Here is a 57,482-nt window from a genome sequence, read left to right as displayed (position 1 = left end):
ATAGTCTGCATCAATAACACCAATTATTTCAGCCTCAGGGCTAGAAATACTTAAAGCAAAATTTAAAGCTCCTGCTTTATATCCTGGGCATTCAGGCAGATAAAAGAATCTGAATTTTTTACCGAGAACTTCACATATTTCTTTGACTGGCTTCCAAAATTCTTCTTTTTTTGTATTGTTGACAATAACACAAACTTCATAATCAGGCCATTCAAGCTTTGAAAGTGAAAAAAGAGTTTTTTTTACAACATCAATTGGTTCTTCATAAATTGGAATATGAAGTGAAACTTTAGGATAATAATCAGTTACTGGTGTCTCTATCTTTCTTAAAAAGTTTTTTCTTCCTCCAACATCAAGAATATGAAACAAGGACAGAGCAAAAAATCCAAAACTAACTAAATTTACAGGAAGCAGTATTGGATGCACTATTAAAATAATATAGAAAACGAAACTCAGAATCCCTAATAACATAAGAGAAATAGCCAATTCTTTCCAGGAAGACAAAATTTTTTTGAGTAAAGATAAGCCAAGCCTATAAAAAACTAAAAAAATTAATCCTCCCACTGCGTAATTGGTGATTAAATAGCCCACTGCTAGCGTTAAAATAGTCACAAGGAAAGAAGAATATTTTTTTTTCATTTAGAGAGAAAAACAGAACTGTAAAACCGAAACTAACTATAAAATAGATAACTACACTCGTTATCTCTTTCATAGTTAGTATGCTATTGATTTTTTGCTGAAATTTTCAGAATTTTAAAATAAATATGTTCAATAATACCACAAATAAGTAATTTGTGTCAATTAATTAGTCCTGTTTATAAACAAAATTATAGAAAAACTTGAGATAACACAGGAAATAATGCAGGATGAAGATTTTGAGGAAATTTTTATGTTAATTTAAGAACAAAAAAGGCCAGGGCTATAATTATAGCCCAGCCTTTAAATATTTATTAATGTTTAAATAGAATTATTTTTTTATTTTTTTCATAATTCACTATTTGCAAATGATACCATTCTATCTTTTTCTTGAGAATTTCAGGAGCGCTTTGGATTTCTTTTTTTATTTTGTCAATCGTTTTTTTATTTGATTTAAAAAAATTACAAAAATCAGATTCAAAAATTATTTCTTCCTTTGGGATTTTTAAGTAGAAAGTAAGATACCATTTCATTCTTCAATGTCATATTGTTCAACAATTGGAAGAGCTACTTTAAATAATTCATTATGTAAATCAAAATTTATATACCAATAGCCATTTTCCTCATACAAATTGCGTATAGGGCACTCTGTAGCTTTTTCAAGTAAATTTTTAAATGTTATATATTTATCTTCCTTTTGATTAGTTTGATTAGATACATTATTATTTTACTCCATGGTTTACCTCCTATTTTAGGATTTTGTAAGATTTAAAGGCATGTTTTGTTTTAAAAAAATGTTTGTGTTTGGGGTCAGGTCTTGAATTTTGGCGTTTTCATTTATCCTATATCAAGTCTAAATAAAAAGGCATTTATCTCATTAAGGCCAGATTCTAATAATAGTCACAGTTAAAACAACAAAAAGATTGAATAGCTAAAAGCAAAGGGATGGAAGGATTTTGCCTGAAAAGCCTAGTCTACAAGTGTCCAAAATAGGCTAAGGCTAAAATTCAAGACCTGACCCCAAGCATATCAGGTTTTAAAAGGTGTAACTCCATAGGCACCCAAAAAAAGAGCAATCCAACCAATGAGAAATGGAGAAAGAAAAATTAATATTGATTTAATGTTTTTCATGATTTATTTTAGCAGAGAATCCAAATATGATGCTTTTATCCATTAATCACAAATTTTCGTCCATTAAGCTGGAAAATTTTCACATCAATTTCAAAAATTTCTTTTATAAGATCCTCGTTAATAATATTTAAATCGCCCTCGCGGTAAACTTTGCCATTTTTCATAAATATAAAGTAATCGCCAAACTGTATAGCAAGATTAAGGTCATGCATAACAATAATAGTTACAAGATTTAGCTCTATGGTTATTTTTTTTAAAAATTTAAGAATCTCAATCTGATTTTTTGGATCAAAATGATTTACAGGTTCATCAAGCAAAAGCACCTCGGACTCCTGGGCAAGTGCTCTTGCAATGAGAACTTTTTGAGCCTCGCCACCACTTAATTCGTTAATTTTTCTAAAGGCATACTGATTTAGTTCAAGATTATTGATAATTCTCTCAACAATTTCTAAGTCCTTTCTTGTTGGTTCAAATGATATATGAGGTTTTCTTCCAAGAAGAATGGCATCAAAAACTGTGCTGTATGGAACAGAGTTTGAATTTTGCGGAAGATAGGCAATTTTTTTTGCAAGGTTTCGGCTTGAGATTTTTCTAAAATCTTCTTCTGATAGATAAACTGTTCCAGCTCTCGGTTTTATCACTCTGTCAATTGTTTTAAGTAAAGTTGACTTTCCAGAACCATTCGGTCCAAGTATTGCATAGATTTTTCCCTTTACAAATTTTAAGCTTATACCGTGAAGTATTTCTCTGTTTCCATAACCTGACGATAAATTTTCAATCTTAAGCATTTAAAATCTTCTCCTTTTTATAAGAAGATAGAAAAACATTGGGGCACCAGCAAAGGAGGTTATTATTCCAACTGGCAAAACTACAGGTGAAATAATTGTTCTCGCAATAAAATCAGATACACTTAGCAAAAGAGCACCAAGAAGAGCAGAGTAAGGAATCAAAAATCTATGGTCATTGCCAATAAGAAGTCTTACAATATGAGGTGAAATAAGCCCAACAAACCCAATAATTCCCAAAACAGATGTGCATACTGAAACCACCAAAGCACTAAGAAACATTCCAGATACTCTTAAAAATTTAACATTCACGCCAAGACTTTTTGCAACTTCATCTCCCCATAGAAGGGCATTAAAGTTCCATCTTTGGAGGAAAAAATAGCTGAAACAAAGAAGAAAAGAAATGAACATTAGTTTGTTTTCCAGCCAGCCAGCTTTTCCTATGTCGCCAAACGTCCAAAAGACTGTGGCTGCTACCTGAAAGTCCTGAGCAAAATATTGAAGAAACATAGTTGCAGAACCGAAAAGACTACTTAAGGCAACTCCAGCAAGTATGATTGCCTCTCGAGTTATGTTTCTTAGAAAAGACAAAAATAGTATTAAAACAACAGTTAACAGAGCACCACAAAAAGCTGAGATAACTACAGGATATAGTTTAAATACAGTTACTGCTTCTGCTCCAAATGAATGTGTTTGACCAGCACCAAATACAATAATTGCAAAGGCTGCACCAAAAGCAGCACCTTGAGATACTCCAAGAGTAAATGGAGAAGCAAGAGGATTTCTTAAAACATTTTGCATAACTGCTCCTGCAACTCCAAGAGATGCTCCTGCTAAAATTGCACCAACTGCCCTTGAAATTCTTATATTCCAGATAATGTAAGAATTTTCAGTATTTTCAAATATTGCTTTAAAAACCTCTTCTACGGTTAATTTCATTGAACCTGTTAGCACTGAAATTAAAGCCACTGCAAATATTGCAAAAAGTAAAAAAATGCCAATTAAAAGTTTTATATAAACGGATTTTAAATAAAGCTTTCCTACAGACTCATTTAATTGTAAGTCCTGACTTTGTAAAATCAACTTTTCCATATCCCTTATACACTCCTTTCAGGTCATTGTAAATGTCTTTCCCCAAAAATTTTCTGAAAATCTCTCCTGCCTTTTTCTCAGGTTCAATGTCTTTAAATCTTTCAGGATAGATTACTTTTCCTATAAAATAAGAATTTGCAAAAAGAATCTCCAAATTTGTCCTGTAAAAGTTGTAAGGAAATACTGAGTAAACTCTGCCTTCTTTTACTGCCTTAAGTTTTAAATAGAACTCTTTGTTTTTTATGTAATCTTCCTGAACTAAATTTATTCCTCCAGTGTCTATGAACAGATAATCAGGATTCCACACAAGGAGTTTTTCTTTATCAATAAATACATGACCCTTTTTCCCTGTTTCGTCAACAACATTTATTACATTTAACCATTGAAGAGGTGGATACTGAGCTTCTGAACTTGTTATGCCATGAGAACCCCTTGCACTAATTGCTCCAATATAAACTTTAGGTTTATTTAAACCTTTTGTTCTTTTATTTAAGTCAGCCATAATGTGCTTTATATAATCATTTAACTCCTCTGCTCTTTTTTCTTTATCAAGAAGCTTTCCAAGAAAGGTAAATGTGTTCATTATATCTTCAATATTAAATTCCTCAGTGCCTGCATATTGCACTACAATGACAGGTATTCCTGTCTTTCTCTGAATATGCTCAGCACTGTCAACCTCAAAGGTGATAACTATATCTGGTTTTACGGAGATTAATTTTTCAAAATCAGGAAGTTTTCCAGGTCCACCTTCTCCAATGGAAGGAATATCCTTTACTTTTTCCTTTATAACATTCCAGTATCCCTTTCCGACTGCAGGATTACCTCTCATAATACCCTGTTTTTCTACATTCTCTACCCCAATCACTTTATCAAAGGCTTGTAAGTAAACAACATAGCGAAGGGAAGCATGAAGAGCTACAATTCTGTCAATCTGCTTTGGAATGGTAACAGTTCGCCCAGCCATATCTTTAATTGTTATCGTCTCTTTTGCATGGGAATGAGAGCATAGCAAGACAAAGAATAAAACTATAAGGGATATCTTTTTCATATTTTGACTCCCATTAATATACTATCCAGGGATTTTTCAATCTCCTCAAAAACCTTTGCTGACAACGTAGCTTTACCTTCAAGAGACAAAGTATAAACCTCTTCAGAAAAATGAATAATTCCTGCAGGAGTTAAACCCTTTCTTTGTAAAATCTCTAAAATCTTATTTTCAAATTTAGCAGGAACTTTGTTAATAATCAAATAAGTTTTCTTTCCCATCTCTTTAGCAAGAACAATTGCCTTTTCAGCAACCTCAATAGAGTCAAGATAAGGCTCTGCAACAGCAACTATAGTATCAACTCCCTTCTCTACTCCTCTTCCAAAATGCTCAATTCCAGCCTCAGTATCTACAAGAATTAACTCATCTTCAGAAAGTTCAATTTTTTCAAGAAACTCTCTGCTTACCACTCCCATTGGACAGGCACATCCTTCCATAGGTTCTTTAATTTTACCAATACTTAAAAGATGTATATTACCGTCTGATTTTATAAACTCCTTAGGAATATCATTCATATGAAATTTTTTCTCTTCAATAACACTTATTTTTACTTCTTTGTCTTGAGCCTGAAATTTCTTTCTCAATTGCTGGGACACTGCTTTTTTACCACCTAAGAAATCCATAAAGGAAGCAGGAGGCTCGCTAAATCCAAAAAGCTTATAAAGACTCTGATTACTTTCATCTACATCTACTACTAAGACCTTATATCCTTTTTTAGCCAAAACCTTTGCAAAACCATATACAATAAAACTTTTTCCAACTCCTCCCTTTCCACATACTGCAATCTTACGCATTTTGCCTTCCTCCTTTATTGACATTTCCATAAATCAAATTTTTTCAGAACATTTATATTAACATCAACCAGTTCATCAATAGATACATTAGATAATTGAACATTTTTAATAACCCTTACAAACTTTTCAAACTGATTATCATTTTCTAACATCCATTCAATCATTTTTAATCTCTCTTTGAAAGCTTTTCCTTCTTTTACTCCTGCTGATTTTCTTAAATCATCCCATAAAAACTCTAAGATAATTGCCTCTCCTGATTTTGATTGTGGTGAATATTTAATGTAAATTCCTGCAAGATTCTTTGCTTCATCTTTAAGACAATTTTTACTTTTTTCTGAGATAGGAATAACAACAAAATTTCTTTTTCCAGCTGTTGTATTAAGTATGGTCTGAATTGCATCATCCTTACACCAAGGTGGAGTAGATATCACAAAATATCTTTGTCCCTGTGAAAGTGGAAAATTTTTGAGAAGATATTTTGCTATCCAGTATCCACTTGTAACCCCAGGGCAAAAGTGATCATGAAATAAAATAGAATTTTTCAGTTCAAAAGGAATTCCCTTTTTCCAGCCTATTATAATAGGTAAGACACGCATAGCTTTGCCTTGAAAAAGATCTTTTAATTCATCATCATTGCGAGTTATGGAAGTGGCAAGAAAATTCTCTGTCACAAAATACTTGATTTCATTATCTACAACGCTAATGTAAACAGCTTTATCAGATGCAGAATCATAGACAAATACAAATAAAGGATTATTAACTGCATCATGGATGAGAAAAAGATTCTCCATTTTTGTAAACTTAAGTAGCAGAGGAATCAAAGCATTAACTTGCTCATCTTTTACATGCATTGCATTAGTGATTATTAAAGTTTCGCTTTGAATTACTGGTTTTAGCTCACTGGTAAGAATCACTTCAATTTTATTTAAAACATCTAAGGCATAAGATGCGGATGCAAAAAATATAAGAATCAAAGCTAAAAGAAATTTTTTAACCATTCTCTATCCTCCTAACTAAAAATTAAATGATACAGAACCATAAACAGTAAAAGGTGCTCCCAGATAATAGTCAGGGCTTACAATGTACTTTTTGTCAAAGAGATTATATACTTCCAAAGCAATTCTTACATCTTTAAGTAATCCTACTTTTTTTATGTTATATGCAGTTTTTAAATCACAAACAAAATAGGAAGGAATTTTCTCTTCATGTGTAAGGTCACCATATCTTTTACCAACATATCTTACAATAGGGCTTAATTCTAATCCTTTATAGTTAAAAATCAATCCTGAAGAAAGCATCCATTCAGGAACATCAACAACTTGTTTACCATCTGTTTTAAAAACTGTACCACCTTGAACAATATCTCCTTCGTATTTAAGCTTAGTATATGTGGGATTAAAAAATAATGTTATATTGTCTGAAATTATAAAATTACTACCAAGTTCAAAACCATACCCCTTTGCTTTTCCAACAAATGTTTGATAACTTACTGGTTTATTAGTTGAGGGATCTTTTAAAGGCTGAGAGGGATTATCAGGATCTTTCCATCCTGGCGTAATTGGTGTCCTAAGATTTCTGTGTTTTGAGAAAAATACGGTTGGGTAAAGCTCCATGAAGTTTGTTCTTATTCTTAAACCTACATCAAGATTATCGGTCTTTTCAGGTTTATAATCTTTAAATAAATCTTTCATTGTGATACCTAATTTTTGAAATTTGTTGTAAAGATTATAATAGAGATTTACAATCGGCATATAAGCATAGGGTTGTTGAAATGTTCTTCCAAAACTTGTGTAAATCTCAATATTTTCATTGAACGCATAGGAGACACCAGCAGTAGGAATCCATGCATCGTAGGTTTGTCCTCCATAGTCTAATTTTGGCTCTCGTTCCACATATGGATTACCGCTTGAATCAAATTTTGTTATATATCCTTCATTATCTGATTCCTTTAATTTTAAATACTTAAGTCCAAGTTGCCAATTAAACCTGTCAATACTTCCTGCGACTTTAACATAGGGACTATAACGATAACCCTTATTCACAGATTTTGTATATCTACCCCAACCTACAAATCTTAAAGTCCCATCTGAATTAAGCCAGTAATTTTTCGTTGGTCTGTCTTCCCAATCTTGCCACTCATACTGAAAACCTAAAAGTCCTTTTATGTTTTCTAATTCTAAAGAAGCCTCTGCAATTGCTCCATATCTATCAACTGTCCATTCACTAAATTGAATTCCTGGTTTAGCTCCTGAGGGTCCGGAAATTCTTGAAGAACCGCTCCAATCTTCCTTATTTTCTTCTCTCCAATAAGGCTTTAGCGTAATTTTGAAATTTTCACTTAATTTTGCTGTTATGAAGCCAAAAATGTCATAGTTTGTCCACTTTACTTTCCAATATTCATAATAATTCCAATCTTCACTTGGATTACCAATAAAATCTTTATTGTAATCATATCTTCTGTATCTATCAAGATCAGATGCTTGTTCATAATTAAGAGCTCTATATTTGTGTTGTTTTATTTCATTAAAATTTGCCCACAACTTAAATTCTAAAATCTCTCCAAAAGGTTGAATAAATGTAAAGTTTAAATTGTTTCTTGGTCCTATTTTACCTTCTCCCCTCCATTTATCTTCCTCAGAATATGAGTATGAGAGTGAAAATTTAGTTCCAATTCCTCCAATTTTTCCTGAATCCAATCTGATAAATGTTTTTGTGTAATCAAAACTACCTATAGCTTGTTTAAATGTGACACTAAAATTATCCCTTGCCCATAATGGTCTTAATTGAATTGTGCCTCCTCTTGTTCCAGCACCAGGTCCTAAATCAGCAGGAACAGCACCTTTGTAAACAGCAATACTTTCAAAATTTTCTAAATCAACAATATATGTTCTTGGACCAATTGGATTTCCACCATAAATCGGTATTCCTTCAACAGACATGCTTCCTAATGAACCACTAACTCCACGAACTCTAACTCCAATCTGAGTAGAAGCCATGTTAGCTGGATCAGGACTTTCAAACATTATTCCTGGAAGAATACTTATAGCATTCCAAACATTACTTGAAGCACCAACTCCCCCAAGCTTAATTCCCTCTCTTGTTACCTCTACTCCAGTATAAACTGTCTCAGCTGTCTCTCTTGTAGGAGCAATAATTTTCTCCCCTGTTACCACAATTTCCTCAAGCTTTACCTCTTCCTTTTGTTCTGCATAGGAAAAATTTGAAAACATAAGCATAATACTGCAAATGAAAATAATTAGATAAATCATAACTACCCCTCCATTTGAGTTTTTTCTTTTTAACTCCCTTCGTGAGAGGTAGACCCTTCATGAGTCCAATTCATAAAAAAAGCCGTGGTAAAGGCTTACTGCCCTTCCACGGCCTTCATGACCTATTTAACCCTTCGTGGGTTAAGATATTAAATCATGAAATTACATATTTTTGTCAAGTCCCAAAAATAGAGATAGAAATCCAATAATTGGTATAACCATTTGAAAATTAAGTATTTTTTCCTGTCATTGCGAGCATCCGAAGGATGCGAAGCAATTTCTACTTTGTTTTTCAATAAAGCCTTATTAGAGACTGCTTCGCCCCAGATTGCCACGCTATCGCTCGCAACAGGGGGCTCGCAGTGACGAGTGTCTATCTCTATTTTTGTCAAGTCCTTAAAACAGCCATAATAGCTATAGAAATTAGTCAATGCGTCCACTGTTGCAAGCAAAAGAGTGGCAAAAAACAGTAAATAGTCACTAAGAGTCTCCGAAGGAAGCGAAGCAGTTACTTTCCTTCCTGTCATCAGGAGGCTTGCGAGCAATCCAAAGTGAACTATATTGAGGAATATACAAAGGCAAGACTGATTCTTCGCTAAAGCTCCCCACAATGACTATGAGTGGGATACCTTACAATGACAAGGTGAGAGAATACCTCGCAATAAAAACAAGCGTGGTTATTGCAAGCCTCACCGATTATTTATTTCCGTCATTGCAAGCCTGCTGTCAGGCAGGCGTGGCAATCTATTCTACTTGGGTATAAAATTCGGCTGGTATCGCACGATTGCAATAACAGGAAAAGAAGTTTTGCATCCTCTCAATAAAAGAAAGGAGACAAAGCTGTCGCAAGTAGAAGCTTAAAACCATTCGCAACAATTCGTTAGAATTGTCTAATTTAGGTATTGGATAAATTTCAAAAGAAAAATAGCCCTATTAGAGATTTTTACCGCAGCATTTTTTGTATTTTTTTCCACTTCCGCAGGGACAAGGATCATTTCTGCCAATCTTAGTTGGCTTTTTAATAGGCTGGGCTGAATCGCCATCTCTTCTTCCAATTGGCTGTTTTCTTGCAACTTTTACTTGGCTTTCATCCCTGACTTGAATTTTAAACAATCTTGTTAGTATGTCTGAAACAATGCTTCGGGACATATCCTCAAAAAGCTCAAAGGCTTCCTTCTTATACTCAACAAGCGGGTCTTTCTGAGCATAACCTCTAAGCCCTATTCCCTCTTTTATATGGTCTATCCCTAAAAGATGGTCTTTCCATTTAGTATCAATTACATGAAGGAAAACCATCTTTTCAATATCCCGCATTAAGGAGCTTCCAATCTTCTGCTCCTTGTTTTCATAAGCTTCCATTAGCTTTTCAAGAAGATGTTCTCTAATTTCATCCTTTGCCTTGCCTTGCAGGTCAATCTCTATGTCAAATCTTGCTTTTATTTGTTCTGCGAGTTTGTTAATGCCATCTTCTTCTTGGGATAAATAAAATTCAACAAGCTCTTCAACTTCTGTTTCCAGAAATTCAAAAACTCTTTCCTTTAGGGATTCGCTTTCAAGAACTTCTCTGCGAAATGAATAAATTGTCTTTCTCTGGATGTTCATCACATCGTCATATTTGAGGAGATATTTTCTTATCTCAAAATTATGGGCTTCAACTCTTTTCTGGGCATTTTCAATAGCCTTTGAAACCATTTTGTTTTCAATTGGCGAGTTATCATCAATTCTTAAAAACTGCATTACCTTTTGAAGCCTTTCACCACCAAAGAGCTTGATAAGCTCATCTTCAAGGGAAACATAAAATCTTGATGAGCCCGGGTCTCCTTGCCTTCCTGCCCTACCCCTTAGCTGATTGTCAATTCTGCGGGACTCATGCCTTTCTGTGCCTATAATATGAAGTCCACCAAGTGCCATAACCTGTTCGTGTTCTTTGGCACATATTTCCTTTGCCTTTTCAAATGCCTGTTTGTAGTCTTCGTCAGTGTATTCTTTTCCGGCGAGCATTTGCCTTGCAAGGAATTCGGAATTTCCGCCAAGAATTATATCAACTCCTCTTCCAGCCATATTTGTAGCTATTGTGACAGAGCCTATTCTTCCTGCCTGAGCAATAATCTCTGCTTCTTTGTCGTGGTATTTGGCATTAAGCACATGATGGGGAATGCCTTTTCTCTTTAACATTTTACTTAAAAGTTCAGACTTTTCAATGGATGTTGTGCCTACTAAGACAGGTCTTCCTATTTTGTAACATTCTTCTATTTCATTTATTACTGCATCAAATTTTGCCTTTTCAGTTTTGTAAATAACATCAGGATAATCCTCTCTTATCATCGGCTTGTTTGTAGGAATAACAATTACTTCAAGGTTGTATATCTCGGCAAATTCAGCTGCTTCAGTGTCTGCTGTTCCTGTCATTCCAGAGAGTTTCTTATACATTCTAAAGAAATTCTGTAAGGTTATGGTTGCAAGTGTTTGATTTTCTGCCTCAATTTTTAATCCTTCCTTTGCCTCCACAGCCTGATGAAGCCCGTCTGACCAACGTCTTCCCGGAAGAAGTCTTCCTGTAAACTCATCAACGATAACAATTTTACCATCTTTAATCACATAATCAACATCTCGCTTGAAAAAATAATGAGCTCTGAGTGCTTGATTAATATGATGGACAATTTCTATATTTGAAGGCTCATACAGATTATCAATTCCTAAAAGCTTTTCAGCCTTCTGGGAACCCTGTTCTGTTAGAACCACTGTTTTAAGCTTCTCATCAAGCTTAAAATCCTCATCGGGCTTAAGATATTTCACAATTTTGTTCACTGCGTAATATATATCAGTGGATTCTTCAGAGGGTCCAGAAATGATAAGGGGTGTTCTTGCTTCATCTATGAGAATGCTGTCAACTTCATCAACAATTGCGTAATTAAGCTCCCGTTGAGCTAAATCATTTAAGCTGTATGCCATGTTATCTCTGAGATAATCAAAGCCAAATTCTGTGTTTGTTCCATATGTTATATCCGCAAGATAAGCCTCTTTTTTTGTGCATTGACGAAGTTTATCAAATCTTTTATCCTGCTGTCTGAAGTTTGGGTCAAACACGAATGACATTTCATGCTGAATTACACCAATTCTTAATCCAAGAAAATTGTATATTTCTCCCATCCACTGGGCATCTCTTCTTGCCAGATAGTCGTTAACTGTAACAACATGAACTCCTTTACCTTCCAAAGCATTTAGATATGCTGCAAGAGTTGCAACAAGTGTTTTTCCCTCACCGGTTTTCATCTCTGCAATCTTGCCCTCATGAAGCACCATACCACCCACAAGCTGAACATCAAAATGCCTCATGCCAAGTGTCCGCTTTGCTGTTTCCCTTACAACCGCAAAGGCTTCAATGAGAAGGTCATCAAGGGTTTGTCCTTTGGAAAGTCTTTCCTTGAATTCGTCTGTCTTTTTTCTTAATTCTTCGTTTGAAAGGGAGGATATTTTGGGTTCAAGGGCATTAATTTGCTCAACAATCTTAAAATATCGTTTCAGCTCTCTTTCATTTTTTGTTCCGAATATTTTCTCTAAAATCTTGACCATACTTGTATGATAAATCAGTGCTTGAAAATTATTCAAGGAAAACGCAAAAAGAGAGATATAAACTCGTCACAGCGATGACCCTTTTCCTCATCATTGCGATGAGCGTCAGCGACGAAGCAATCTCGTCGTCATAGTGCCATAGTGCGACAGTGCTACAGAGCGACAGAACTTATTCTAAGAAGAGATTGCTTCGGCATCCTGACGGATGCCTCGCAATGACCCTTCTCCCGTCATTGCGAGGGACGAAGTCCCGAAGCAATCTCTAAACATTCGTAAGACGTAAAAAATGAGAAGTGAGAAGGAAAAAGATGGGATTGCCACGCCTGCCTGTCGGCAGGCTCGCAATGACAAAAAAAATAAACGGGCAGGCTCGCAATGACCACCCTTTTCGTTATTGCGAGGGTGCAATAGCACCCGAAGCCCCACTTCATCAACTTTTGAATAAAAAAATTTTAAAATCAATGAGTTATAATTTTTAGATTAGCCTACAAAATTCTCTCGCACTTTCGTAAGTTCTGAAAATCTTATCCCCTACTCCCAATATTCTCAGTATCTTTTTATGTTCCTCCTTAGCTTTGCTCATAATCCTTATTTTCTCCCCCTCTATCTTGACCTGCACCCCATTTTTTGGAACAACAAAAATACGAATATAATCTAAGATGAACATAACCTATGAAGGAGGAATTTATTATGAAACAGACAAAATACCCTGTTGAAAAAATCATTCAGATTCTATCTGAAGCAGAACTTCCAGGAAGTTCCATTGCAGAGGTCTGCCGTAAATACTCTATCGCAAGAAGTACCTTTGACAAATGGAGACAGAAATTCAAAGGCATGTCATCCAGTGAGGCTAAAAGACTTAAAGCACTTGAAGATGAAAACTTAAGACTAAAAAGAATCCTTGCTGAAAAAGAACTTGAAATACAGGTGCTCAGAGACATTGTTAAAAAAAACTTCTGACAATAAACGAAAGGAGAGTGATTGCTAAACATATGATTCAAAGCGGTATAAATGTAAGAAAAACAGCTGAGATACTTGAAATACCACTCAGTACCCTTTATTACTCTTCTTGTAAGGCTGAAAAAGATATGGCTCTTACAGAAATGATAAAAGATATAGCCTTTAAATATACATTCTATGGCTACAGACGAATTCATATGGTTATAAAAAGAGCTGGTCACCATGTCAATCATAAAAAAGTCTACAGAATCTATAAAACACTTAATCTTCAGAGGCAAAAACCTCGTAAAAATAAAAGACTGATTTCTGTTCATATGCCTCTTACACAGCCCCGGTTTTGCAATCATGTCTGGGCTATAGATTTTCTTTTTGACAGTCTTACAGACAGAAGACTTATTAAGATAATGACGATTGAAGACCTTATGAGCAGGTTTTGTGTTGGTATTGAGGTAGGTTTTAGCATTACTGCTAATATGGTTATAGAGGTTATTGAAAGATGTATCAATGTTTATGGGATACCGAGGGTTATCAGGACTGACCAGGGTTCTGAGTTCAGAAGCATTATTTTTGAGAAGTTTATCCAGAGATATGGCATAAGGCATGAGTTTATTGAAAAAGCAAGTCCATGGCAAAATGGAGCTCTGGAAAGCTTCAATGGTAAGCTCAGGGAGGAATGCCTTAGTAGAAACCTGTTTGAGACTCTAATGCAAGCAAGAAAGGTGATAGATGAGTACAGGAAGTTCTATAATACAGAAAGACCTCATAGCGGTATCTGCAACAAGATGCCTTCGGAGGTCTTTAGTAATAGTTCGTAAATATGTTGTTCCAGTATTTGGGTGCATATTTTATGAAAGGCTATATGTTCGTATTTATTCTGTTCCAAAAAATGGGGGCATATCAGCTGAAAATCCTATTTCAAAAGGTAAGCTTCTCATATAATTCTTGCTTTTTTCTGTTACATGTTTCTTTGTCCATTCAAATGAAATATGAGCCATTTTTGCTTGGATGGGATCTTCATATTTACATCCACAGTGTTCTTTGTTATTTGCTACTGCATCATCATAATTTCCCTGAACACCTTCGATTTTGTGTTCAATGAGAAAATCAACAACTTCATTTACAAAAGGAGCATATCCTCCGAGATCGCCAAGATGATAAATTTTATCAACTTTTTGCTTTATCGCCTCCGCTCGGAATATGGGAGGTTTTACCCAAAAAACTTTAATTAATTCATCAACCATTGGATATTACATTTCCAGAATAAAAGAAGTTCCACAAAAATTAGAATTTGGATATTTGCCGAAGACACGAACCTTGATTTTCATCAAGGCATGCTCTTTTATGCGGTGGTAGATGATACATTAGCCTAAAGCACCTCACCATAATCAACTTCAATCCCATCATCAATTTTTTTATAATAGATAATCTTTACACCTATGTGCTCTGGTAGCGCGGCTTTCACCTCATAGGTATGTGGCTTTATAGATACGGGAATGTTTCCAATATAGCCATCAATTCCTTTTGACTCTTCATCAGACCCAGCAAGACGATAAGTAGTCCCTTTAATTTCTGCACCTTTCTTAAGTATCGCTTCTTGAAATCTCAGTCCAGCAAAAGTCTTTACGATTACCAAATCTTTTACCCATTTCTCAACCATACTCTGGTCAATTTTGTTCAAGGAATTTTTTAATTCTTTCAGTTTACCCATTATCCTTTCTGTAGCATTCTTTATTGCATCCGGTTTTTTCTCAAGATACCATTTCTCCCATTCTGATAACGTTTTTCCTCTAAATTCCTGGATAAGTTCACTCATCTGACCAACCACTTTTGGTCGTGTCCCCTGTGCAAATTGATTTGCTAAATTGATAAGTGGTGCTACATATTTGGGAAACTCAGGCGTCTCTATATCAAGATACTTTCTGATTTCTTCAACAGTGATTTTTATTTTCATGTTAAAATTTCCCTGGTTAACCCATTTTGTAACTTTAAAAATTTTGACTTGTATTTATAATCAACAGCAGTATCTACATCAACAAGACCATTCTTAATCAAATGTGCATTTAAAAATGTCTTATTCGATAAGTAAAGATAGCAGAGTAAGTTATCCTTATCGTCATATTTTATGCTGTCAAACTTTATGAACACCCTCTGCCCTTGCGTTTTCTCCTCCAAAAACTGAATTGCCTCCCTATACTTCTCTGACTTTGCCTTTACACCTAAAAGCCTAATTTTTAGCCCATTATTCAAAATCAAAATTTCTGGAGAGAGTATTTCTTTTACTCTGTAATATGTTTCTCTTCTATAATTTAAGTTATCTATCTTTGAATTGAATCTCAATTTTCTGGGGTCGACTTTTTTGTCAAATTTTGTAGGATCTTTAAAGATATATGGTAATCTTTGAATTTCTTTTTTGATGTCTATTTTTGGGTCTTTTTGAAAAATTATCTCAAAAATTGCATCCTCGAAAATAGTGTTTTGTTTTATTCCAAGTTTTTCTTTTATAATAGGTAAAAAGTTTTCATTTATCTCATATCCAATAGAATTTCTTTTCAATTTCTTAGCAGCTAAGGAAGTGGTGCCGCTTCCAAGAAATGGGTCAAGAACAGTATCGCCAACAAAACTGAACATTTTGATGAGACGGTGCGGTAACTCCTCAGGGAACATTGCCAAGTGTTTATCTTGTTTTTCACCGGGAAAGTTCCAGTGTCCTGCAAAATATTGATTCCATTCTTCTTTTGTTAGCTTTGATTGTTCTTTAATCTCTTTACTTACTTTAGGGGGTTTACCATATTTTTTAAAAATTAAAATGAATTCATAATCCAATTTAAGAATGCCATTTCGTGGATATGGGAAAGAACCCATTACTGTTCCTCCACCAGTAGTATTGCATGTTGTAACTTTCTGCCAGATAATAGCACCCATATAGTCAAAGCCAGCGCTTTCACAGAACTTGATTATCTCTGTCCTTATTGGAATGACCTTGTATCTACCGTAATAAACTGATCTGGCAAACTGGTCTCCAATGTTAATGCACAAACGACAACCCTTGTGCAGCACTCTATGACATTCATTCCAGGCCAAATTAAGATTATTGATATACTCCTCATAAGTATCATTAAACCCTATCTGTCTGCCATTTCCATAATCCTTTAATTGCCAATAGGGAGGAGATGTAATAATGAGATGCACTGACTCATCAGGAACCTCTTTCATCCACCGTGAATCACCAATAATTATCTTATGCCAGGTTTTCATTTTGCTATCACATTGAAAATAAATCATCACTTAAAGCAATGCTTTTCCTCATCTATTTTTTTAATCAGAAATTTGGATACTGATATTCATATTATCGCTAAATATGCAATAACTTTCCACCTTTAATAACAATATTCAAACATTTATAGTTTTTAAGATAATAGAGCCCTCAAAACTTTTTATTTTCCTTAAGTTTTTTATGGCTATTTTAGCTCGTAAAATCGGATAAATATAGATTTTTTAACTTCAAAGATCTTTAAAAATTTTTTTCTAAAATTTTATTAGTATTCAGAAATGCCTAACATTTTCTATCTGGATTCCATCTATGTCCTTTAATGTTTTTTTATTAGATTCGACTCATGGATACTTCACAGTGAGCACTCTTTTAATTTCATTTCTAATTATAATCAAATACCATAATTATAATCAATAAACCGACATTCCTCAAAAATAATCTACACGAAAAGGGATTGTTTCCTCATAATTGACAAAAAGGTGAGCCTCTTAAACCTTAAAAATTTAAACCTCATAACCCATGAAAGGAGGTTAAGGGAATGGTTGCCACAATACCTATTGGAGTATACACCATGAAGCACAAATATTTCATCATCAACCACAACAAATCTACATACAAAAAGGCAAAAAAGAAGGAAAAAACTCAAATGCTCGATGAGCTCTCAAGGATTTTACACATGAACAGACACTATATCGCATATCTACTTAGAAACTCTGGCAAAGTGATTTTAAGGAAAGGTAACCTCCTGGTAGTAGCAGACCCAACAACGGAGAATCTCTCAAAAAGAGGAAGAAAGAAGATGTATGGGGATGATGTAGTAGGGCTGTTAAAGAAACTCTGGAGGATATCTGGATTTGTCTCATCAAAGCATCTTGTAGGGTTTATAAGGCTAAACAACGAGATACTGTTTGAGCATCCTTCGATAAAGCCTTTACTTAGTTCTAAAACAAAGGAAGACCTTCTAAGGATAAGTGCTTCTACAGTAGATAGACTCCTTAAGCCCTACAGAGACAGAGTAAAGATCAGCAGGACCGGCACTTATCAAGAATATTGTGTCTCATTGTAGAACCTCATATTAAAGAGTTGTAAAAGTTCATATGCTTTCCCTTTTATTACAGACAAAGTGACCTGCACCCCATTTTTTCGAACAACAAAAATACGAATATAATCTAAGATGAACATAACCTATGAAGGAGGAATTTATTATGAAACAGACAAAATACCCTGTTGAAAAAATCATTCAGATTCTATCTGAAGCAGAACTTCCAGGAAGTTCCATTGCAGAGGTCTGCCGTAAATACTCTATCGCAAGAAGTACCTTTGACAAATGGAGACAGAAATTCAAAGGCATGTCATCCAGTGAGGCTAAAAGACTTAAAGCACTTGAAGATGAAAACTTAAGACTAAAAAGAATCCTTGCTGAAAAAGAACTTGAAATACAGGTGCTCAGAGACATTGTTAAAAAAAACTTCTGACAATAAACGAAAGGAGAGTGATTGCTAAACATATGATTCAAAGCGGTATAAATGTAAGAAAAACAGCTGAGATACTTGAAATACCACTCAGTACCCTTTATTACTCTTCTTGTAAGGCTGAAAAAGATATGGCTCTTACAGAAATGATAAAAGATATAGCCTTTAAATATACATTCTATGGCTACAGACGAATTCATATGGTTATAAAAAGAGCTGGTCACCATGTCAATCATAAAAAAGTCTACAGAATCTATAAAACACTTAATCTTCAGAGGCAAAAACCTCGTAAAAATAAAAGACTGATTTCTGTTCATATGCCTCTTACACAGCCCCGGTTTTGCAATCATGTCTGGGCTATAGATTTTCTTTTTGACAGTCTTACAGACAGAAGACTTATTAAGATAATGACGATTGAAGACCTTATGAGCAGGTTTTGTGTTGGTATTGAGGTAGGTTTTAGCATTACTGCTAATATGGTTATAGAGGTTATTGAAAGATGTATCAATGTTTATGGGATACCGAGGGTTATCAGGACTGACCAGGGTTCTGAGTTCAGAAGCATTATTTTTGAGAAGTTTATCCAGAGATATGGCATAAGGCATGAGTTTATTGAAAAAGCAAGTCCATGGCAAAATGGAGCTCTGGAAAGCTTCAATGGTAAGCTCAGGGAGGAATGCCTTAGTAGAAACCTGTTTGAGACTCTAATGCAAGCAAGAAAGGTGATAGATGAGTACAGGAAGTTCTATAATACAGAAAGACCTCATAGCGGTATCTGCAACAAGATGCCTTCGGAGGTCTTTAGTAATAGTTCGTAAATATGTTGTTCCAGTATTTGGGTGCATATTTTATGAAAGGCTATATGTTCGTATTTATTCTGTTCCAAAAAATGGGGGCATATCAAATGTCTCCCTGTCATGGCTTTCTCTGTATTCAGACCCACATAGTACATATCTGCTCTTTACCCCTTCCTCTTCACTTATATAGATGGTCACTGGCAACTCCTTCTGAAATATATCTAACTGTATACCCTTCTGCACTACCATTTTCTTTGCTTCCCTAAATCTCATCGCTAATATGTAGTTTATCCCCTCTCTCTCAAGATACTCTATATTCTGTAATGTCACCATCCCCCTGTCTCCTATAAATACTGCCTCCTTGATGTCGTATCTCTTCTTTAACTGACTTATTAGTCCCTTTACTGTCTCCTTATCTGATATGTTGCCTTCTATAACATCAAAATGCACTGGAAATTTATTCTCGTTCAAACATAAACACAACAATACTTGCTTTTTATCGGGCTTCCCATCCCTTGAGTATCCATATCTTGCAAGCCCCAGAGGTCCTTGACCCTCAAAGTATACTGAGGTAATATCATAAAGCAACAACTTTGTCCCTTGTGCTCCCGTCTTATAAAAATCATCTAACACATTATCCATCTTCTCATACAACTTGTCCATTGCCCTGTATATCTCATTTACATGCATATCCTCTTCCCTTAAATCAAACAGTTCCATAAAACCACTTCTTCGTATCCATCCCACTGATGCATACTTACTCCTTGGCTCTATTATCCTGTTAAGCACTACTGCCAAAAGCAAATCTCTTACTTTCTTTGGAAAATGCCTTAACCATCCCAGAAATCCTATCTTCATCATAAATCCTAACAGTAACAGTATATGCCCTACTGAAGTTGCATCCTCAAAAAACTTGTCTTTGTCCACTACAACCTTTTTCTCAGGTGACTTAAGCAGTTGCCTTATTTTGGAAATAAGAGGCTCACCTAAGTGAGTGATATTGGCAATTTTTTCATGCCTAACCTTTTTAGTTTTTTTGTCTCTGTAAGCTTTAGATATTTCGTAGGTTTTGTATTTTTTACCTTTTTTTGTTGACCAAGATTCTTTTACGAATATAGTTACCTCCTTTTTTATATTAGTATACAAAAATTAGACAAAAAAGTCAATATTTAAGGGAATAAATAGGCAAAAATAATAAAGTTAGATTAGACTATAAAATTGAATGAAAAAAGATATAACTTATTGAATTATAAAGCTTTTGATATCTTTAAAGGCTGAAAATTGATGAAGTTGGGAGACAGAGCAACAGTGTAGAAATCCAACAATTTGTCACTGCGACCCCCTGTTGCGAGAGATAGCATGGTTTCAGAGATTGCTTCGGTATCCTGATGGATGCCTCTCAATGACGAGACAGGAGGATGCATTGCAATAACAGCAAAAATATTTAATCAAACGTTTATAGCAATTTTTAAATTTATATCGCCTTTTTTCAGGAAAAATCAAAAATTCAAAGAGATGATGAACTGTTATTCCTTGTGTCTCATTCTCTCTTTATGAAAGATAAATCTCACAATGCAATCCCTTATATTTTCGCTTAAGTTTATAAACTTCACCGCTGTCTCATACTTCCCTTGTTTTTCTTCAACCTTTACGACCTCTGCATAAAGACAAAGCCCAACAGGCATTGGAGAGTCAAGAAAAAGCTTTATTTCTAAAATATCACCCGTATCATATTTTTCATCTAAAGTAGTCCTTAAGCCTCCTCCGCTTAAATTAACCATCTTTACAGGCATTTGATAGAAGCCATATTGTTGCATAGTTAAAAGATTAACAATAAGGTCAAGCTTTTCATTAATTTTATCGTATAATTCTGTTAGTGTACTGACTGTTTGCTTAGTGATAACAGATGTGAATTTTGGGCTTCCAATTACATATGCAAAAAGATTATTCTTTTCTTCTTTGGAAACTTTTCTTATGGCAATAGGGATTTGCACATCAATTCTTACATGTTCCCTTTTTTTCGCATAATCATCGTTAATATTCATATCTACCTCCATAAAATAATTTCAACTCTTCTGTTTTTTGCCCTTCCCTCTTCTGTTTCATTAGTATCAACAGGTTTGTATTCTGCATAGCCTGTTACTGTAAATCTATCAGGAGACAGTCCCTGTTCAAGGAAAAAATGTAGCACCGAGACAGCTCTGGCTGTTGAAAGTTCCCAGTTAGACTTAAACTGAGAGGAAGTAATAGGCACATTATCAGTATGCCCTTCAATTGATATTCTATTTTTGAAAGTTTTTAGTTCTTCTGCAATTTTTGTTAATGCTTCTATGCTTTCGGGCTTAATTTCTGCTTTGCCCGAGTCAAATAAAAGATAATCCTGCAGGGTTATAACAAGACCCCGAGCATCACTTTTGATGCCAATGCCTTTAATTCCACTTAGTTGCTTATTTAGCCTTTCAATAATAGTTTTTGACCATTCATCTTCAACCATTATAGGGCTTTCTATGACTTTGAATACTCTTCTTAGGGATTCAGAAAAACTTTCAGCTTTTTTAGTATCCACAACTGACAACGCATAGAGAGCAACAAAGAATGTGAAAAGAAGTGTCAAAAAATCTGAGTAAGAAATCAGCCACCTTTCGTGATTTTCTTGTTCATCATCATGGTTGTTATTTTTATCGTTCCAATCAAGCATTATAAATCCCTTCCCTCTTGATAACTCTCAAGTATGGACCTTAAATAGTGGGGATTAATACCAGCCTCAATCCCAAGAACTCCCTCAAGTATTAGATACATGGATAAAATCTCACGCTGTGCTTTGTTTATTATTCTTTTGCCTATTGGTATAAAAACTAAGTTTGCAGAACCTACACCATAAATTGTTGCTACAAAGGCTGTTGCAATGCCTGAGCCTATTCGGGAAGGGTCTGATACATTCTGAAGCACTTGAATAAGTCCAAGCACAGCTCCTATAATGCCTATTGTAGGTGCATAGCCACCTGCAGATTCAAAAACCTTAGCAGCCCTTTTTATAGTATCTTCATAATTTTTAATCTCCTGCAATAATACATTCTTTATGACTTCTCTGTCATATCCATCTATCAATAGCCCTATGCCTTTCTTGAGAAAAGGGTGCTCTACAGATTGCATTTCTCTTTCCATCGCAAGAATGCCTCTTTTCCTTGCTATCACTAAAAGAGATATGATTTCCTCTATTAACAGCCTGTTTGAAAACTTTTTTTTGTCAAATGCAATTTTTAATCCTTTCAACGCGTTAAGTAAATCCTGCCATGAAAAGCTTACAATAACTGCACCAAATGTGCCTCCAAAAACAATAACCCCAGCAGCAAGTTGAATGAGATGAGCGGTTGTTCCACCTTCTATAATGTTGCCAACAACTACAGCACTTAACCCCACAATCAAACCAAAAATTACTAAAAAATCCATTTATTTGAGCCTCCTAATATATTTTTTTCTAAATTGTGCGATTATCAAGCGTCATTGCGAGACATCCTTCAGAATGCCGAAGCAATCTCCTCTTTACTCTTATCATTCAGCCCATCACTCCACAACCACAGCTTACAAAAGTTTTAAAAAAGCTCGCTCAATTTAGTGTTTTACAGTATAAAAAATACCTCTGAAGACTGAAAGTCTCCTAATATATTACTTAAAATGTGGTATTTAACTCAAATTTTTTTTACTCAGAGATATCTAACAAGGATTGAATTGATAAATATTAATCTGTCTGTTGTGTTCTGCCTAAAACTTGCGATAGAAACTCGTCGCTACGACCGATAGCGTGGCAATTACCCACACCATGACCGCAAGCCCCCCTGTTGCGAGCGATAGCGTGGCAATCTGGAGCGAAGCAGTCTCTAATTGGTAAATGGTGATTGGTGAACACCTCTCTGTCATTGCGACTCCGAGCAAAGCGATGAGGAAGCAATCTCGTCTTTCTCCATTTCGTTAGGAAACAAGATTGCCACGCCTGCCTGACGGCAGGCTCGCAATAACTTTTTTCCTGTCATCACAAGGCTTGTAAAGCAAGCCGAAGTGATCTCCCTTTATGCATAAAGAGATTGATTCTGCATCCTGACGGATGCATCACAATGACAGCAAAAATTATTTATTCAAATGTGTATTCTATAGCCATTTTTTTGGTTTCTGACCACAAAAAGTATGTTATTACTAAAGTCAAGTCACACTTTATTACTACATTAAAATGTCACATTTTATTTTAAGCTTCTCCTCCAAGGGTGATTAGCTGCAGGTTTATATTTCTTCTTTTCCTTCTGCTCTCTCTGTTCCTCTATATAAGTCCTGAGATTTAAAATCTCTTCTTTCTCTTTAAGTCTCTCTTTTTCTGTCTTATCTAATCCTTTTATTTCTGAATATCCTATACGTTTGCCTTCCCATAATATCTCCATTCTACCGTCTCTAAGTTCACAAACCTCTACCCATTTGCCTGCAAGGCTCTTAATTCCCTTTACAGGAAGTATCTGATAAACTCCTCCACAGTATCTTAATGTGTTGTCTTTGTTCACTTTTCTTGGATGTTTTATTGAAAAGACAAGGTCAAGGTCTTTTTCTGTAGCCACGGGCATATAAAGACTCTCTACAGAAAGAGTGTATCTACTGTTACTCCATGTAAGAAATTCCTCTTTGAGAAACTTGTTAGCCTCATCATAATCCCTTATACCACTTAATCTCATCTCCTTAATAAGCCTGTCCTGAAAAAATCTAAACTTACGTTCAACTCTTCCTTTTGCCTGCGGAGTATTTGCATTGATTAGTTTAATCCCCAATTCATTTAATGCTCTTGCAATCTGGGTTTCTTTATGTTGTACTTCAACATGATAGTGAAGTCCTCCATGCCTTGTTATCCTAAAGTGAGAGGCTTTATCAGTGTATAAAGCCATAAAGACACCTCTTTGCTCTATATATGCTCTTATTACTGACATATTTGCCCATACTGTCTCAGATGGATGAAATTCAGCATACACAAATCCATCTGCATCATCTATCATTGCTACAAGCCACCATTGCTGCCCAATACCTTCAATCCACCTATGTTGAGATGAATCCATCTGCACAAGCATTCCTGCCTTAGGCATCCTCCTTCTCCTTCGGTATACTTTTCTTTTCTTCTTAGGTTCATGTAACCCTTCCTGTATCAATATCTTTCTTATACTTTCATAGCTTAAGTTAATGTCATGAACATCCTTAAGTTTATCCTTAAAGTGAATTATGTTGAAATCCCAGTACAAGGACTTTCTCAAGCTTATGATCTCATCCTTGACGGAACAGTCAATCTTTAGGGCTGTGGGTGGCTCAGGTATTTTCCTTAAAAGTCCCTCAAAACCCTGAAACTTGAACCTCTCCTTTAGCCTTAAAACCTGTCTGTAACTCAACCCTAATATCTCCTGAGCTTGTTTAAGGGTTAAAAAGCCTGATAAGACTTGATTCATTACTTCAAACCTCTTCAAATCTTCCTCCGTAAAAATGTATTTTTTTCTCCATAAAACCTCCTTCCTTTAGATTGCTTGCCTAAAAGAAGGAGGTTAACATATATGTGACATTTCAATTTAGTAAAAACAGATGACATTTTAATATAGTAACCACACTGACCACAAAAAGTATTGACTCAATTTAGAGCTATGCTTTAATATAAAAATAATCCAACAGAAGTTGGATTAAGTAAGCCATGAAGGTAAGGGAAGAACCCTTTAAACTTCATGGTTTTTTTTTGGCTCCCATATACCCCTCACCCCTTAGTTGCCCCCCTAAGGGGTCTCCCTCCTAAGAAAAGGAGACCTGCAAAGGGTCTCCTTTTTTTGTTAAAAATGTTATTATAAAAAAATGAAAAAGATAGTCTTAGCAATCAGTGGTGCTTCGGGAGTGATATATGGCTTAAAATTGTTGGATGCTGTTATTAATAATTTCCATGTCGCCCTCATTGTATCTAATTCTGCAATAGATGTTATTCAACATGAAACTTCAATGGATTTTAAAAATATTGAAAGCATCAAAAAGAAATTTAATCATCCGAATCTAATGGTATATTCTGAAAAAGATTTATCCGCTCCAATTGCAAGTGGTTCTCATAAAACCTATGGTATGTTTATTGTTCCATGTTCTATGAAGACATTGTCTTCAATTGCAAATGGTTATGCCGATAACTTAATTACTCGCACAGCTGATGTAATGATAAAAGAGAAAAGAAAACTTGTTATCTCACCGAGAGAGATGCCTCTGAGTGCAATCCATCTTGAAAACATGCTCAAACTTGCAAAACTCGGAGTAATAATTGCGCCTCCAGTTCCGGGTTTTTATCATAAACCTGAAAGTATTGATGATATTGTTAATTTCGTTGTAGGTAAACTTCTTGATTGTATGGAAATAGAAAATCAACTTTATAGGAGATGGAATGGATAAGACAGGCGTAATTTTGCTTAATATGGGTGGACCTGACAGTCTTGATGCTGTAAAGCCCTTTCTTTTTAATCTTTTCTGTGACCCTTATATAGCTAATTTTGGACCAATGCAAAAACCATTTGCTTGGATGATTTCAACCTTGAGAAGCAGAAAAGTAAAGAAAGCTTATGGTTTAATTGGAGGCAAATCACCCTTAAAGGAGATTACGCTGAAACAAGCAGAGTTACTTGAGAAATCTTTAGGTGGTGAATTTTCGGTTAAAGTCGGAATGAATTACTGGCATCCATTTATCAACGAAGCTTTAAATGAGTTTGAAAATCAAGGGATAAAAAAAATCATTGCCCTATCGCTTTATCCTCAATACTGCAAAGCCACTACTGCTTCAATTATTGATAGATTTAAGGCTTATGCGAATAAAAAATTTGATTATGAAATCATCAGTTCTTGGTGTGACCATCCTCTGTTTATTGAAGCTTGGATTGACAACATTAAAGAAGCTTTTAATAAACATGGTGATGCTTTTGTTCTTTTTAGTGCTCACGGTATTCCTCTGTCACTCCACAAAAAAGGTGATCCCTATGTTTCAGAGGTTAAGCGAACAGTAAAAGCAATTGTTGAAGGTTTTAAAATTAATGAATGGAGTCTTTGCTATCAAAGCAGAACAGGTCCTGTGAAATGGGTTGAACCATCTACTGAAGAAAGCATTAAAGAACTTGCTCACAGAAATATAAAAAAAGTTTTTATCGTTCCAATCAGCTTTGTCTCTGACCATATTGAAACGCTTTATGAAATTGATATTGTTTATAAAAAAATGGCAGAAAAACTTGGGATACAGGTAATAAGAGTGCCTTCTCTGAATACTTCTGATAAATTCATTAAAACCCTGAAGGCTTTGGTTTTAGCCCTAAAGTAATATACTCTCGTAATTACGATTCATCATCCATTACTTACCAATACAAAATTCGCTAAATATGAGATTTAAGATTTCCTCGGTAGTGACAATGCCAACAATCTGACCTAAAAAGCTAAGAGCCTCTCTGAGAAACATAGCAGTAATCTCAAGGGGTTCTTTATTTATGAAACTTTTAAGAGCACTTTGAAGTGCTTCAAAAGCTTTTTCAAGAGCTATCTTATGTCTTAATTTTGTTACCACTAAACCTTCCTGCCTGTATTTGTTAGAGATTGATGTGTTGAATATAAGCTCTTTTAGCTCATCTATTCCCTCGCCCGTTAAAGCTGACATTTCAACCATAGGCTTATTTTTTAACTCTTCTGGCAGAGTAAATTCTTTGCTCCTGATATCTTTTTTGTTTAAAATTACAATTACTTTTTTGTCTTTAACCTTTTGTATGATCTCCATATCAAGACTATCAATTTCTCTGCTCGAGTCAAGGACAAGCAAAACTAATTCTGCATCCTCAATAGCCTTAAGTGTTCTTTTTATTCCCTCAGCTTCAACAAGGTCATATGCCTGTCTTATTCCTGCAGTATCAATTATTTTTAAAGGAATGCCTTTAATATTTACATACTCCTCAATGATATCTCTGGTAGTCCCGGGAATTTCAGTGACTATTGCTCTATCCTTCATCAGAAGCGCATTCAGAAGAGAGGATTTTCCAACATTTGGTTTTCCTACAATTGCAGTTGTCAGTCCTTCTCTGTAAATCTTTCCTTCCTCGTATCCTTCAATAAGTCCCTTTATCTCATCGGCAATTCTTGCTATTTCATCTTCTATCTCCCTTTCAGTCAATCCATCAATGTCTTCCTCAGGGAAATCAATATAGGCTTCAACATGGGCACATATTCTTGTTAAAGAATCTCTTAGGGAGTTTATTTTTTGAGATAACTTGCCACTTAGATGTTCAAGGGCTATTTTTTGAGCTTCATCAGTTTTTGCCCTTATAAGGTCAATAACAGACTCTGCCTGACTTAGGTCAATTCGTCCGCGCAAAAAAGCTCTTTTTGTAAACTCGCCCGGCTCTGCAAGTCTTGCTCCTTGTTTTATAACAATATTCAAAATTCTTTTTAAGATTATAAATCCACCGTGACAGTTTATCTCCACAACATCTTCCTTTGTGTAAGTGTTTGGTGCACGCATTACTGAGACCAGAACTTCGTCTATCCTTTCATTTGTTTCTAAATCAATTATAAAACCATAGTGGATGGTGTGGGATTTTACATTATGCAGGTTTATCCCTTTAGGAGACTGAAAAATTCTATCAGCAATTGAAATAGCATCAGGACCGCTTATTCTAATAATACCAATACCGCCTTCTCCTAATGGTGTGCTTATAGCGGCAATTGTGTCAAATTCTGAGGAAATCACGCCTTGGCTTTTGTTTTCTGATTAATGTAAAATTGCTGTGCTATTCCAAAAATATTGTTTACAAGCCAGTATAACACCAATCCTGATGGAAAGGTGAGGAAAAGGAATGTAAATACTACTGGCATAAGCAACATTATTTTTTGTTGTGTTGGATCCATAGTTGAAGGTGTCATCTTTTGCTGAATTAACATTGTAGCACCCATCAAAATCGGAAGCACATAATATGGATCCTTAGCAGAAAGGTCTTGAATCCATAACATAAATGGAGCCTGTCTTAGTTCTATCGCTACTGTCAATATTTTATACAATGCAAAAAACACAGGAATCTGCAGCAGTATTGGTAAACATCCACCCATTGGATTGATCTTGTATTTTCTGTAAAGCTCCATCATCTCCTTCTGAAGCCTCTGAGGATCATTTTTGTATTGTTCCCTTAATTGAGCTAATTTTGGTTGAAGTTCACTCAATTTTTGCATTGATTTCTGACCACGATTAACTAAGGGAATAAAGGGTATTCTCACAAGGATTGTAAGAATTATGATAGCAACTCCGTAATTAGATGTAATGCTGTATAAAAGCTTTAAAAACCAAAATAGGGGGCGAGCAATAATTGAGAAAAATCCAAAATCTACGATATGCTCAAGACCTAAATTAAACTTTTTTAAATAATCATACTCCTTTGGAGCTGCAAAAATTTTATAATGATTAACTCCATCCTGAAACTCAACTGATACAAGAGCATTTCCATTATAAGGAGATACCACAAACTGATTTGCCTTGCTTATTGGCGTTAAAGCTGCAAAGAAGTATTTATCTTCCTGAGCAACCCATTTAACTCCATCCTTGTAAACTGCAGGCTCTTTTATCTTTGAAGGATTAAGTTCAATTCTGTCAGCATCTTTTAGAATAACAGGACCCCAATGGGATGCATCTTCCTTGTCAAATATTCCAAAATCCTTACCCAGTGTTACATAATAGTTCCCAAGCCCTGTTATTTCATCTTTGACATCAATTGCATAATCTGTTTTGTTGAAAATAAAGCTTCTTTTTATTGAAACATCGCCATCATTATAGCTGAAAGCAACAACTGCTTCTTCGGAATTACTAAAGGAAGCCCTTGAACTGTCAACATTAAACATGGCTTTTGCATAATCAAGCTGTGAATTTTTTAAAATTGAAAGGGCTGAAATTTCAGAAGCCGAAAGAACAACAGGATTGCCTTTATTGTCTTTATATTTCTTTAAAAGAACTCGCTTAATTGTTGCACCCTCATTTGAGAGTATTACTTTGAAAACATCATTTTCAACTGTTATTTCCCTGTATTTGTCATCTTTTACAATTTTCTCCACAGGCTTTTTCTCAGCAGGCAGCTGAACAGCTGGAGTTTTAGTGTCTACGGATTTCTCCTGCTTTTGTGTCTCTTGCTGTTGAACAGGCTGATTTTTAGGCTGATAGTATTTTGTATAAAAATACTGAAAGCCAAAAAGTATTGCCATACTTATGATTACTGCTAATACTGCTCTTAAACCTGAGTTTTCCATATTCTCACCTTAAAGGGTCATAACCTCCTGGATGAAATGGGTGGCATTTTAGTATTCTTTTTATAGATAGAAAAATACCTTTTATTCCATATTTTTTTATTGCCTGCTCTGCATATTCTGAGCAAGTCGGATAAAACCTACATGCTGGTGGCATTAATGGAGAAATAAATCTCCTGTAAATTCTTATGAAAAATAGAAATATATTTGAGACTAAGGAGTTAATCTCCATCTTCCCTTAGCTCTTCTTCTTTTTATTACTCTTCTTCCACCAGGAGTACTCATTCTTTTGAGAAATCCATGAGTTCTTTTCTTTTTTAGCTTATGTGGGCGATATGTAGTATATGCTCCCAATTTTCCACCTCCCTAATTAAAATTTATAAGGAATAAGTGCTCTAACTGTCTTGTACATTGTCTCATCTACTAAAGCTGCTTGTCTTAACCTTCTCGTTCTTTTAGAAGGCTTACCTGTAAGAAGATGGCTTTTGTTTGCCCTTCTGCGGACTATTTTACCTGTGCCTGTAACTTTAAATCTTTTTGCTGCACCTCTGTGTGTTTTAATTTTTGGCATAAATAATCTCCTCCTTCAAGGTGTTAGACAATTATTTTAATAGATTTTTAAGGAAATTATCAATCTTTACTCGGAGCAATAATCATGCTCATATTATTTCCTTCAAGTTTTGGCTCCTGTTCAATTTTATGAGGAAAACCTATCAGAAGAGCTTTTATTTTATCAAAAACTTTCATTCCGAGTTCAGAATGAACAATTTCCCTTCCTCTGAAAAATAATGTAACCCTTGCCTTATCTCCATCTTCAAGAAATCTTTTAATATGCTTTACTTTTAACTGAAGGTCATGGTCAGATATTTGAGGTCTTATTTTTATTTCCTTAACTGTAGATGTTTTTTTGGCAGAGGTTTTCTTTTCTGTCTGATACTTATATTTTCCATAGTCCATTATTCTACATACAGGCGGGTTTGCATTTGGTGCTACTTCAACAAGGTCATATCCTCTCTCTCTTGCAATTGCCAAAGCCTCTCTTATACTTACAACTCCTAACTGCTTTCCATTTTCATCAACCAATCTTACTTCCTTTGCCTTAATGGCTTCGTTTACTCTTGTGTCCTTTGTTGCTATTGTGTCACCTCCTCAAATGATTTTTTAGTCTTTATTTGTCCGTCAAGCATTTCAATGAAATTATCAAGTTCAATTAGTTCAAAGTTTTTGCCATCCCTTCTTCTGACTGTAATTGTTTTTGTCTCAACCTCTTTATCACCAAGTATTAACATATAGGGAATTTTTTCCAATGTTGACTGCCTGATTTTATAGCCTATCTTTTCATTTTCAATGTTAAGTTTTGCTCGTATCCCTTGATTCATAAGTTTTTCATAAACCTCTTTAGCATATTCTACGTGTTTTTCAGAAATTGACATTACCTCTACCTGTATTGGAGATAGCCAAATTGGGAAAGCTCCTGCGTAATGTTCAATAAGAACTCCCATAAATCTTTCTAATGAACCCATCAATGCTCTATGAATCATTATAGGTCTGTGCTCTTTCCCATCCTTTCCTCTATATGTAATATCAAATCTTTCGGGTATATTAAAATCAACCTGAATTGTACTACATTGCCAAGCTCTATTCAAAACATCCTTTATTTTTATATCAATCTTTGGACCGTAAAAAACACCCTCTCCTGGGTCTATCTGATATGGCAAATTTCTAACTTTTAAGGCTTGTTCAAGTGCAGATGTTGCCCTTTCCCAGTTTTCAAGAGAACCTACATATTTTTCAGGTCTTGTTGAAATGTAAATTTCGTAGTTGTCAAAACCAAAGGTTGAAAGAATAAATACAGTAAAATCAAGAACTTTCTGAATTTCCTCCTCCAGTTGCTCCTCTGTGCAAAATATGTGGGCATCATCCTGTGTAAAGCCTCTTACTCTTAAAAGACCATGCAAAACGCCTGAACGTTCATATCTATAAACTGTTCCAAGCTCAGCAAATCTTAATGGTAAGTCTCTGTAACTGCGAAGTTCGGATTTGTATACCTGAATGTGAAATGGGCAGTTCATAGGTTTGAGTTGATAAGCAACTTCATCTATTTGCATCGGAGAAAACATGTTTTCCCTGTAAAAATCAAGATGACCACTCTTTGACCAGAGATCAAGCTTAGCTATATGAGGCGTATACAGAAGCTGATAACCTGCCTTCAGATGCTCATCCTTCCAGAAATCCTCTATCACCTTTCTAATAATTGCTCCATTTGGAAGCCATATTATTAATCCCGGACCAATTTCATCGCTTATTTCAAACAATCTGAGCTGTTTTCCCAACCTTCTGTGGTCTCTCTTTTTTACTTCCTCAAGAAATTTAAGATACTCATCAAGCTCATCCTTTGTGGGAAAAGCAGTTCCGTATATTCTTTGGAGCATTTTATTTTTCTCATCACCCCTCCAATAGGCTCCAGCAACATTTAAAAGTTTGAATGCCTTTACCATTCCCGTATGGGGTATATGAGGACCTCTGCACAAATCTATAAAACCACCTTCTTCGTATATTGATACTGTATCATCTTCTATTTCATTAATAATTTCCAACTTATATGTTTCACCAAGTGATTCAAAGAGTTTTAATGCCTCAGCTTTAGGAATTTCTTTTCTGACAAAAGCTTTTCTTTCCTTTATTATTTCCTTCATTTTTTTCTCAATCTTTTGCAAATCCTCTTCAGTGAAGGGCTCATCTTTATCAAAATCATAATAAAAACCACCTTCAATTGCAGGTCCTATTGTAACTTTAACATCAGGAAACAACTCCTTTACCGCATGAGCCATTATATGGGCGGTGCTGTGCCTTAAAATTTCAAGTCCTTCTTTGCTATTCAAGCTAACTATTTCTACTTCATCATCGGGATTTAATGAGGATAAAAAAGAAATATCCTTTAAGACTCCATTTACTTTAATTGCTATAGCTTGATTTTCTTTTAGAATATTCTTTAATTCTTCAGGTGTGATTTCAATGATTTGATTTTCTCTTTTTAGTTTAATGCTATTCCTCCTTAAATACTTTATTGATAACTATATTAACGCAAAATTAATATCATAATCAACTAAAATTTTAATGATGTGGTTACTATATTAAAATGTCATCTGTTTTTACTAAATTGAAATGTCACATATATGTTAACCTCCTTCTTTTAGGCAAGCAATCTAAAGGAAGGAGGTTTTATGGAGAAAAAAATACATTTTTACGGAGGAAGAATTGAAGAGGTTTGAAGTAATGAATCAAGTCTTATCAGGCTTTTTAACCCTTAAACAAGCTCAGGAGATATTAGGGTTGAGTTACAGACAGGTTTTTAAGGCTAAAGGAGAGGTTCAAGTTTCAGGGTTTTGAGGGACTTTTAAGGAAAATACCTGAGCCACCCACAGCCCTAAAGATTGACTGTTCCGTCAAGGATGAGATCATAAGCTTGAGAAAGTCCTTGTACTGGGATTTCAACATACTTCACTTTAAGGATAAACTTAAGGATGTTCATGACATTAACTTAAGCTATGAAAGTATAAGAAAGATATTGATACAGGAAGGGTTACATGAACCTAAGAAGAAAAGAAAAGTATACCGAAGGAGAAGGAGGATGCCTAAGGCAGGAATGCTTGTGCAGATGGATTCATCTCAACATAGGTGGATTGAAGGTATTGGGCAGCAATGGTGGCTTGTAGCAATGATAGATGATGCAGATGGATTTGTGTATGCTGAATTTCATCCATCTGAGACAGTATGGGCAAATATGTCAGTAATAAGAGCATATATAGAGCAAAGAGGTGTCTTTATGGCTTTATACACTGATAAAGCCTCTCACTTTAGGACAACAAGGCATGGAGGGCTTCACTATCATGTTGAAGTACAACATAAAGAAACCCAGATTGCAAGAGCATTAAATGAATTGGGGATTAAACTAATCAATGTAAATACTCCGCAGGCAAAAGGAAGAGTTGAACGTAAGTTTAGATTTTTTCAGGACAGGCTTATTAAGGAGATGAGATTAAGTGGCATAAGGGATTATGATGAGGCTAACAAGTTTCTCAAAGAGGAATTTCTTACATGGAGTAACAGTAGATACACTCTTTCTGTAGAGAGTCTTTATATGCCTGTGGCTAAAGAAAAAGACCTTGACCTTGTCTTTTCAATAAAACATCCAAGAAAAGTGAACAAAGACAACACATTAAGATACTGTGGAGGAGTTTATCAGATACTTCCTGTAAAGGGAATTAAGAGCCTTGCAGGCAAATGGGTAGAGGTTTGTGAACTTAGAGACGGTAGAATGGAGATATTATGGGAAGGCAAACGTATAGGATATTCAGAAATAAAAGGATTAGATAAGACAGAAAAAGAGAGACTTAAAGAGAAAGAAGAGATTTTAAATCTCAGGACTTATATAGAGGAACAGAGAGAGCAGAAGGAAAAGAAGAAATATAAACCTGCAGCTAATCACCCTTGGAGGAGAAGCTTAAAATAAAATGTGACATTTTAATGTAGTAATAAAGTGTGACTTGACTTTAGTAATAACACTAAAATTTTAATGACCCAAATTGAGCGATTATTAAGCGTCATTGCTGATCGCACGACTTCGGCTCCCAACAGTCTCCCACTTTGCCGTCATCGCAAAGTTTTCTCTTTTTTTTGTCATCGTATGTTAGATATATGGACATTTCGAGAGATTTTATTTCTGAGGCTATACTTTTTTTATGAGATTGCTTCGCAGTCCTTTGGCTCGCAATGACAGGATGGAGGCATCAAGGAATGGGATTGCTTCTGCATCCTTATAGATGCCGAAGCAATGAAGGCGTAGATTGTCATACCGAGGGACGAAGTCCCGAAGCAATCTTGTCTGTTTTGCAGTACTAAGATTATTTCGTTTCGCTCGCAATTACAAAAAGAACAAACAGGCAGGCTCGCAAGGAAAGATTAAGAAAACTGCTCATTTTAGCTTCCAATGAGTAAATGATAATCTCAATTTCCCACAATCATTCTGCTTTCACTTGACATAATCATGATAAATTAGGATAAAATTCAAAGGATTTGGAAAGGCTACAATAGCAATAAAAACAATGGGAGGATAGAATGACGAAGGCGGATCTTGTTAATTATATCTTTGAAAGAGCGGGTTTACCAAAAACAGAGATACAAAAAATTGTAGAGACAGTTTTTGATACAATTAAAGAATCTTTGGCACAAGGAGAAAATGTTAAAATTGCTGGTTTCGGATTGTTTAATGTGAGAATGAAGGGCAAAAGAATAGGTAGAAATCCAAAAACAATGGAGACTGTTGAAATAACGCCAAGAAAAGTTGTAACTTTCAAACCAAGTGAACAGTTGAAAGAAATCATTCAAAAAAAGACTTAATAAAATAAAATGCAAGAGCCTCTTCAAACAAAATTACCATATAAGCTTTTTTATAAAATTGGAGAGGCAAGCAAATTGGTTGGGGTTGAACCTTCTGTTTTAAGATATTGGGAAACAGAAATTCCTCTATTAAAACCAAAAAAAACTAAAACAGGACAGAGGTTATACACAAAAGAAGATATTGAGTTGATTTTAATCATAAAAAAGATGCTTTATGAAGAAGGATATACTATTGATGGAGTTAGAAAAAATTTGAGCAAAATTACTAAAACCTCTAACAATAGTAGTCAAATTTCGGGCAAAGAGGATATAATAGAAAAAATTAAACTAAGACTAAAAGAAATCTTACAGATGTTATCTTGAATCGGGGCGTAGCGCAGCCTGGTTAGCGCACTCGCTTGGGGTGCGAGTGGTCGGCCGTTCAAATCGGCTCGCCCCGATTTTTAATTAATTTTATTTTTAAGGAGGGATTGCTCAAAGATATGCAGGAAACACCGCTTGGAGAACTGATTCAACAAAGAATTAAAAAATTACAGACCTTAAGAAGCATTGGAATTGAACCTTATGATGGCAAATTTCAACCAAAAAATTTTACTGAAGAAATCATTAAAGATTACGGTCATATTGATAAAGAACAACTTGAAAATCAGAGCATAAATGTCTCTGTTGCAGGAAGAATAATACTTTTAAGAGATTTTGGTAAAGCTGCCTTTGCACATATTCAGGATTCAAAGGGAAAAATTCAGATATATCTTAGAAAAGATATCTTGGGAGAGAAGTTCCAGTTCGTAAAACAACTTGATATAGGCGACATTATAGGAGTTGAAGGAAGGCTTTTTAGAACGAAAACAAATGAGCTGACAATTGAAGTTCATAATTTTGAATTTTTAAGCAAGTCTTTAAGACCTTTGCCTGAGAAATGGCATGGATTGAAAGATATTGAAGCAAGATACAGGCAAAGATATGTTGACCTGATTGTAAATCCCTCAGTCAAAGATACATTTGTAAAGCGCCAGCAGATTATCAAATACCTAAGAAAGTTTCTTGAGAATGAAGGATTTCTTGAAGTAGAAACTCCGATGATGCATACAATAGCAGGAGGAGCAAGGGCTAAACCTTTTAAAACATATCATGAAGCCCTTGACATGGAGCTATACCTCAGAATTGCTCCAGAGCTTTATTTAAAAAGACTCCTCGTTGGAGGTTTTGAAAGGGTATTTGAAATTGGAAAAAATTTCAGAAATGAGGGAATATCCACCAAGCACAATCCTGAGTTTACAATGGTAGAATTTTATGTGGCTTACAAAGACTACAATTGGCTCATGGATTTCACAGAAAAACTCTTATCTTATATAACAGAAAAAGTATGCGGAACTCTTCAAGTGCAATATGGAGAGCATGTTATAGACTTCACACCGCCATTTAAAAGAATTTCAATGTATGATGCATTGAAAGAAAAGGGAGTGCCAGAAGAAATACTAAAGGATGAAAATTTAGCTAAAAAATGGGCAAAGGAAAAGAAAATAGAAATACCAAATGAAGCAAGTCTTTCAAAGGTGCTTGATGAAATATTTAAAGAACTCGTTGAACCTGAACTGATCCAGCCCACATTTATCATTGATTATCCAGTTGAGTTGTCTCCCCTTGCCAAAAGAAAAAGAGACAATCCAGAATTAGTTGAAAGATTTGAACTTTTTGTCGCAGGAAGGGAACTTGCAAATGCTTTCTCCGAATTAAATGACCCAATTGACCAAAAAGAAAGATTTCTTCGTCAACTTGAAGAAAGACTTAAGGGAGATGAAGAAGCGCCTGAAATGGATGAAGATTTTATAAGAGCCCTTGAAATAGGAATGCCTCCTGCTGCAGGAGAGGGCATTGGAATAGACAGACTGGTAATGATTTTGACAAATAATCAATCAATAAGGGATGTAATTCTGTTTCCGCTTTTAAGACCAGAACAAAAATGAAGTTACCTCTTTTTATAGCTTTAAGATACTTAAAAAGCAGAAAAAGAGGAACATTTTTTGGTACTTTTATCTCCATTGCTGGAGTATCTCTCGGAGTAACCGCATTAATAGTTGTTATCTCTGTAATCAGTGGTTTCCACGAAGACTTACAAAAAAAGATTCTCGGAGCTCAAGCCCATGCGGTTGTGCTTAGTTATTCAGGAAGTATAGAAAATTATCAAACTCTGACTGATTATTTATCTAACAAAAAAGAGATAATCTCTGCTTCACCCTTTGTAATGGGACAGGTTCTTGTATCTTCTGGAAAAAGAGCTCATGGTGTGTATTTGAGAGGAATTATTCCAGAATACGATAAAAAGACCACAGAAATTTTTAATCACATTAAATACAAATACGACAACTATACTGACCTACCGTGGATTATAATTGGAAAGGAACTTGCTAATCTCTTGGGTGTTCTTCCGGGAGATACAATTACAGTAATTTCTCCAATGGGAACAATCGGACCTCTTGGCGTAATTCCAAAGGTCAAGAAATTTATTGTCACAGGAATCTTTGAGATGGGAATGTTTGAGTACGATGCAAATCTATCAATTACTGATTTAAAAACAGCTCAGGAATTCTTTGAATATGGGAACAAAGCAACAGGTATCCAGCTCAAGCTCAAGGATGTTTATCAAGCTAACATTGTAAGTCAAGCTTTAACAAAGGAGCTTGGTGGAGCATTTTATGTTAAAGACTGGATGCAGATGAACAGAAATCTTTTTTCAGCTTTAAAACTTGAAAAATTTGCCATGTTCGTCATACTTACATTAATTGTGCTTGTTGCATCATTTAACATAGTAAGTATGCTAATGGTGAATGTTACTGAAAAACAGAGAGATATTGCTATACTAAAATCAATGGGAGCAACTGATAGGTTAATAAAATCTATTTTTATGGTTGAGGGTTTTTTAATAGGAGTTATTGGAACAATCATCGGTGTATTTTTGGGGCTTGCATTATGCGAAATCATTAAAACCTATGACATAGTGAAATTGCCTGCAGATGTCTATTATCTTAGCAAATTGCCTGTTAAGGTGAAATTGAAGGATGTATTGTTAATATCAGCATCTGCATTAATAATAAGTCTTATCTCAACAGTTTATCCTGCCCATAGGGCTGCAAAATTAAATCCTGTAGAAATTTTGAGGTATGAGTGATGTTTAAATTTATAAGAAACATAGGTTGCTTGAGTATTATCATTTTAGTTGTCTTTTTATTCATTGCTGTGCTTTTTGGAGGTGAAAAAATTCGTGATATAGGCGATAAAACCACTGGAATTATCAAAAAAGCCATGCATTATGCTGCTGACAAGGCGGACGATATTCACAAAGGCGTGCTGAAGAAAATTGACGAATTTGGAAAACCATTCAAAAAAGATGTTGAAAAAGATACTGATAACAAAAAACATTAAAAAAACTTACTCATCAAAGGCTGGAAAAATTGAAGTTTTAAAAGGAATTGACTTTACTGCCACAGAAGGAGACATCATTGCTGTTACAGGAGCTTCAGGTGTTGGTAAAAGCACATTTCTTCACATTATTGGAACTTTGGAGAAACCTTCTTCAGGAGAAATTGTATATAATTTCAATAATGAGGATATTCAGCCTTTAAAACTGTCTGATGAATCCCTATCCTATTTCCGCAATAAATTTATTGGCTTTATCTTTCAGTTTCATTATCTTTTACCTGAGTTTAGTGTAATTGAAAATGTAATAATGCCTGGCTTAATTTCAAAAGTAGATAGGGGGATAAAAAAATCTGAATTTAAAGATAGGGCATATGAACTTTTAAAAAAACTTGGAATTCATGAAAGAGCACATAATCGCCCCGGTGAGCTTTCTGGGGGCGAACAACAGAGAGTAGCTGTGGCAAGGGCATTATTTAATTCACCCAAAATTGTTCTTGCGGATGAGCCAACAGGCAATCTTGACTCCCGCTCAGCAATGGAACTTTTTGATTTATTTAGAAAAATAAATGATGAAAACAGAACCACCTTTATAATCGTTACCCACAACGAAGCCATTGCTAAAATGTCAACAAAAAGATTTAGAATGCTGGATGGGATATTATTTGACGAAGACAATACTACTTTTACCGAATGAGGCTTCTTTGGCAAGTTTATCCGCTACAGTATTTTCCTCCCTGTATACATGCACTATCTGATATTTTTTAAATTGATTTAAGAGCTCTAAAACTCGCATGTACAAAGGAATAAGTTTCTGATTTTTTACTTTATAAACTCCCTTTAACTGAAGCACAAGTAGTTCACTGTCTGAAAAAATTTCTATCTCAGTAATACCTGCCTTTAAAGATTCTTCAAGTCCCCTAATGAGAGCTGTGTATTCGGCAACATTATTTGTTGTTTTTCCAATATACTCTGAGATTTTTATTTCATTTCCGTTATAGAGAATTAAACAGCCAATTCCTGCATCACCTGGATTTCCCCTTGATGCGCCATCACAGAATAGTTTTGCTGTCATTCAGTTGAGACCTTTTCTTCCTCTGATTGTTCCTTGCGATAAAAAAGAATTCTTCCACATTGAGGACAATAATGAATAGATTGGTTAAGTTTAATTTCTACATAAAGTTGCAGAGGGATATGTAAAAAACATCCCTGACATACTGAATTTTTAACTTCAGCAACTGCCAAGCCTTTATGTTTCTTCATTAATTCTTTGTATTCATTGTAATATTCCTTTGGCAAATCTTTTATAAGATTTGTTCTGCTTTCAAGTAGAGCATCAATTTTCTGATTAATTAATTTAGTTGTCTCATCAATCTCTTTTTTCTGCAATTCAATCTCTTTTTTTCTTTCATCAAATTCTTTTTCCACGTCTTTTATAATTTTCTTTATTTCATCAAACTCATAGAGAATAAGCAGCAGATTTTCCTCTTCTTTCTTTAAATTTTCTTCAACTGTTTCTATCTCGCTGAGCAATGCCTGATATTCTTTGTTAGTTTTTACTTGGGAGGTTTTTTCTTTGAGTTTTTTTATTTTTTCGTGAAAATCTTCTATCTCTCTTTCTTTGTCTTTCTTTTTCTTCTCTAAACTGGTCAGTTTCTTCTTTTCATTTTCAAACTGCTTGTTTAAATCTTCTATCAGTTTGTCAAATTTTTTAATTTCCGCAGGTAAAGCTTCAAGTTGATGTTTTAAATGAATGATTTGAGAATCAATTTCTTGTAGGCTGATAAGGGTATTTAAAACCTCCATCCTCTTTTAAATATCTCCTTTTTAGGAATGGGCCCACCAGGATTCGAACCTGGGACCAACCGGTTATGAGCCGGTAGCTCTGGCCGCTGAGCTATGGGCCCTTATTTAACAAGCTTCTTTGAATACTATAACTTTAGAAAGGCTTATTAGTCAAGACTCTCTGATAAAATCCCTCAACCACTTGAGTTTAGACAGTCTCCTAAGTTTTTTTATTGCTCTTAATTCTATCTGTCTTATCCTTTCCCTTGAAACGGAAAAAATTCTGCTTACCTCATCAAGACTTCTTGGTTTATCTCCATCTAATCCATATCTTTTTATTAAAATCTCTCTTTCCTTAGGCAATAAGAATTCAAACATTTTATTAATACAACATTTCATGTCTTCATGAACTGTTTCTTCGTAGGGATTAGGAGAATTTGGATCTTCTATGAATTCTTTAAGTAATGAATCATCTTCTCCAAAAGGCGTTTCTAACGATACTGGGTCTTTGCATATCGTAATAATCTCTTCAATTTTTTCAACTGAAATATGAAGTTGCTGAGCAATATTACTTAAATCCGCATTCCCTTCTGAATTAACATTTTCCCTATAAATTCTATTAATTTTGTTAACATTCTCTATTACATGAATTGGGATTCTAATTGTTTTGGAATGGTCAGCAACAGCCCTCGTTATTGACTGTCTTATCCACCATGTAGCATATGTGCTAAACTTAAATCCCTTTTTATATTCAAATTTATCAACAGCTTTCATCAAACCTATATTTCCCTCTTGAATTAAATCTTCAAGATTGAGTCCCTTTCCCAAATACCTTTTAGCAATGCTTACAACAAGTTTTAAATTAGCCTCTATTAATCTGTTCTTCGCCTCTGTATATTCATTGCATATTTGCTTAATCAATTTAAAAATTTTAATAAATTCGTTATTTGGCATCCCTGTTATTGATTGCAAATCAGCACCATTCTGTATTTGCTCGCTAAATAGACATAGCTCCTCAACAAACATTGATAAAAGTTCATCTTTTAATGGGATGTCAAAAACTTTCTTTAAAACTTCCTTTGGAGTTTTCTTTCTTCGCATAATCTTCTTAATGATTTCTGAGACTATAATGAATTTTTCCTTTATGTCTTCAAGCTCTATCTGGTCATCTTCTATCAATTCAATCGCTTTTTCGGGATTTTTGGAAAAAATTTCGCTTAGCTCATATATCTTTCTTTGAACGAATGGAATTTGAAGAAGTTTTATTATGAGCTCTGTCTTTTTTTGATCAATGGTTTTGCTGAGAAGCTCTTCTTCTTCTCTTGAGAGAACTGAGAACTTAGCAATGCTTTTGAAATAAGCACTCAGCGTATCAGTTCCAATGTAATCGTCATCTTTTGTTAATTCATCATCATTTTCGTTTGTAAAATCAAAAAAATCATCACTCTCTTTCATTGTTTTTTTCCAGTAAAATTTTCTTTTTTCTGATTAGTTCATAGAGTGATTTTTCATCACCTAATTTTGCAGCTTCCTTTATTTTTTTATCAACTGTCTTTATTGAAAGCCTTTTAATACAATCAGTTATATGTTTTTCAAGACTGTTTTCTTCAATCTCAGATATCATAATTAATTTTGATATAAAGCCCTTTTCTTTTTGGTCAAGAAGATTTAAAAATTTTTCCAAAGAATACTGTCCATCTTCATAGAGTTTTTTTATTGTAAGTATGAGATTTTTTACAAGATTGTTTTCAAAATCCTCAATACTTATAAACTGTAAAATGTAATTTATCTTTTCTGGATGAGCTAACATAAGCCTTAGTAAAAACTCTTCTTCATTAAGAAGAATTTCCTTTGAAAAGCTGCTCATTTCTTTATTTTGTTTTGCTTCAGTCCTGACTTTTTTTAGTTCGTCTCTGAGAGACATCTCGCTTATATCTGTCTTTTCAGAAAGTTCTTTTAAAAGCTGATCTGTGTATATGGAATCTTTTAAGTAGCCAAGAATACTGAGAAAGTCGTGAATTCTTTCTGTCAGATTCTTTTTTTTCCTCTTTTCTATAAAAAGTTCAACTGGGGAGAATGCGCGAGCAATATAATTTCTTAATGAATTTGCACCTTCCCTTTGCAGAATACTTGCAGGGTCTTCATTTTCTCTCAACAAAGCTATTTTAACAATGAAACCTAACTGAAACGCAGGAACTAAGCTTCTCTCAGCTGCGGTGATTCCAGCCTCATCGCTATCAAATAGAAAAAGAAGTTTATTGGTAATCCTCTTAATTTTTCTTAACTGCTCAAGAGTAACTGCAGTGCCCAGCGGTGCAACAGCATTTTTAAAGCCGTACTGATGGCATAGAATAACATCCATATAACCTTCCACTATTGTAGCATAGCCTTTTTCTTTGATAAATTTTTTTGCCTGCCAAAATCCGAAAAGATTTTCTCCTTTTTTAAATATCGTCGTATCAGGGGAATTTATATACTTGGGAAGCTCTGATTTTTGCTCTATGAGTCTTCCACCAAAACCTATAATCCTTCCTGTTGAATCATGAATTGGAATAATAATTCTGTCTCTGAAAAAATCGTAATTATTTGAAACTAATGCTGAGCGTCTAATCAAATTATCATCAAAATTTAGCGTTTTTAAATAATTATACAATGCATCCTTTTCATCTGGTGCATATCCAATTGCAAATAACTCAATTGAGCTTTCATTGATACCTCTTGATAAAACATAATTTTTTGCCCTTTGGGATTTTTTTAGCTGGTCAGAATAAAATAATGCAGCAATTTTGTATATTTCATAAAACTTTTCCTTTGACACAGGTGACAGAGTTTTTTGTGAGGGAGAAAAATGTATTCCTGCTCTCTTTGCAAGTATTGAAAGGGCTTCATGAAAATCAACATTTTCGTATTCCATAAGAAAAGTTAAAACATCACCGCCTTTGCCACATCCAAAACAATGCCATATTTTCTTTGAAGGACTTACAAAAAAAGAGGGAGTTTTTTCGGAATGGAAAGGACAAAGGGCTCTATAATTTTGCCCAGTCTTTTTTAAATCAATAAACTCTCCTATAAAATCAATAATATCAACCTTTTCTTTAATCTCTTCAACAATTTTTTGATAATCCATTTAAGACATTATTGTCTGACAAAGCGCTTAAAACCTGAACATTCCAATATTTTTATGTCTTCGCCCTCAATAACTTTGTCAAGAAGCAGATTTAAGCCTAAATTATCACTTGCAATATGTCCTGCAATAACCACATTTAAGTGATTTTTCTCTGCTTCCTTTCGGTGGTCTTCACTTAAATGCATGCAAACAATTGTATTAATTCCGCTTAATGCTATGCTTTGGAAAATATCCTTTGAACCTTCGGTTCCACCAGTCATATCCACAAAAATTTTGCCAGCCTTTCTGTCCTTGCTACCGATAAGAATCTTAGGACCAGCATTGTTTTTCTCTGCCTCTTGATATTCTGGAATTTCTAACAAAAGTTCTATTACATCATCCAATGTATAAGGTTTCTTTTCATCAAAAAGTCTTTGTAGATATGTAGCAACCATATTATCAGCAGGAGTATGAAGATTAGCAAAAGGAATGTTGAGTAATCTTGCTGCATCCACTGCTCTTGTATGATTAACTGGCATAAGTCTTCTTTCAACTTCTTTTATCCTTTGCTCCATAAGGCTTTCTGCAATATTTATTGGAACACCAAATCTACCAAGAATATCAGCCTGCATGTGCATCACTGCATAAAGTTTTGCATAAGCTCTACCTTCAGGATGATGAGCTAATATGAGGTCAACCTGAGTGCCATTTTTTCTTAATGAATCAGCAAGAACAACTTCTCCAACTTCCATATCAACACCTGCAAGAATGGTTTTTATCTCTTCATCACCAGAGCCAAAAAGAATTCTTGAATCACTATAGGGATTTTCAAGGCATTCCAAATCAAAAAATTTCTTTTTTTTCTCAGAAAGAGCCTCGTAATCTTTTTTTCTCTTTTCTAACTCCTTTATAACTTCTTCTTTGCCTCTTGGATCATTTTCTATTCCAATTTGTATAGCTTTCTTGAAAAAATCTTTAAGTTTCATCTAAACCTCCGACTAATTGAGATTAAAATATAAAAAATGGAGACTCTGGAATGTCCAGAATCTCCATAAAATATTTTTTAAGACAAACTACTTAGCCATTTGTTTAAGTTTTTTAGCGAGCTTCTTTTTGGCAGCAAGGACTTTCTTTTTTCTCTTTACGCTTGGCTTTTCATAATGCTCTCTCTTTTTAATTTCTGAGAGAATCCCTTCCCTTTCAACCTGCTTCTTGAACATCTTCAATGCTGCCTCAAAGGAATCCATGTTTTTCACATTCACAGAGGGCATCCGGCTCCTCCCCTCCTCTCTTTTATGATTTTAATAAATACTTTACCAACAATAAATTATTTAAGTCAATAAAATTTCTCCGACATCTGCAAAATAAGTATTTCGTTAGATATAAGTTAGTATAGCAAAACACGAGGTAAAACAACAGTCTCAAATCATTCGTAATAAGATGTAAGCCATATTTATATTTGACAGCTCCTTTAAAAATAAAGAAGCATCATCCTTTGCCATGTTCTTTCTTGTATTCCTCGGGACTTCGTCCCTCGCAATGGCGAGAAAGGTGGTAATAGCGAGCCTGCCATTTATTTTTCCCCGTCATTGCGAGCCTGCTGTCAGGCAGGCGTGGCAATCTCATAAAAGAGAGATTTTCTTCCTTCTCGCTTTGCCCGGAATCGCAATGAAACGTGAGAATTGCAATAAATTAGGTTAAATGAAAATATCAAATTTCTTGAACAGTGTTAGAAAAATAGTTTAAATTAGATAAAAAATCACTCTTGTCCAAAATAAATTTTTTAAAAAGCTCCGATCTGGGTAAAATAGATAAACATTTAGCTTAAAAATTAAAGACCCAGATCGGAGGTGTATATGAATAAGTATAGCAGTATTTTCAGTCAAATTCTATCCTTTTTTCCAAGATTAGAATTTGAGAAGTCAGTCAAAGCAGACAGAAGCTGAGCATAGAGCAAAAGGGTTTCCGAGTTGGGGGCAATTTGTAGCTATGTTATTTTGTCAACTTGGGCAGGCGCATTCTCTAAGAGAGATATGTAATGGACTTGCCAGTTGCGTTGGCAAGTTAAGGCATCTTGGTATAAAAGAAGCTCCAAAGAGCTCTACCCTTGCCTATGCAAATGAACACAGACCGTGGGAACTTTTTCAAGCAGTATTTTATATGCTTCTTCAGAGATGTCAGTCTAAATTTACTGGCAAGAGGAAATTCAGATTTAAGAACAAGCTAATGAGCTTTGATGCATCTGTAATAGAGTTGTGTGCAACAGTATTTGACTGGGCAAAATTCAGAAAGACTAAAGGTGCGGTAAAGTTGCATTTACTACTTGACCACTCAGGATATTTACCTGAATATGCGCATATAACAGAAGGTAAAGTGCACGAAGTAAACATATTAAGGAGACTTCAATTTTGTTCTGGTGCCATAGTAGTAATAGACAGAGGGTGTGTTGACTATGCTTTATTTGGTAGATGGACAGAGGAGGGGGTATATTTTGTAACAAGGTTAAGGACAACGCCTCTTATAAAGTGATAAAGAGCCTACCAGTGCCAAAGAACAGAAACATAATTCGGGATGAGATAATCAAGCTTAAGGGTTTTTATGCAGAGCAAGACTGTCCATATGAGCTACGGAGGATAGAGGTCATGGATAAGGAAACAAAAGATACAGTTGTGCTACTCACGAACCAACTGAACTTTGGTGCAACGACCATATCAGAGATATACAAAGACAGATGGCAGGGCAGATTTTTTAAGACATTGAAACAAAATCTAAGAGTAAAAACCTTTGTAGGGACATCAGCGAATGCACTTAAGATACAGATATGGACGGCATTAATAGCGATACTGATACTGAAGTATCTGAAGGAGTTATCAACATTTGGATGGTCATTAAGTAATCTAGTTGCATTGTTGAGACTAAACCTATTTACATATAGGAATTTATGGGAATGGATAAATAAACCGACAGAGACACCGCAAATTGAGCCTCAAATAGAACAGTTAAAATTTAGACTTGTTTAATTGGACAGCAAATAAAAAGAAAGGGGGGTAACCTGATTTTGAAAAAGCAAATTTTCTTGTCCAAAAGTCTTATTTTATGCGGATGTTTTTTATGAGTTTAGATTATTTTGGACAGCAATGATAAAAAATATTAGCCCAAAATTAAATTTGAGGTTAAAAATGCAACGGATAACAATTTTTATATTTCTGTTTTTTATTTTTACTGCAAATCTCCATGCCTATGAAAAACCTCGTATCTTTGTTATTCCATTTGAAGTCGGTATTTCAAGAGTTCCTAATGACACTGCAAAGGAAATTACAGATTTGTTTGTCTCAGCCCTAATAAAATCAAAATCAGTTGAAGTGATTGATGCACAGAAGATTGAGAATTTCTCAAAAGATTTAGACTTTGAGCAAATATTGAAAATTGCTAAATCTGCTAAGTCTAACAAAATTTTTATGGGTAAAATCAATCAAGTGGAGCTAAGAAAAAATGATTTGCTATTTTTTGACCTTTACAGAGCTATTTTTGGTTTAAACATAAAAGTTATAGATGTTGAATCAGCTCTTATTGAGCAGGAATACAGCATTGAAGAACAGGATTATTACACCAATTTGAGCTTGCCTAAGGAAATATGGGGATACAGTGAAAAGGGGCAGCTAAGTTTTGATGGTTCAATTTTTAAGGATTTAGCAAAAAAAGCATTGAAAGACTATTGGATGAGCTTGATATTAAGCTTATTGCATATATTGTTCACATTGAAGGAAATTGGGCTTATGTTGATAAAAAAAACTGACTGTGTAAAAATTGGGCAAAGAATGGATGTAGTAAGAGATGCAAAACAAATAAAGCATCCAATAACTCAAAAAACAATTTACCTTCCAGCTGATTCCATAGCTACTTTGGAAATAAGAGAAATTGGACATGAGGTAAGCAAAGCATATATTATTGAGCAAGACAAAAAAATAAAAGTTGGCGACAAAGTAATGTATCGTTGTGAAAGAGAAAAAGTTGAAGACACTAATGTAATATTTTTTAAATCCTCAGATTAAAAAATTTACTTCAACTTAATTGTGCCTTCAAATACTTCCTCAGCAGGTCCTGTCATGTAAACATGTCCATCCTCTGCCCATTCAATTATTAGGTCTCCTCCAAGAAGATGAACTGTAACTTTTTTTTCAGTTAAGCCTTTTACCATTGCAGCAACCGCAGTTGCACAAGCTCCTGTTCCGCAGGCAAGGGTCTCTCCAGCTCCCCTTTCCCAAACTCTCATAATTATTTCATCTGGATTTTTTACATAGACAAACTCAACATTTGTGCGTTTTGGAAATATTGGATGGTGCTCAATAAGAGGACCATATTTTGCAACTGCAAAGTTTTTCGGGTCCTCGTCAAGGAAAATCACTGCATGGGGATTACCCATGCTAACACAGTTTATCTTTGTATGCCACCCTGCAATTTCAAATAAAAGGTCAAAAGCCTTTTGTCCCTTTGCATCCACAGGTATTTTTTCTGGATTGAATTCTGGAGTGCCCATGTCAACCTGAACAAGTTCTCCAACCTTTTTAGGTCTTATTATTCCTGCAAGTGTTTCAACTTCAAGAACTTCTTTATCTGAAAGTCCTCTGTCCCATATATACTTTGCAAAACATCTTATTCCATTTCCACACATTTCAACTTCTGAGCCATCGGCATTGAAAATTCTCATTTTGAAGTCTGCTTTTTGGGATGGATACAAAAGCAAAAGCTGGTCTGCACCAATTCCAAAACGACGGTCACAGTATTTTAGAGCAAACTTTTCAGGTTCAGGAAGCTCTTGTTTGAGGCAATCAATCATAATAAAATCATTTCCAAGTCCATGCATTTTTACGAAATCAATCTTTTTCATGAAAGCAACTCCTCCGGAATGATTTCATTTCTTATTAAGTCTTTGTATGTCTCTCTTTTTCTTATCAAAGCATACTGGTCGCCTTTTACAAGGACCTCTGCTGCACGGGGTCTGCTATTGTAGTTGGAGGACATGGTAAAACCGTACGCTCCTGCACTCATAACAGCAAGATACTCTCCTTGCGAGACTTTTTCAAGCTCTCTGTCTTTTGCAAGAAAATCTCCAGATTCACAAATCGGACCTACAACATCAGCAATCATTCTATCCCTTTGTTTTTGTGTGATTGGTATAATCTCGTGATAGGAGCCATAGAGCGTTGGTCTTATGAGGTCATTCATTCCTGCATCAACTATGATGAAATTCTTTGCATCTGTTTGCTTTGTATATAGAACCTTTGTAAGAAGAATGCCAGCATTTCCAACAATAGAGCGTCCTGGTTCAATTATTAGTTTGCCTTTTTTGTTTTTGACTAATGGAATTAAAGCACTGGCTAAATCCTTTGGATGAGGTGGATCTTCATCTTTGTAAGTAATTCCAAGCCCACCTCCAATGTCAATATATTCAATATCTAAGTCATGCTTTGAGAGATTGTCATAGAGGGATAAAATTTTCTTTAAAGCCTCAACATAAGCAGATGTTTCAGTTATTTGGGAGCCTATGTGTTTGTGAATGCCTATGACTTTTATGTTTTTCAATGACTTTGCCAACTTGTAATATTCAAGGGCTTTTTCTATGGGAATTCCAAACTTGCTTGTTTTTAAGCCTGTTGCAATGTATTTATGAGTTTTTGGGTCAATATCAGGATTTACTCTTAAAGCAACACGGGCTACTTTTTTAAGCTCTTTTGCCTTTTCGTTTATTTTGTGAAGCTCTGCTTCAGATTCAACATTGAACATCAGAATATTGCTTTTCAAGGCATACTCTATCTCCTCATCGGTCTTTCCAACACCTGCAAAAATGATTTTATATGGTTTTATTCCTGCCTTCAGTGCCCTGAAGAGTTCACCTCCTGAAACAATATCTGCTCCGATACCAAGCTCTGCAAAAAGAGTAAGTATTGCAAGATTAGAATTTGCCTTAACCGCATAGCAGATAATGTGGGGAACTTCACAAAATGCTTCCTCGTAGGCTCTGATATGCCTGATAAGAGTTCCATAGCTATAAACATAAAGAGGAGTTCCAAATTCTTTAATTAACTCATTCACAGGAACATCTTCTGCATAGAGTTCTCCATTTTTGTAAGTAAAGAAGTGCACGAGTTCCTCCTTTTTGAATTTTTTTAAATATAAATATTATACTAAAAATCGTTTTATTAACATGAATATTTTTGCAAAAAGGAGGACTTAATGGGAAAAAACATTGTTGAGAAAATTCTTGATGCCCATCTGGTATCAGGCAAAATAAAAGAGGGCGAGCTTGTGGGAGTGAGGGTAGATGAAGTTTATACTCAAGATGCAACTGGCACTATGGCATGGCTTGAGTTTGAGGCAATAGGTCTTGAGCATGTAAGAGTTCCAATAGCTGTATCATATGTTGATCACAATATGCTTCAAAGTAATTTTATGAATGCCGATGACCATTTATTTTTAAGGACAGCTGCAGCAAAATTTGGTGCATACTTTTCAAGACCGGGAAACGGAATTTGCCATCAAGTTAATCTTGAGCGTTTTGCAGCACCCGGTCTTATCGCAGTTGGAACAGACAGCCATACTCCAACAGGTGGCGGAATTGGAATGCTCTCCATAGGAGTGGGAGGTCTTGAAGCCGCATCAATCATGGCAGGTATGCCCTTTGAATTTACAATGCCAAAGGTTGTAAGAATTAATCTCTATGGAAAATTAAGACGCCCCTATGTCACAGCAATGGATGTAATACTCACTCTTCTTAAAATGCTTACAGTAAAAGGCGGTGTTGGGAAAATATTTGAATATGGCGGCGAAGGAGTAAAAGATTTAAGCGTAACTGAAAGGGCAACAATTACAAATATGGGAGCAGAGCTGGGTGCAACGACATCAATATTCCCAAGCGATGAAAATACATTGAAATTTCTTAAAGCACAGGGAAGGCAGCATCAGTGGATAGAGCTTCAAGCAGATGAAGATGCAGAATATGCTGAGATTATTGAGCTTGATTTAAGCGAAATTGAGCCAATGATTGCCCAACCCCACAGCCCAGACAATGTTGTGCCTGTGAAGGGACTCAAGGGCTTAAAGGTTCAACAAGTCTGCATTGGCTCATGTACAAACTCTTCATACAAAATGATGAAAACAGTTGCTCAAATACTTAAAGGAAGAGCAGTCAATGAAGATGTAACTCTTTTTATAAATCCGGGATCAAAGCAAGTTTATCAAATGATTGCAAGGGAGGGAGATATTGAGGCAATGATTTCAGCAGGTGCGAGAATTCTTGAATCTGCATGTGGTCCTTGTATTGGAATGGGTGGTGCACCGGGAAGCGGGCAGATATCTGTGCGTTCTTTTAATCGTAATTTTAAAGGACGCTCTGGCACAAAAGATGCTTTTGTTTATCTCGCATCTCCTGTGATTTGCGCGCTAACTGCGATTTATGGAGAACTTGTTGATCCCTTTGAAACGGATATAAAAATTGAAAATGTAACTGACCCTGAGCAATTTTTAATTAATGATAATATGCTTATTCCACCAAAAAAATCAAAAGATGTAAAGATAATCAAAGGACCAAACATAAAAGAAGTTCCAATTAAAGAGCCCCTTGAAGATAGAATTGAAGCAGAGGTTTTGCTTAAGCTTGGAGACAACATCACCACAGATGACATTCTTCCAGCAGGTGCACAGGTGCTACCGTATCGTTCAAACATACCCGAAATTTCAAAGTTCACATTTAAAAACATTGATGAAACATTTTATGAAAGAGCTATGAAGGCAAAGGAAAAGGGAGGTGGAATTATTGTTGGTGGTGAAAACTATGGACAAGGTTCATCCCGTGAACATGCAGCAATAGTTCCAATGTATCTTGGTATTAAGGCAGTAATTTCAAAGTCCTTTGCAAGAATCCATCGTGCAAATTTGATAAACTTTGGAATCTTGCCTTTAATCTTTTCAAATCCAGACGATTATGATAAAATTGAACAAAGCGATATTTTAGAAATAAAAGATTTAAAAGAGGCTGTTAAAGATATGCAGAAATATCAGATTATTAACAAATCAAAGGGAGTTGTAATTGAGGCTTACTCTAATTTGAACCAAAAAGAAAAAGAGCTGATTCTAAGTGGTGGACTTCTTCCTTATGTGAGAAAAAAAGTATTAAATCAGTAATTTTTTAATGAAGGCATTAATTATTGAGCCCGGAAAAGTAACATCACACTTTGTAGAAAATTTATTTGAAACCTACGGATTAACCACTGCTACTGCTAATAGTGCTAAAGAAGCTTTATCTTTGGTTGAAAAAGAACATTTTGATATTATTGTTATAGCAAAAGTGCTCCCAGATGGAGATGGTCTATTATTAGCTCAAAAATTGCGTAAAGATTTTAATCTTTCTATTCCTATTGTATTAGTAACAAGTGATGTTTCACAAGAATTAATTGAAAAAGCTTTTTCAGTAGGTATAACTCTAATTGTTCATCGTTCAAAAGTTCAGCTTTTGGAGAATTTTATAAGGTATTACTTTGCTCAAACAGATGAAAGAGTATCAGGTGCTAAAATTCTACTCGTTGAAGACTCTAGACAATATCAAAAGGTTCTGCAGAGTATTTTAATCACCCGCAAATACAATGTTGATTGTTGCAGAAGTGTTTCTGAAGCTTTATCTTTAATTGAAAATAACGAATATGACCTTTACATAATTGACCTTGTTTTAGCTGATAATGAATCAGGTCTTTACTTGGTTCACAAATTAAGAGAGATGACAGATAATATTGTTTTGCGCCCCATCTTAGTTCTTACTGGTTATGATGATTTAACAAGAAGAAGCATTTTATACCGTTTAGGCGTGAATGATTATATTATTAAACCACCCAATGAAATAGAATTTCTTGCCCGAGTATATAATTTGATAACAATGAAAAAGATTTACATGCAAATGTTACGTCATGAACGGATATTAAAAACAATGGCTTTGAAGGATAGCCTTACAGAAATTCCTAACAGACGGGCTTATGATGAAATTTCTAAGAAATATGTACAATTAGCTAAAAGAGAAAATATTTCGCTTTCAATCTTGGTAATTGACATTGATCACTTCAAAAGAGTTAATGATGAGCTTGGTCATTCAAAGGGCGATGAAGTTTTAAAAGCAGTTGCAATGGAAATATCTAAGTCAGTTAGAATAAGCGATTTTGTTGCAAGATATGGCGGAGAAGAGTTTGCTGTTTTGTTAATGAATTGTGTTTTGAAAGACGCAGCAGATGTAGCAGAAAAAATCAAGAAAAGAATAAGTCAGAATGTAAGCACTTCTTTAGGATCAATCACTGTGAGTATAGGCGTGTCACAAGTAAATCCCAAAGATGAAACCATAGAAAAAGCATTTGAAAGGGCAGATAAGGCTCTTTATCAAGCAAAACAACAGGGAAGAAATAAGGTAGTTGCTATATCTTAAGACTAAAATTTTTTATTATTTAAAAATTCCTTAGCTTTTTGTTGATATTGAGAGGATAATAAGCAACTGAGACAATCCAAAAAATGGCTATAGAAATATAGAAATTACTAAAACATTTTGAAAAATAGACATTTTTTACTGTCATTGGCAGTGAATCGTGGCATCAAAAAAGACAAGGTTGCTCTGGTACTGATTTAGACTCGCAGTAACGAAAAGACAAGAGCCTCTTGATGAGGAAAGGAATGTCATCGTATGATAAATATATGGACATTGCGAGCGATTTTATTTCAGAGGCTTACTTTCTTTTTATGAGATTGCTTCGGTAGACCACCGGTCTGCCTCGCAATGACTCCCTTCTTTCGTCATTGCGAGTCTGCTGTTTTATTTTTTCGTCATCACGAGGCTTGCGAAGCAAGCCGAAGTGATCTCTCTTAGCTCCTTAAAGAATTACCACGCTATCGCTTGGAACAGGTGGACTCGCAGACATCTATTTTTCGGAAATTACCCAAAAATAGAGATAGACACTCGTCACTGCGAGCCCCCTGTTGCGAGCGATAGCGTGGCAATCTGGGGCGAAGCAGTCTCTAATAAGGCTTTTTTGAAAAATAAAGTAGAGATTGCTTCGCATCCTTCGGATGCTCGCAATGACGGAAAAAAATACTTAATTTTCAAATGGTTATACCAATTATTGGATTTCTATCGCTATTTTTCGGAAATTAAATGAGTCTACAAAATAAAGATGAATTATGTTATAATTTACGAAATGTGTTTTTTATTGAAAAAACTTGATTTTTTAATGGTATTTTGCTTATTGTTAATTGCTGGATGTAGCATGCCAAAGATTTTGGTTTTAAACGATCCACTTACTGCAGAGGAGCATTTAATGATGGGGTTGAGTCGTGAAAAGGCAGGGCTCTTTGATGAGGCAATAAAGCATTATGAAGAAGCATCAAAGTCTGATGCAAGGGGTTTTCTTTTTTTAGGCAATCTTTATCTTAGTCAGAATAAATACGAGGAGGCGGAAAAAAATTATAAGAAAGCAATCAACAAGAATGATAAGCTTGCTGATGCATATAATAATTTAGCTTGGCTTTATTATCTCCAAGAGAGAAAACTTGATGAAGCAGAAAAATTAGTAAAAAAAGCCATAGAGCTTGAAATTAATAATCCCGATAGAGTTAAAATTTATGATGACACTTTAAGAAAAATTCAAAAATTAAAGGAAAATAAATCCACACAATAGGAGGTGCAGTTATGTTTAAGAAGTTGCTTTCAGTTTACTTAATTGTAGCAATTTTTGTAATTGGTTTTGTGCAGTCAGCGGGTGCTGCTTTTATTCCAACTGAAGTGACTCTTAACACAAAAGGTGAGGATTTACAGAAAATTCAAAAATTTCTTGAGATGAAAATAGTGTCCCAGAGGCTCAAAGATTTTGGATACTCTGAAAAAGAGATTATGGACAGGCTCAACAGCCTTGATGAGCAAACTTTGCACAATCTTGCATTGAAAATTGATGAACTGAAAGTTGCTGGAGATGCTGGATTGGCGGTTATATTAGCTCTTGTTATTATTGCTTTGGTTGTATTAATTATCAATCTTACTGGACACAGGGTTGTTGTAAAATAATTAAAATCTAAATTGAGCAATGTGTTATAAAACCTTTGTTAACATGTCATTACGAGCTTCACCGTTTATTCTTTTCCGTAATTGCGAGACAGACCGATGGAATGCCGAAGCAATCTCTTTTCTCATTTATAAAGAAGCGAGATTGCTTCAGGTGCTAAGCCTGTCGCAAGCCGAAAGCGTTGCGACCTTTCGCAATGACACATTTTTTTCCGTCATCACGAGGCTTGCAAAGCAAGCCGAAATGATCTCTCCGTTGGGAGAAAAAAGAAGAGATTGCTTCGCTTTGCTCGCAATGACAAATAGAGGATTGCAGAATTTAGGGAGAAATATGCTTGACAAAAGTATGTGTTCAATGATAAAAAATAAAAATTAAAAGGGTTTCAGTTTCTGGCAGTAAAACTGAAAAAAATTGTGACGAAAGGAGGTGACATAGTAAGATGAAGAAAATTTTAGCATTAGTACTTTCATTAATTCTTATGGTATCCTTTAGCTTTGCTTTAGGATGCAAAAAGGCAGAAGAGCCAAAGAAGCCTGAGGCACCAGCTCCTGCTCCTGCACCTGAGCAGAAGCCAGCTGAGGCACCAAAAGCTCCTGCTCCTGCACCTGAGCAGAAGCCAGCTGAGGCACCAAAAGCTCCTGAGGCACCAAAGGCTCCTGAAAAACCAGCTGAGAAAAAATAATTACTTAGCAGCCGAAGCAACATCGGAGAATCCGATGTTGCTTCAATATTTTTAAAAGTGTTAAAATTATTGAAAGAGTGGGTTATCCCACTCTTTTATTTTGAAGAGGTTTTGGATAATACTATGAATATAAAAGAACTAAAAGATTTAATAACGAATTACGCAAAAGAAATAAGTGAACAAGAAGGAGTAGAACTGGTGGATGTTGAGATCCACACAGGAGGAAGAGGTTTAATTTTGAGAATTTATATTGATAAAGAAGGTGGTGTTACAATTAAGGATTGTGAACAATTCTCAAGGGCAATGGAAGCTATTCTTGATGTTGAGGATCCAATAAAGAGTTCTTATGTTCTTGAAGTTTCATCGCCCGGTGCTGACAGACCTCTAAAAGAAAAAAAAGATTTTTTGAAGAATATAGGAAGGACTGTTAAAATTACTACTACTGAAAAAATAGCTGACAAGACATTTTTTATTGGGAAAATTATTGATGCAGGCGATGACTGGGTAAGAATTGAGATAAGTGAGCAGAGGGTCAAAGGAGTTAAAAAGAGGGAAAGAGGAGAGCTTTTATTTATTCCTTTGCATAAAATTTTAAAAGCACAAATTCAAATAGGGTAAGAAAATGGGAAAGGAACTTAAATTTTTAGCAGAACAAATAATGCGAGAGAAAGGTATCAGTAAGGATACAGTTATTGAATTACTTGAAACAGCCCTTATTTCTGCTATAAGAAAAAAGTACGGAAATAAATCATCAATTAAAATAAAGATTGATCCCAAGAGCTTTGACATAGGTATTTTTGAGGTGAAAAAAGTCGTTGAGAATGTGACTGACCCTGCTTCAGAAGTTTCTATTGATGAGGTAAAAGAAAAGTATGTGGACAAAGGTATTGGTGACACAGTTGAAGTGCCATTATCTATCCAAGATTTTGGAAGAATAGCAGCTCAAACCGCAAAACATGTGCTTTTTCAGAAAATTAAAGAGATTGAACGCTCTGTAATCTATGATGAATTCAAAGACAAAGTTGGAACCATTGTAAGTGGAACAGTTCTTAGAAAAGAAAATAACAATTTCTACATTCTCGTTGGAAATGCAGAAGCTATTTTGCCAGAAAAAGAGTTGTTACCTCAGGATAATTTAAAAAGGGGAGATATAATAAAGGCTTACATAGTTGAAGTGAAAAAAACTCCGAAAGAGCCTGTTATAAGGCTTTCAAGGACACATCCTAATTTTGTAAGAGCCTTATTTGCTCTGGAAGTTCCTGAGATTCAAGATGGGATAGTTGAAATTAAATCTATTGCAAGAGACCCCGGTGAAAGAACAAAAATTGCTGTTGCTTCAAAGGATCCATTAGTTGATCCTGTTGGAGCATGTGTTGGAATGAAAGGCACAAGGGTTCAGGCAATTGTGAGAGAATTGAAGGGTGAAAGGATAGATATAATTCCATACAGCGATGACATAAGTCTATATATTGCAAAAGCTCTTACTCCTGCAACAGTGCTAAAGGTTGGAATAAACGAATCTGAAAAAACAGCTGTTGTTGTAGTGGAGGATAGCCAGCTTTCACTTGCTATAGGCAAAAGAGGACAAAATGTAAGGCTTGCTTCAAGATTAACAGGATGGAATATAGATGTTTTAAGTGAATCCGAATATACAGAGATGAAAATTAAGGAAGCTGAAAAAACTCTGAAAGAATCCACCAAAAAAGATGCCCACAAAAATTAATGAAAGCAGATGGCTTAAATCTGCCAATTCAATACCTAAAGGGCGTAGGTCCTAAAAGGGCGACTTTTTTACAAAAACTGGGCATCTTCACAGTCAAAGATGCCCTTTATTATCTTCCCACCCAGTATGAAGACAGAAGAAACAAGAAAAATATAGCAGAAATAAGACCCAACGAGGCTGTATCTATTGAGGGCAAGATAGTTCAGATAAGTGAACTAAAACCGAGAGCTAATCTCTCAATAATAGAGGTAATTATTTCTGATGGAACAGGTTTTATCAAGGCTAAGTGGTTTAATCAGACTTATCTAAAAAGGATATTCAAGGAAAAGCAAAAAATAAAAATCTTCGGTAAGCCTCAGATTGACTACTGGGGAGCAAATTTAGAAATTTTAAATCCAGAGTATGAACTTTTAGAAGGAGAAATAAATTCAACAGAGCTTAAAATTCTTCCTGTTTATCGCCTAACCGAAGGTTTATCTCAAAAACAGATGCTTTCTGTGATTCGGAATGCCTTAGACTTTGGATTGCCTTTGCTTGATGATTTTGTTTCAGAAAAAATTGTTAGCAAACTATCTTTGCCTTCTCTGGATAAGGCATTGGAGTTTGTTCATTTCCCTCCATCCGAAATTGACATTGAAATTTTAAATGAATGGAAATCTCCTTTCCATCAAAGACTTATTTTTGATGAACTTTTTCTTCTACAGCTTGGCATTTTGCTAATAAAGCAAAACAGGCTTGCAGAGAAAGGAATATCCTTTAGCCCTTCAGGGAAACTTTTAAATGTATTTTTTGAAAAGCTTCCCTTTAAACTCACATCAGCACAGGAGAGGGTAATTAAGGAAATCCTTGAAGATATGAAAAAACCTATTCCTATGAACAGACTTCTTCAGGGAGATGTTGGTTCAGGAAAAACCGTGGTAGCTGTTTCAGCAATGCTTGCTGCAGTTGAATGTGGATATCAAGCAGCACTGATGGCACCTACCGAAATTCTGGCAGAACAGCATTATCTAAATATCTCCTCATTGCTAAAAGAGCTTCCTTTAAATATCATAATTTACACTTCCACATACAACAAACATGGAAATCTTATTGCTTCAGGTGCAGCAGATATAGTTATTGGCACACATGCTCTAATTCAGGAGGATGTTAGATTTA

The 57,482-nt window shown here is 35.0% G+C and carries 59 protein-coding genes, 2 tRNA genes and 1 pseudogene (2 of these 62 only partly in view); 27 read left to right on the top strand and 35 right to left on the bottom strand.

What is annotated here, in order from left to right; genetic code table 11:
* The 11 genes from ACYQ3P_RS10625 to ACYQ3P_RS10575 form a co-directional block, all read right to left on the bottom strand.
* On the bottom strand, nt 1-639 hold the start of the coding sequence (locus tag ACYQ3P_RS10625; protein ID WP_460177846.1) for a glycosyltransferase family 2 protein. It extends 1,038 nt beyond the left edge of the window; only the first 639 of its 1,677 coding nucleotides appear in the window; it begins with the start codon at nt 637-639; its stop codon lies beyond the left edge, outside the window.
* Nucleotides 640-1,665: 1,026 nt separating this feature from the next.
* Entirely contained in the window at nt 1,666-1,767 is a 102-nt protein-coding gene (locus tag ACYQ3P_RS10620) for a cyclic lactone autoinducer peptide (RefSeq protein ID WP_460177845.1), read from the bottom strand.
* 35 nt (nt 1,768-1,802) lie between these two features.
* Nucleotides 1,803-2,555 carry an ABC transporter ATP-binding protein gene (locus tag ACYQ3P_RS10615; RefSeq protein WP_460177844.1) on the bottom strand — a complete coding sequence of 251 codons (753 nt, stop codon included), beginning with the start codon at nt 2,553-2,555 and terminating at the stop codon, nt 1,803-1,805.
* A complete protein-coding gene (locus tag ACYQ3P_RS10610; protein ID WP_460177843.1) occupies nt 2,556-3,644 on the bottom strand; it encodes a FecCD family ABC transporter permease in 1,089 nt (362 codons plus the stop codon).
* Entirely contained in the window at nt 3,601-4,692 is a 1,092-nt protein-coding gene (locus ACYQ3P_RS10605; RefSeq protein WP_460177842.1) for an iron ABC transporter substrate-binding protein, read from the bottom strand. The genes ACYQ3P_RS10610 and ACYQ3P_RS10605 overlap by 44 nt, the downstream gene beginning before the upstream one ends.
* Nucleotides 4,689-5,483 carry an ATP-binding protein gene (locus ACYQ3P_RS10600; protein WP_460177841.1) on the bottom strand — a complete coding sequence of 265 codons (795 nt, stop codon included), beginning with the start codon at nt 5,481-5,483 and terminating at the stop codon, nt 4,689-4,691. The genes ACYQ3P_RS10605 and ACYQ3P_RS10600 overlap by 4 nt, the downstream gene beginning before the upstream one ends.
* Nucleotides 5,484-5,497: 14 nt before the next feature.
* Nucleotides 5,498-6,481, bottom strand: a complete 984-nt coding sequence (locus tag ACYQ3P_RS10595) for an FmdE family protein (RefSeq protein WP_460177840.1) — start codon at nt 6,479-6,481, stop codon at nt 5,498-5,500.
* 15 nt (nt 6,482-6,496) lie between these two features.
* Nucleotides 6,497-8,752: a TonB-dependent receptor gene (locus ACYQ3P_RS10590; RefSeq protein WP_460177839.1), complete on the bottom strand. Its 2,256-nt coding sequence runs from the start codon at nt 8,750-8,752 to the stop codon at nt 6,497-6,499.
* Nucleotides 8,753-8,901: 149 nt separating this feature from the next.
* The gene (locus tag ACYQ3P_RS10585; protein WP_460177838.1) at nt 8,902-9,087 is read right to left on the bottom strand and encodes a hypothetical protein; all 186 of its coding nucleotides are present in this window, start codon (nt 9,085-9,087) and stop codon (nt 8,902-8,904) included.
* Between the two features lie 598 nt (nt 9,088-9,685).
* Complete coding sequence (gene secA, locus ACYQ3P_RS10580; protein WP_460177837.1) at nt 9,686-12,325, bottom strand: preprotein translocase subunit SecA; 2,640 nt, start codon at nt 12,323-12,325, stop codon at nt 9,686-9,688.
* Nucleotides 12,326-12,800: 475 nt separating this feature from the next.
* The gene (locus ACYQ3P_RS10575; RefSeq protein ID WP_460177836.1) at nt 12,801-12,992 is read right to left on the bottom strand and encodes a hypothetical protein; all 192 of its coding nucleotides are present in this window, start codon (nt 12,990-12,992) and stop codon (nt 12,801-12,803) included.
* A 23-nt stretch (nt 12,993-13,015) separates the two neighbouring features.
* Between ACYQ3P_RS10575 and ACYQ3P_RS10570 the strand changes: the two genes are divergently transcribed.
* Entirely contained in the window at nt 13,016-13,285 is a 270-nt protein-coding gene (locus ACYQ3P_RS10570; protein ID WP_460177702.1) for a transposase, read from the top strand.
* 17 nt (nt 13,286-13,302) lie between these two features.
* On the top strand, nt 13,303-14,100 hold the full coding sequence (locus ACYQ3P_RS10565; protein ID WP_460177703.1) for an IS3 family transposase: 798 nt from the start codon (nt 13,303-13,305) through the stop codon (nt 14,098-14,100).
* A 54-nt stretch (nt 14,101-14,154) separates the two neighbouring features.
* Here the strand turns inward: ACYQ3P_RS10565 and ACYQ3P_RS10560 are convergent, their stop codons facing one another.
* From ACYQ3P_RS10560 to ACYQ3P_RS10550, 3 genes are all read right to left on the bottom strand, one after another.
* A complete protein-coding gene (locus tag ACYQ3P_RS10560; protein WP_460177835.1) occupies nt 14,155-14,526 on the bottom strand; it encodes a metallophosphoesterase family protein in 372 nt (123 codons plus the stop codon).
* Nucleotides 14,527-14,651: 125 nt separating this feature from the next.
* Nucleotides 14,652-15,236 (bottom strand): MjaI family restriction endonuclease, encoded by a 585-nt coding sequence (locus ACYQ3P_RS10555; RefSeq protein WP_460177834.1) that lies wholly within the window; start codon nt 15,234-15,236, stop codon nt 14,652-14,654.
* Nucleotides 15,233-16,540 (bottom strand): DNA methyltransferase, encoded by a 1,308-nt coding sequence (locus ACYQ3P_RS10550; RefSeq protein ID WP_460178084.1) that lies wholly within the window; start codon nt 16,538-16,540, stop codon nt 15,233-15,235. The genes ACYQ3P_RS10555 and ACYQ3P_RS10550 overlap by 4 nt, the downstream gene beginning before the upstream one ends.
* Nucleotides 16,541-17,094: 554 nt before the next feature.
* Here ACYQ3P_RS10550 and ACYQ3P_RS10545 point away from each other — a divergent pair.
* The 3 genes from ACYQ3P_RS10545 to ACYQ3P_RS10535 all read left to right on the top strand — a co-directional run bounded on the left by ACYQ3P_RS10545 (nt 17,095) and on the right by ACYQ3P_RS10535 (nt 18,846).
* Nucleotides 17,095-17,622, top strand: coding sequence for a hypothetical protein (locus ACYQ3P_RS10545; protein ID WP_460177833.1), 528 nt, complete (start codon nt 17,095-17,097; stop codon nt 17,620-17,622).
* A 139-nt stretch (nt 17,623-17,761) separates the two neighbouring features.
* Nucleotides 17,762-18,031: a transposase gene (locus ACYQ3P_RS10540; protein ID WP_460177702.1), complete on the top strand. Its 270-nt coding sequence runs from the start codon at nt 17,762-17,764 to the stop codon at nt 18,029-18,031.
* 17 nt (nt 18,032-18,048) lie between these two features.
* Nucleotides 18,049-18,846: an IS3 family transposase gene (locus ACYQ3P_RS10535; RefSeq protein ID WP_460177703.1), complete on the top strand. Its 798-nt coding sequence runs from the start codon at nt 18,049-18,051 to the stop codon at nt 18,844-18,846.
* A gap of 54 nt (nt 18,847-18,900) precedes the next feature.
* Here the strand turns inward: ACYQ3P_RS10535 and ACYQ3P_RS10530 are convergent, their stop codons facing one another.
* The 5 genes from ACYQ3P_RS10530 to ACYQ3P_RS10510 form a co-directional block, all read right to left on the bottom strand.
* Nucleotides 18,901-19,971, bottom strand: a complete 1,071-nt coding sequence (locus ACYQ3P_RS10530) for an IS1634 family transposase (protein WP_460177832.1) — start codon at nt 19,969-19,971, stop codon at nt 18,901-18,903.
* Between the two features lie 380 nt (nt 19,972-20,351).
* Complete coding sequence (locus ACYQ3P_RS10525; RefSeq protein WP_460177831.1) at nt 20,352-20,870, bottom strand: PilZ domain-containing protein; 519 nt, start codon at nt 20,868-20,870, stop codon at nt 20,352-20,354.
* A 2-nt stretch (nt 20,871-20,872) separates the two neighbouring features.
* The gene (locus tag ACYQ3P_RS10520; protein ID WP_460177830.1) at nt 20,873-21,523 is read right to left on the bottom strand and encodes an OmpA/MotB family protein; all 651 of its coding nucleotides are present in this window, start codon (nt 21,521-21,523) and stop codon (nt 20,873-20,875) included.
* On the bottom strand, nt 21,523-22,275 hold the full coding sequence (locus ACYQ3P_RS10515) for a flagellar motor protein (RefSeq protein ID WP_460177829.1): 753 nt from the start codon (nt 22,273-22,275) through the stop codon (nt 21,523-21,525). The genes ACYQ3P_RS10520 and ACYQ3P_RS10515 overlap by 1 nt, the downstream gene beginning before the upstream one ends.
* A 785-nt stretch (nt 22,276-23,060) precedes the next feature.
* Nucleotides 23,061-24,314, bottom strand: a complete 1,254-nt coding sequence (locus tag ACYQ3P_RS10510) for an ISNCY family transposase (RefSeq protein ID WP_460177828.1) — start codon at nt 24,312-24,314, stop codon at nt 23,061-23,063.
* Nucleotides 24,315-24,687: 373 nt separating this feature from the next.
* Between ACYQ3P_RS10510 and ACYQ3P_RS10505 the strand changes: the two genes are divergently transcribed.
* Nucleotides 24,688-25,263 carry a UbiX family flavin prenyltransferase gene (locus tag ACYQ3P_RS10505; RefSeq protein ID WP_460177827.1) on the top strand — a complete coding sequence of 192 codons (576 nt, stop codon included), beginning with the start codon at nt 24,688-24,690 and terminating at the stop codon, nt 25,261-25,263.
* Entirely contained in the window at nt 25,256-26,176 is a 921-nt protein-coding gene (gene hemH, locus ACYQ3P_RS10500; RefSeq protein ID WP_460177826.1) for a ferrochelatase, read from the top strand. Before ACYQ3P_RS10505 ends, hemH begins: the two co-directional genes overlap by 8 nt.
* Before the next feature lie 30 nt (nt 26,177-26,206).
* Here the strand turns inward: hemH and mnmE are convergent, their stop codons facing one another.
* The 7 genes from mnmE to thrS are packed head-to-tail and all read right to left on the bottom strand — an operon-like array spanning nt 26,207 to nt 32,147.
* The gene (mnmE, locus tag ACYQ3P_RS10495; RefSeq protein ID WP_460177825.1) at nt 26,207-27,589 is read right to left on the bottom strand and encodes a tRNA uridine-5-carboxymethylaminomethyl(34) synthesis GTPase MnmE; all 1,383 of its coding nucleotides are present in this window, start codon (nt 27,587-27,589) and stop codon (nt 26,207-26,209) included.
* Nucleotides 27,586-29,130, bottom strand: coding sequence for a membrane protein insertase YidC (gene yidC, locus ACYQ3P_RS10490; protein ID WP_460177824.1), 1,545 nt, complete (start codon nt 29,128-29,130; stop codon nt 27,586-27,588). Before yidC ends, mnmE begins: the two co-directional genes overlap by 4 nt.
* 4 nt (nt 29,131-29,134) lie before the next feature.
* Nucleotides 29,135-29,359, bottom strand: coding sequence for a membrane protein insertion efficiency factor YidD (yidD, locus tag ACYQ3P_RS10485; protein ID WP_460177823.1), 225 nt, complete (start codon nt 29,357-29,359; stop codon nt 29,135-29,137).
* Nucleotides 29,341-29,481: a 50S ribosomal protein L34 gene (gene rpmH, locus ACYQ3P_RS10480; RefSeq protein WP_460177822.1), complete on the bottom strand. Its 141-nt coding sequence runs from the start codon at nt 29,479-29,481 to the stop codon at nt 29,341-29,343. Before rpmH ends, yidD begins: the two co-directional genes overlap by 19 nt.
* 16 nt (nt 29,482-29,497) lie before the next feature.
* Nucleotides 29,498-29,698: a 50S ribosomal protein L35 gene (gene rpmI / locus ACYQ3P_RS10475; protein ID WP_460177821.1), complete on the bottom strand. Its 201-nt coding sequence runs from the start codon at nt 29,696-29,698 to the stop codon at nt 29,498-29,500.
* Nucleotides 29,699-29,757: 59 nt separating this feature from the next.
* Nucleotides 29,758-30,264 carry a translation initiation factor IF-3 gene (gene infC / locus ACYQ3P_RS10470; protein WP_460178083.1) on the bottom strand — a complete coding sequence of 169 codons (507 nt, stop codon included), beginning with the start codon at nt 30,262-30,264 and terminating at the stop codon, nt 29,758-29,760.
* Nucleotides 30,261-32,147, bottom strand: coding sequence for a threonine--tRNA ligase (gene thrS, locus ACYQ3P_RS10465; RefSeq protein ID WP_460178082.1), 1,887 nt, complete (start codon nt 32,145-32,147; stop codon nt 30,261-30,263). The genes infC and thrS overlap by 4 nt, the downstream gene beginning before the upstream one ends.
* 238 nt (nt 32,148-32,385) lie before the next feature.
* On the opposite strand from thrS, the gene ACYQ3P_RS10460 reads away from it, so the two are divergent.
* From ACYQ3P_RS10460 to ACYQ3P_RS10420, 9 genes are all read left to right on the top strand, one after another.
* Complete coding sequence (locus ACYQ3P_RS10460) at nt 32,386-32,517, top strand: hypothetical protein (protein ID WP_460177820.1); 132 nt, start codon at nt 32,386-32,388, stop codon at nt 32,515-32,517.
* 16 nt (nt 32,518-32,533) lie between these two features.
* Entirely contained in the window at nt 32,534-33,640 is a 1,107-nt protein-coding gene (locus ACYQ3P_RS10455) for an ISNCY family transposase (RefSeq protein ID WP_460178081.1), read from the top strand.
* A gap of 605 nt (nt 33,641-34,245) precedes the next feature.
* Nucleotides 34,246-34,527, top strand: coding sequence for an integration host factor subunit alpha (locus ACYQ3P_RS10450; RefSeq protein WP_460177819.1), 282 nt, complete (start codon nt 34,246-34,248; stop codon nt 34,525-34,527).
* Nucleotides 34,528-34,536: 9 nt separating this feature from the next.
* Complete coding sequence (locus ACYQ3P_RS10445) at nt 34,537-34,890, top strand: MerR family transcriptional regulator (RefSeq protein WP_460177818.1); 354 nt, start codon at nt 34,537-34,539, stop codon at nt 34,888-34,890.
* 2 nt (nt 34,891-34,892) lie between these two features.
* Nucleotides 34,893-34,967 (top strand) — tRNA-Pro (locus tag ACYQ3P_RS10440).
* A 42-nt stretch (nt 34,968-35,009) separates the two neighbouring features.
* Entirely contained in the window at nt 35,010-36,494 is a 1,485-nt protein-coding gene (gene lysS / locus ACYQ3P_RS10435) for a lysine--tRNA ligase (RefSeq protein ID WP_460177817.1), read from the top strand.
* Nucleotides 36,491-37,696, top strand: coding sequence for a lipoprotein-releasing ABC transporter permease subunit (locus ACYQ3P_RS10430; RefSeq protein ID WP_460177816.1), 1,206 nt, complete (start codon nt 36,491-36,493; stop codon nt 37,694-37,696). The genes lysS and ACYQ3P_RS10430 overlap by 4 nt, the downstream gene beginning before the upstream one ends.
* Nucleotides 37,696-37,950 carry a hypothetical protein gene (locus ACYQ3P_RS10425; protein WP_460177815.1) on the top strand — a complete coding sequence of 85 codons (255 nt, stop codon included), beginning with the start codon at nt 37,696-37,698 and terminating at the stop codon, nt 37,948-37,950. Before ACYQ3P_RS10430 ends, ACYQ3P_RS10425 begins: the two co-directional genes overlap by 1 nt.
* On the top strand, nt 37,916-38,641 hold the full coding sequence (locus ACYQ3P_RS10420; RefSeq protein ID WP_460177814.1) for an ABC transporter ATP-binding protein: 726 nt from the start codon (nt 37,916-37,918) through the stop codon (nt 38,639-38,641). Before ACYQ3P_RS10425 ends, ACYQ3P_RS10420 begins: the two co-directional genes overlap by 35 nt.
* Here the strand turns inward: ACYQ3P_RS10420 and ACYQ3P_RS10415 are convergent.
* From ACYQ3P_RS10415 to rpsU, 7 genes are all read right to left on the bottom strand, one after another.
* Complete coding sequence (locus ACYQ3P_RS10415) at nt 38,606-39,019, bottom strand: ribonuclease HI family protein (protein ID WP_460177813.1); 414 nt, start codon at nt 39,017-39,019, stop codon at nt 38,606-38,608. The two genes, ACYQ3P_RS10420 and ACYQ3P_RS10415, sit on opposite strands and share 36 nt — an antisense overlap.
* Nucleotides 39,016-39,750: a zinc ribbon domain-containing protein gene (locus tag ACYQ3P_RS10410; RefSeq protein ID WP_460177812.1), complete on the bottom strand. Its 735-nt coding sequence runs from the start codon at nt 39,748-39,750 to the stop codon at nt 39,016-39,018. Before ACYQ3P_RS10410 ends, ACYQ3P_RS10415 begins: the two co-directional genes overlap by 4 nt.
* Before the next feature lie 28 nt (nt 39,751-39,778).
* Nucleotides 39,779-39,851: transfer RNA gene (locus tag ACYQ3P_RS10405), tRNA-Ile, on the bottom strand.
* A gap of 49 nt (nt 39,852-39,900) precedes the next feature.
* On the bottom strand, nt 39,901-41,184 hold the full coding sequence (locus ACYQ3P_RS10400) for a sigma-70 family RNA polymerase sigma factor (protein WP_460177811.1): 1,284 nt from the start codon (nt 41,182-41,184) through the stop codon (nt 39,901-39,903).
* On the bottom strand, nt 41,171-42,856 hold the full coding sequence (gene dnaG / locus ACYQ3P_RS10395; protein ID WP_460177810.1) for a DNA primase: 1,686 nt from the start codon (nt 42,854-42,856) through the stop codon (nt 41,171-41,173). Before dnaG ends, ACYQ3P_RS10400 begins: the two co-directional genes overlap by 14 nt.
* Before the next feature lie 8 nt (nt 42,857-42,864).
* Nucleotides 42,865-43,821 carry an NGG1p interacting factor NIF3 gene (locus tag ACYQ3P_RS10390; protein WP_460177809.1) on the bottom strand — a complete coding sequence of 319 codons (957 nt, stop codon included), beginning with the start codon at nt 43,819-43,821 and terminating at the stop codon, nt 42,865-42,867.
* 87 nt (nt 43,822-43,908) lie between these two features.
* Nucleotides 43,909-44,106, bottom strand: a complete 198-nt coding sequence (gene rpsU, locus ACYQ3P_RS10385) for a 30S ribosomal protein S21 (protein WP_460177808.1) — start codon at nt 44,104-44,106, stop codon at nt 43,909-43,911.
* A 643-nt stretch (nt 44,107-44,749) separates the two neighbouring features.
* Between rpsU and ACYQ3P_RS10380 the strand changes: the two are divergent.
* A pseudogene (locus tag ACYQ3P_RS10380) lies at nt 44,750-45,855 on the top strand (IS4 family transposase).
* Nucleotides 45,856-46,014: 159 nt separating this feature from the next.
* The gene (locus ACYQ3P_RS10375; RefSeq protein WP_460177807.1) at nt 46,015-46,887 is read left to right on the top strand and encodes a hypothetical protein; all 873 of its coding nucleotides are present in this window, start codon (nt 46,015-46,017) and stop codon (nt 46,885-46,887) included.
* 5 nt (nt 46,888-46,892) lie between these two features.
* On the opposite strand, the gene dapF is transcribed toward ACYQ3P_RS10375, so the two are convergent.
* Together dapF and lysA are read right to left on the bottom strand one after the other, a co-directional pair.
* Nucleotides 46,893-47,714 (bottom strand): diaminopimelate epimerase, encoded by an 822-nt coding sequence (gene dapF, locus ACYQ3P_RS10370; protein WP_460178080.1) that lies wholly within the window; start codon nt 47,712-47,714, stop codon nt 46,893-46,895.
* Between the two features lie 5 nt (nt 47,715-47,719).
* Nucleotides 47,720-48,979, bottom strand: a complete 1,260-nt coding sequence (gene lysA, locus ACYQ3P_RS10365; protein ID WP_460177806.1) for a diaminopimelate decarboxylase — start codon at nt 48,977-48,979, stop codon at nt 47,720-47,722.
* 90 nt (nt 48,980-49,069) lie between these two features.
* Here lysA and ACYQ3P_RS10360 point away from each other — a divergent pair, with 90 nt between their 5' ends.
* The 9 genes from ACYQ3P_RS10360 to recG form a co-directional block, all read left to right on the top strand.
* Nucleotides 49,070-51,016, top strand: a complete 1,947-nt coding sequence (locus ACYQ3P_RS10360; RefSeq protein ID WP_460177805.1) for an aconitate hydratase — start codon at nt 49,070-49,072, stop codon at nt 51,014-51,016.
* A gap of 7 nt (nt 51,017-51,023) precedes the next feature.
* Nucleotides 51,024-52,298, top strand: a complete 1,275-nt coding sequence (locus tag ACYQ3P_RS10355; protein WP_460177804.1) for a diguanylate cyclase — start codon at nt 51,024-51,026, stop codon at nt 52,296-52,298.
* 559 nt (nt 52,299-52,857) lie between these two features.
* Nucleotides 52,858-53,022: a hypothetical protein gene (locus tag ACYQ3P_RS10350; protein ID WP_460177803.1), complete on the top strand. Its 165-nt coding sequence runs from the start codon at nt 52,858-52,860 to the stop codon at nt 53,020-53,022.
* Nucleotides 53,023-53,061: 39 nt separating this feature from the next.
* A complete protein-coding gene (locus ACYQ3P_RS10345; RefSeq protein WP_460177802.1) occupies nt 53,062-53,541 on the top strand; it encodes a tetratricopeptide repeat protein in 480 nt (159 codons plus the stop codon).
* Between the two features lie 11 nt (nt 53,542-53,552).
* Complete coding sequence (locus tag ACYQ3P_RS10340) at nt 53,553-53,924, top strand: PA2779 family protein (RefSeq protein ID WP_460177801.1); 372 nt, start codon at nt 53,553-53,555, stop codon at nt 53,922-53,924.
* Nucleotides 53,925-54,361: 437 nt separating this feature from the next.
* Nucleotides 54,362-54,604, top strand: coding sequence for a hypothetical protein (locus ACYQ3P_RS10335; RefSeq protein ID WP_460177800.1), 243 nt, complete (start codon nt 54,362-54,364; stop codon nt 54,602-54,604).
* A 123-nt stretch (nt 54,605-54,727) separates the two neighbouring features.
* The gene (locus ACYQ3P_RS10330; RefSeq protein WP_460177799.1) at nt 54,728-55,222 is read left to right on the top strand and encodes a ribosome maturation factor RimP; all 495 of its coding nucleotides are present in this window, start codon (nt 54,728-54,730) and stop codon (nt 55,220-55,222) included.
* Nucleotides 55,223-55,226: 4 nt separating this feature from the next.
* Nucleotides 55,227-56,327, top strand: coding sequence for a transcription termination factor NusA (nusA, locus tag ACYQ3P_RS10325; protein ID WP_460177798.1), 1,101 nt, complete (start codon nt 55,227-55,229; stop codon nt 56,325-56,327).
* Nucleotides 56,327-57,482 carry the 5' portion of an ATP-dependent DNA helicase RecG gene (recG, locus tag ACYQ3P_RS10320; protein ID WP_460177797.1) on the top strand. Its footprint extends 917 nt past the window's final position, so the window shows 1,156 of its 2,073 coding nt (coding positions 1-1,156); it begins with the start codon at nt 56,327-56,329; its stop codon lies beyond the right edge, outside the window. The genes nusA and recG overlap by 1 nt, the downstream gene beginning before the upstream one ends.

Source organism: Thermodesulfovibrio hydrogeniphilus (assembly GCF_054657355.1).
This window is presented reverse-complemented; position numbering and strand designations above follow the sequence as displayed.

What these genes read in the sequence shown, in the direction of transcription:
- ACYQ3P_RS10620 (WP_460177845.1), bottom strand. Translation starts at nt 1,767, where the DNA reads ATGAAAAACATTAAATCAATATTAATTTTTCTTTCTCCATTTCTCATT.
- ACYQ3P_RS10615 (WP_460177844.1), bottom strand. Translation starts at nt 2,555, where the DNA reads ATGCTTAAGATTGAAAATTTATCGTCAGGTTATGGAAACAGAGAAATA.
- ACYQ3P_RS10610 (WP_460177843.1), bottom strand. Translation starts at nt 3,644, where the DNA reads ATGGAAAAGTTGATTTTACAAAGTCAGGACTTACAATTAAATGAGTCT.
- ACYQ3P_RS10605 (WP_460177842.1), bottom strand. Translation starts at nt 4,692, where the DNA reads ATGAAAAAGATATCCCTTATAGTTTTATTCTTTGTCTTGCTATGCTCT.
- ACYQ3P_RS10600 (WP_460177841.1), bottom strand. Translation starts at nt 5,483, where the DNA reads ATGCGTAAGATTGCAGTATGTGGAAAGGGAGGAGTTGGAAAAAGTTTT.
- ACYQ3P_RS10595 (WP_460177840.1), bottom strand. Translation starts at nt 6,481, where the DNA reads ATGGTTAAAAAATTTCTTTTAGCTTTGATTCTTATATTTTTTGCATCC.
- ACYQ3P_RS10590 (WP_460177839.1), bottom strand. Translation starts at nt 8,752, where the DNA reads ATGATTTATCTAATTATTTTCATTTGCAGTATTATGCTTATGTTTTCA.
- secA (WP_460177837.1), bottom strand. Translation starts at nt 12,325, where the DNA reads ATGGTCAAGATTTTAGAGAAAATATTCGGAACAAAAAATGAAAGAGAG.
- ACYQ3P_RS10575 (WP_460177836.1), bottom strand. Translation starts at nt 12,992, where the DNA reads ATGTTCATCTTAGATTATATTCGTATTTTTGTTGTTCCAAAAAATGGG.
- ACYQ3P_RS10570 (WP_460177702.1), top strand. Translation starts at nt 13,016, where the DNA reads ATGAAACAGACAAAATACCCTGTTGAAAAAATCATTCAGATTCTATCT.
- ACYQ3P_RS10560 (WP_460177835.1), bottom strand. Translation starts at nt 14,526, where the DNA reads ATGGTTGATGAATTAATTAAAGTTTTTTGGGTAAAACCTCCCATATTC.
- ACYQ3P_RS10555 (WP_460177834.1), bottom strand. Translation starts at nt 15,236, where the DNA reads ATGAAAATAAAAATCACTGTTGAAGAAATCAGAAAGTATCTTGATATA.
- ACYQ3P_RS10550 (WP_460178084.1), bottom strand. Translation starts at nt 16,540, where the DNA reads ATGAAAACCTGGCATAAGATAATTATTGGTGATTCACGGTGGATGAAA.
- ACYQ3P_RS10545 (WP_460177833.1), top strand. Translation starts at nt 17,095, where the DNA reads ATGGTTGCCACAATACCTATTGGAGTATACACCATGAAGCACAAATAT.
- ACYQ3P_RS10540 (WP_460177702.1), top strand. Translation starts at nt 17,762, where the DNA reads ATGAAACAGACAAAATACCCTGTTGAAAAAATCATTCAGATTCTATCT.
- ACYQ3P_RS10525 (WP_460177831.1), bottom strand. Translation starts at nt 20,870, where the DNA reads ATGAATATTAACGATGATTATGCGAAAAAAAGGGAACATGTAAGAATT.
- ACYQ3P_RS10520 (WP_460177830.1), bottom strand. Translation starts at nt 21,523, where the DNA reads ATGCTTGATTGGAACGATAAAAATAACAACCATGATGATGAACAAGAA.
- ACYQ3P_RS10515 (WP_460177829.1), bottom strand. Translation starts at nt 22,275, where the DNA reads ATGGATTTTTTAGTAATTTTTGGTTTGATTGTGGGGTTAAGTGCTGTA.
- ACYQ3P_RS10505 (WP_460177827.1), top strand. Translation starts at nt 24,688, where the DNA reads ATGAAAAAGATAGTCTTAGCAATCAGTGGTGCTTCGGGAGTGATATAT.
- hemH (WP_460177826.1), top strand. Translation starts at nt 25,256, where the DNA reads ATGGATAAGACAGGCGTAATTTTGCTTAATATGGGTGGACCTGACAGT.
- yidC (WP_460177824.1), bottom strand. Translation starts at nt 29,130, where the DNA reads ATGGAAAACTCAGGTTTAAGAGCAGTATTAGCAGTAATCATAAGTATG.
- yidD (WP_460177823.1), bottom strand. Translation starts at nt 29,359, where the DNA reads ATGGAGATTAACTCCTTAGTCTCAAATATATTTCTATTTTTCATAAGA.
- rpmI (WP_460177821.1), bottom strand. Translation starts at nt 29,698, where the DNA reads ATGCCAAAAATTAAAACACACAGAGGTGCAGCAAAAAGATTTAAAGTT.
- ACYQ3P_RS10450 (WP_460177819.1), top strand. Translation starts at nt 34,246, where the DNA reads ATGACGAAGGCGGATCTTGTTAATTATATCTTTGAAAGAGCGGGTTTA.
- ACYQ3P_RS10445 (WP_460177818.1), top strand. Translation starts at nt 34,537, where the DNA reads ATGCAAGAGCCTCTTCAAACAAAATTACCATATAAGCTTTTTTATAAA.
- lysS (WP_460177817.1), top strand. Translation starts at nt 35,010, where the DNA reads ATGCAGGAAACACCGCTTGGAGAACTGATTCAACAAAGAATTAAAAAA.
- ACYQ3P_RS10430 (WP_460177816.1), top strand. Translation starts at nt 36,491, where the DNA reads ATGAAGTTACCTCTTTTTATAGCTTTAAGATACTTAAAAAGCAGAAAA.
- ACYQ3P_RS10425 (WP_460177815.1), top strand. Translation starts at nt 37,696, where the DNA reads ATGTTTAAATTTATAAGAAACATAGGTTGCTTGAGTATTATCATTTTA.
- ACYQ3P_RS10420 (WP_460177814.1), top strand. Translation starts at nt 37,916, where the DNA reads ATGTTGAAAAAGATACTGATAACAAAAAACATTAAAAAAACTTACTCA.
- ACYQ3P_RS10415 (WP_460177813.1), bottom strand. Translation starts at nt 39,019, where the DNA reads ATGACAGCAAAACTATTCTGTGATGGCGCATCAAGGGGAAATCCAGGT.
- ACYQ3P_RS10410 (WP_460177812.1), bottom strand. Translation starts at nt 39,750, where the DNA reads ATGGAGGTTTTAAATACCCTTATCAGCCTACAAGAAATTGATTCTCAA.
- ACYQ3P_RS10400 (WP_460177811.1), bottom strand. Translation starts at nt 41,184, where the DNA reads ATGAAAGAGAGTGATGATTTTTTTGATTTTACAAACGAAAATGATGAT.
- dnaG (WP_460177810.1), bottom strand. Translation starts at nt 42,856, where the DNA reads ATGGATTATCAAAAAATTGTTGAAGAGATTAAAGAAAAGGTTGATATT.
- ACYQ3P_RS10390 (WP_460177809.1), bottom strand. Translation starts at nt 43,821, where the DNA reads ATGAAACTTAAAGATTTTTTCAAGAAAGCTATACAAATTGGAATAGAA.
- rpsU (WP_460177808.1), bottom strand. Translation starts at nt 44,106, where the DNA reads ATGCCCTCTGTGAATGTGAAAAACATGGATTCCTTTGAGGCAGCATTG.
- ACYQ3P_RS10375 (WP_460177807.1), top strand. Translation starts at nt 46,015, where the DNA reads ATGCAACGGATAACAATTTTTATATTTCTGTTTTTTATTTTTACTGCA.
- ACYQ3P_RS10360 (WP_460177805.1), top strand. Translation starts at nt 49,070, where the DNA reads ATGGGAAAAAACATTGTTGAGAAAATTCTTGATGCCCATCTGGTATCA.
- ACYQ3P_RS10355 (WP_460177804.1), top strand. Translation starts at nt 51,024, where the DNA reads ATGAAGGCATTAATTATTGAGCCCGGAAAAGTAACATCACACTTTGTA.
- ACYQ3P_RS10345 (WP_460177802.1), top strand. Translation starts at nt 53,062, where the DNA reads ATGTGTTTTTTATTGAAAAAACTTGATTTTTTAATGGTATTTTGCTTA.
- ACYQ3P_RS10340 (WP_460177801.1), top strand. Translation starts at nt 53,553, where the DNA reads ATGTTTAAGAAGTTGCTTTCAGTTTACTTAATTGTAGCAATTTTTGTA.
- ACYQ3P_RS10335 (WP_460177800.1), top strand. Translation starts at nt 54,362, where the DNA reads ATGAAGAAAATTTTAGCATTAGTACTTTCATTAATTCTTATGGTATCC.
- ACYQ3P_RS10330 (WP_460177799.1), top strand. Translation starts at nt 54,728, where the DNA reads ATGAATATAAAAGAACTAAAAGATTTAATAACGAATTACGCAAAAGAA.
- nusA (WP_460177798.1), top strand. Translation starts at nt 55,227, where the DNA reads ATGGGAAAGGAACTTAAATTTTTAGCAGAACAAATAATGCGAGAGAAA.